General features: G+C 52.9%; 43 protein-coding genes (2 of these 43 cut by a window edge). 19 read left to right on the top strand and 24 right to left on the bottom strand.

The genetic code is table 11. The features are described from left to right. On the bottom strand, positions 1–59 hold the start of the coding sequence (locus HFP08_RS17140) for a hypothetical protein (protein WP_168121826.1). It extends 283 nt beyond the left edge of the window; 59 of the gene's 342 nt are visible here — the first part of the coding sequence; the start codon lies at positions 57–59; its stop codon lies off the left edge, out of view. A 364-nt stretch (positions 60–423) separates the two neighbouring features. On the opposite strand from HFP08_RS17140, the gene HFP08_RS17135 reads away from it, so the two are divergent. The 4 genes from HFP08_RS17135 to HFP08_RS17120 are packed head-to-tail and all read left to right on the top strand — an operon-like array spanning position 424 to position 3633. After that, on the top strand, positions 424–825 hold the full coding sequence (locus HFP08_RS17135) for a GntR family transcriptional regulator (protein WP_168121825.1): 402 nt from the start codon (positions 424–426) through the stop codon (positions 823–825). After that, positions 818–1507 carry an ATP-binding cassette domain-containing protein gene (locus tag HFP08_RS17130; RefSeq protein WP_168121824.1) on the top strand — a complete coding sequence of 230 codons (690 nt, stop codon included), beginning with the start codon at positions 818–820 and terminating at the stop codon, positions 1505–1507. The genes HFP08_RS17135 and HFP08_RS17130 overlap by 8 nt, the downstream gene beginning before the upstream one ends. Beyond that, positions 1504–2349 (top strand): hypothetical protein, encoded by an 846-nt coding sequence (locus HFP08_RS17125; RefSeq protein ID WP_168121823.1) that lies wholly within the window; start codon positions 1504–1506, stop codon positions 2347–2349. The genes HFP08_RS17130 and HFP08_RS17125 overlap by 4 nt, the downstream gene beginning before the upstream one ends. A 24-nt stretch (positions 2350–2373) precedes the next feature. Then, positions 2374–3633, top strand: coding sequence for a hypothetical protein (locus tag HFP08_RS17120; RefSeq protein ID WP_168121822.1), 1260 nt, complete (start codon positions 2374–2376; stop codon positions 3631–3633). A 73-nt stretch (positions 3634–3706) separates the two neighbouring features. Here the strand turns inward: HFP08_RS17120 and HFP08_RS17115 are convergent, their stop codons facing one another. From HFP08_RS17115 to HFP08_RS17095, 5 genes are all read right to left on the bottom strand, one after another. Next, complete coding sequence (locus tag HFP08_RS17115; protein WP_168121821.1) at positions 3707–4687, bottom strand: FecCD family ABC transporter permease; 981 nt, start codon at positions 4685–4687, stop codon at positions 3707–3709. After that, positions 4684–5712 carry a FecCD family ABC transporter permease gene (locus HFP08_RS17110; protein ID WP_168121820.1) on the bottom strand — a complete coding sequence of 343 codons (1029 nt, stop codon included), beginning with the start codon at positions 5710–5712 and terminating at the stop codon, positions 4684–4686. The genes HFP08_RS17115 and HFP08_RS17110 overlap by 4 nt, the downstream gene beginning before the upstream one ends. Then, positions 5713–6681, bottom strand: a complete 969-nt coding sequence (locus tag HFP08_RS17105; protein WP_168121819.1) for an ABC transporter substrate-binding protein — start codon at positions 6679–6681, stop codon at positions 5713–5715. It lies immediately after the preceding gene. A gap of 107 nt (positions 6682–6788) precedes the next feature. Next, the gene (locus HFP08_RS17100) at positions 6789–7595 is read right to left on the bottom strand and encodes an AraC family transcriptional regulator (protein ID WP_168121818.1); all 807 of its coding nucleotides are present in this window, start codon (positions 7593–7595) and stop codon (positions 6789–6791) included. 121 nt (positions 7596–7716) lie between these two features. Next, entirely contained in the window at positions 7717–9231 is a 1515-nt protein-coding gene (locus tag HFP08_RS17095) for a DHA2 family efflux MFS transporter permease subunit (RefSeq protein WP_168121817.1), read from the bottom strand. 227 nt (positions 9232–9458) lie between these two features. Between HFP08_RS17095 and HFP08_RS17090 the strand changes: the two genes are divergently transcribed. Next, positions 9459–10022: a TetR-like C-terminal domain-containing protein gene (locus HFP08_RS17090; RefSeq protein ID WP_168121816.1), complete on the top strand. Its 564-nt coding sequence runs from the start codon at positions 9459–9461 to the stop codon at positions 10020–10022. 144 nt (positions 10023–10166) lie between these two features. Beyond that, entirely contained in the window at positions 10167–10853 is a 687-nt protein-coding gene (locus HFP08_RS17085; protein WP_168121815.1) for a Dph6-related ATP pyrophosphatase, read from the top strand. A 4-nt stretch (positions 10854–10857) separates the two neighbouring features. Here the strand turns inward: HFP08_RS17085 and HFP08_RS17080 are convergent, their stop codons facing one another. Then, complete coding sequence (locus HFP08_RS17080) at positions 10858–15378, bottom strand: AAA family ATPase (protein WP_168121814.1); 4521 nt, start codon at positions 15376–15378, stop codon at positions 10858–10860. A 194-nt stretch (positions 15379–15572) separates the two neighbouring features. On the opposite strand from HFP08_RS17080, the gene HFP08_RS17075 reads away from it, so the two are divergent. Together HFP08_RS17075 and HFP08_RS17070 are read left to right on the top strand one after the other, a co-directional pair. Then, the gene (locus HFP08_RS17075) at positions 15573–16298 is read left to right on the top strand and encodes a hypothetical protein (protein ID WP_168121813.1); all 726 of its coding nucleotides are present in this window, start codon (positions 15573–15575) and stop codon (positions 16296–16298) included. A 172-nt stretch (positions 16299–16470) separates the two neighbouring features. After that, on the top strand, positions 16471–16935 hold the full coding sequence (locus tag HFP08_RS17070) for a hypothetical protein (protein ID WP_481856580.1): 465 nt from the start codon (positions 16471–16473) through the stop codon (positions 16933–16935). Positions 16936–17430: 495 nt separating this feature from the next. Here the strand turns inward: HFP08_RS17070 and HFP08_RS17065 are convergent, their stop codons facing one another. The 7 genes from HFP08_RS17065 to HFP08_RS17035 form a co-directional block, all read right to left on the bottom strand. Then, positions 17431–17709 carry a hypothetical protein gene (locus tag HFP08_RS17065; protein WP_168121811.1) on the bottom strand — a complete coding sequence of 93 codons (279 nt, stop codon included), beginning with the start codon at positions 17707–17709 and terminating at the stop codon, positions 17431–17433. Between the two features lie 124 nt (positions 17710–17833). After that, entirely contained in the window at positions 17834–19114 is a 1281-nt protein-coding gene (locus HFP08_RS17060) for an ArsB/NhaD family transporter (protein ID WP_168121810.1), read from the bottom strand. 249 nt (positions 19115–19363) lie between these two features. Beyond that, the gene (locus HFP08_RS17055; protein ID WP_168121809.1) at positions 19364–20644 is read right to left on the bottom strand and encodes an ArsB/NhaD family transporter; all 1281 of its coding nucleotides are present in this window, start codon (positions 20642–20644) and stop codon (positions 19364–19366) included. 180 nt (positions 20645–20824) lie between these two features. Continuing rightward, positions 20825–21136, bottom strand: coding sequence for an MGMT family protein (locus HFP08_RS17050; protein WP_168121870.1), 312 nt, complete (start codon positions 21134–21136; stop codon positions 20825–20827). A gap of 101 nt (positions 21137–21237) precedes the next feature. Then, positions 21238–22089: an SDR family oxidoreductase gene (locus tag HFP08_RS17045; protein ID WP_168121808.1), complete on the bottom strand. Its 852-nt coding sequence runs from the start codon at positions 22087–22089 to the stop codon at positions 21238–21240. 86 nt (positions 22090–22175) lie between these two features. Continuing rightward, positions 22176–22592: an Rrf2 family transcriptional regulator gene (locus tag HFP08_RS17040; protein WP_168121869.1), complete on the bottom strand. Its 417-nt coding sequence runs from the start codon at positions 22590–22592 to the stop codon at positions 22176–22178. Positions 22593–22711: 119 nt separating this feature from the next. Further along, positions 22712–23308, bottom strand: a complete 597-nt coding sequence (locus tag HFP08_RS17035; protein WP_168121807.1) for a TetR/AcrR family transcriptional regulator — start codon at positions 23306–23308, stop codon at positions 22712–22714. Positions 23309–23614: 306 nt separating this feature from the next. Between HFP08_RS17035 and HFP08_RS17030 the strand changes: the two genes are divergently transcribed. Next, the gene (locus HFP08_RS17030; RefSeq protein WP_168121806.1) at positions 23615–24379 is read left to right on the top strand and encodes an SDR family oxidoreductase; all 765 of its coding nucleotides are present in this window, start codon (positions 23615–23617) and stop codon (positions 24377–24379) included. A gap of 198 nt (positions 24380–24577) precedes the next feature. Here HFP08_RS17030 and helD read toward each other — a convergent pair whose 3' ends face one another. The 6 genes from helD to HFP08_RS17000 all read right to left on the bottom strand — a co-directional run bounded on the left by helD (position 24578) and on the right by HFP08_RS17000 (position 38138). Then, complete coding sequence (gene helD, locus HFP08_RS17025) at positions 24578–27025, bottom strand: RNA polymerase recycling motor HelD (protein ID WP_168121805.1); 2448 nt, start codon at positions 27023–27025, stop codon at positions 24578–24580. Between the two features lie 1055 nt (positions 27026–28080). Continuing rightward, a complete protein-coding gene (locus HFP08_RS17020; RefSeq protein ID WP_168121804.1) occupies positions 28081–29367 on the bottom strand; it encodes an IS110 family RNA-guided transposase in 1287 nt (428 codons plus the stop codon). A 261-nt stretch (positions 29368–29628) separates the two neighbouring features. Next, positions 29629–31053, bottom strand: a complete 1425-nt coding sequence (locus tag HFP08_RS17015) for a LamG-like jellyroll fold domain-containing protein (RefSeq protein ID WP_168121803.1) — start codon at positions 31051–31053, stop codon at positions 29629–29631. A gap of 102 nt (positions 31054–31155) precedes the next feature. Then, positions 31156–34032, bottom strand: coding sequence for a fibronectin type III domain-containing protein (locus HFP08_RS17010; protein WP_168121802.1), 2877 nt, complete (start codon positions 34030–34032; stop codon positions 31156–31158). Between the two features lie 25 nt (positions 34033–34057). Then, entirely contained in the window at positions 34058–35635 is a 1578-nt protein-coding gene (locus tag HFP08_RS17005) for an extracellular solute-binding protein (protein ID WP_168121801.1), read from the bottom strand. A 274-nt stretch (positions 35636–35909) separates the two neighbouring features. Further along, positions 35910–38138: a hypothetical protein gene (locus tag HFP08_RS17000; protein ID WP_168121800.1), complete on the bottom strand. Its 2229-nt coding sequence runs from the start codon at positions 38136–38138 to the stop codon at positions 35910–35912. A 344-nt stretch (positions 38139–38482) separates the two neighbouring features. Here HFP08_RS17000 and HFP08_RS16995 point away from each other — a divergent pair, with 344 nt between their 5' ends. The 3 genes from HFP08_RS16995 to HFP08_RS16985 are packed head-to-tail and all read left to right on the top strand — an operon-like array spanning position 38483 to position 39905. Further along, complete coding sequence (locus tag HFP08_RS16995) at positions 38483–38752, top strand: hypothetical protein (RefSeq protein WP_168121799.1); 270 nt, start codon at positions 38483–38485, stop codon at positions 38750–38752. Between the two features lie 19 nt (positions 38753–38771). Then, the gene (locus tag HFP08_RS16990) at positions 38772–39401 is read left to right on the top strand and encodes a hypothetical protein (RefSeq protein WP_168121798.1); all 630 of its coding nucleotides are present in this window, start codon (positions 38772–38774) and stop codon (positions 39399–39401) included. A 15-nt stretch (positions 39402–39416) separates the two neighbouring features. Further along, positions 39417–39905: a TolB family protein gene (locus HFP08_RS16985; protein ID WP_168121797.1), complete on the top strand. Its 489-nt coding sequence runs from the start codon at positions 39417–39419 to the stop codon at positions 39903–39905. A 194-nt stretch (positions 39906–40099) separates the two neighbouring features. Here HFP08_RS16985 and gap read toward each other — a convergent pair whose 3' ends face one another. After that, a complete protein-coding gene (gap, locus tag HFP08_RS16980) occupies positions 40100–41101 on the bottom strand; it encodes a type I glyceraldehyde-3-phosphate dehydrogenase (protein ID WP_168121796.1) in 1002 nt (333 codons plus the stop codon). A gap of 107 nt (positions 41102–41208) precedes the next feature. Between gap and HFP08_RS16975 the strand changes: the two genes are divergently transcribed. Then, positions 41209–42063: an AraC family transcriptional regulator gene (locus tag HFP08_RS16975; protein WP_168121795.1), complete on the top strand. Its 855-nt coding sequence runs from the start codon at positions 41209–41211 to the stop codon at positions 42061–42063. Between the two features lie 139 nt (positions 42064–42202). Then, positions 42203–42649 (top strand): double zinc ribbon domain-containing protein, encoded by a 447-nt coding sequence (locus HFP08_RS29610; protein WP_168121794.1) that lies wholly within the window; start codon positions 42203–42205, stop codon positions 42647–42649. Between the two features lie 535 nt (positions 42650–43184). Here the strand turns inward: HFP08_RS29610 and HFP08_RS16965 are convergent. Both HFP08_RS16965 and HFP08_RS16960 read right to left on the bottom strand, forming a co-directional pair. Further along, positions 43185–43814: a MerR family transcriptional regulator gene (locus HFP08_RS16965; protein ID WP_168121793.1), complete on the bottom strand. Its 630-nt coding sequence runs from the start codon at positions 43812–43814 to the stop codon at positions 43185–43187. 425 nt (positions 43815–44239) lie between these two features. Continuing rightward, positions 44240–46510, bottom strand: a complete 2271-nt coding sequence (locus HFP08_RS16960; protein WP_168121792.1) for a helix-turn-helix domain-containing protein — start codon at positions 46508–46510, stop codon at positions 44240–44242. A gap of 443 nt (positions 46511–46953) precedes the next feature. On the opposite strand from HFP08_RS16960, the gene HFP08_RS16955 reads away from it, so the two are divergent. From HFP08_RS16955 to HFP08_RS16935, 5 genes are all read left to right on the top strand, one after another. Beyond that, positions 46954–47841 carry an ABC transporter permease gene (locus HFP08_RS16955; protein ID WP_240941528.1) on the top strand — a complete coding sequence of 296 codons (888 nt, stop codon included), beginning with the start codon at positions 46954–46956 and terminating at the stop codon, positions 47839–47841. Positions 47842–47858: 17 nt separating this feature from the next. Then, a complete protein-coding gene (locus HFP08_RS16950; protein ID WP_168121790.1) occupies positions 47859–48728 on the top strand; it encodes a carbohydrate ABC transporter permease in 870 nt (289 codons plus the stop codon). Between the two features lie 64 nt (positions 48729–48792). Then, on the top strand, positions 48793–50358 hold the full coding sequence (locus HFP08_RS16945; protein WP_240941519.1) for an extracellular solute-binding protein: 1566 nt from the start codon (positions 48793–48795) through the stop codon (positions 50356–50358). A 129-nt stretch (positions 50359–50487) separates the two neighbouring features. Then, positions 50488–53541, top strand: a complete 3054-nt coding sequence (locus HFP08_RS16940; RefSeq protein WP_168121789.1) for a CBM96 family carbohydrate-binding protein — start codon at positions 50488–50490, stop codon at positions 53539–53541. 574 nt (positions 53542–54115) lie between these two features. Then, on the top strand, positions 54116–55924 hold the full coding sequence (locus HFP08_RS16935) for a glycoside hydrolase family 20 zincin-like fold domain-containing protein (protein ID WP_168121788.1): 1809 nt from the start codon (positions 54116–54118) through the stop codon (positions 55922–55924). 270 nt (positions 55925–56194) lie between these two features. On the opposite strand, the gene HFP08_RS16930 is transcribed toward HFP08_RS16935, so the two are convergent. Further along, positions 56195–57671: the 3' portion of an alpha-L-arabinofuranosidase C-terminal domain-containing protein gene (locus tag HFP08_RS16930; protein WP_240941515.1), read on the bottom strand. 563 nt of this gene lie beyond the right edge of the window; only the last 1477 of its 2040 coding nucleotides appear in the window; its start codon lies off the right edge, out of view — the gene reads right to left on this strand; the stop codon is at positions 56195–56197.

Genomic DNA, 57671 nt, shown 5'->3' with positions numbered 1-57671 from the left:
GAACTGGCTGAGGTGTTCCATAAGCAGGTGATCCACAGGTAATCGACAGCCTCACTCACAGCGTTAAACACCTCCTGTCGCCCATTTGCGTAATTCTAACGAAGAATCATCACGCTATTGCGGCGAAGAAAGCTTCCTTTCGCTCATGAAACGGCAAATAAGCATATAGATCTTCGTTCGTTTTGCTAATCATGCTGAATCATGGGCAATAGCGATATAACAATTCGTTAGCCTTCCAAATTCTTCATTTGCCTCCTCTAATGGAATAACTTGACAACCAACTGTATCGCCTGCATAATACAGAAGTGTATTAACCAGACAGTACAGTGCGGAGGAGATAGAGACAGAGGACAATTCCGCATTGTGCTCACCCAAGCCTATCGTCACATGCACGAGAGACGAGCACGAATGAGAGGTCATGCTATGAGCGCGAATGAAGAATGGGCCGTGATTTCATTCAATAATCGGGATCCCGTCTACTTGCAGGTGGTGCGCCACTTCAAAGAGCGGATCGCGACAGGCCTGCTGCTGCCGAATCAGACGATTCCATCGAGACGGGAGCTCGGAGCCTTATTGAAGATCAACCCGAATACGGTGCAGAAGGCGTACAAGGAAATGGAGGAGCAGCAATTGATTGTAACGGAACCTAATTCGCATAGCCGAATTACGAGCGATGCGGAGCTGTTAAGCCGAATCAGAATGGAGCTTGCGAGCGAAGCCGTGCAAGTCTTCGTGACAGCCGTCCGCAAAATCAATATCGGCGTCGATGAGCTTGTGGAGCTGGTGCGGAGAGAATATGCGGAAGGAGGCGAGCGCCATGATTGATGTTCTTCATATTCGCAAGCGATACCGGCTGCGCCATGTGCTAAGAGATGTCTCCTTTCAAGCCGAAAAGGGTCAAATCACCTGCTTGATCGGAGTGAACGGCGCAGGGAAATCGACCATTCTGAAGGCCATTATGGGACTGACGCCGCTGTCTGGGGGCCATATCACCATTGACGGTCAGAAATTGACGCCTTCCATATATGAGAAAATTGCCTTCGTGCCCGATCATCTCACCATGCCGCTTGGCATGCGAATTGGAGAGGCGCTGCAGTTCATGGACGACTTCTACGACAGCTGGAATCCAGCTCGCGCCGAAGAATTGCTTCGCTTCTTCAAGCTGGACGAGCGGGCGCGCATCGGAAGCTTGTCCAAAGGCATGGCCGCGAAGCTCAATCTACTGCTCGGCCTTGGTCAAAATGCCGATTACATCCTGATGGACGAGCCGTTCTCGGGTATCGACCTGTTCACAAGAGAGGTCATCGCAGAGGCATTCACCAGCGATCTGATCGACGGGCGCGGCGTCATTATGACGACGCATGAAATCAACGAGATCGAGCATCTCATGGACCGAGCGGTGCTGCTGCAGGACGGCGAGGTTCGCATGGCGTTCGATTGCGAGGAAATGCGAAGCGAGCAAGGCAAATCCGTGGTCGATGTGATGAGGGAGGTGTATTTGGCATGAAGAGCTATTTGAAGCTTGTACAAATGGAGCTGCATCGTTTTCGATGGATTCTGCTTGCGCTTATGGGCTTGACGGCTGCTGTCCAGATCATTGCAGTGATTTGGAAGACGAAGCAAGGATTGGCGGTTCAGCTTGACGCAATGAACCGAATCAAGGACACAGTCAATTCCTCTACTAAAATCGATGTTGATAAGCTAACCTTCGATTGGGTTATCTTCAGCACACCAAAGCCGTTCATTCTTGTCATTCTGGTCAGCATAGCCGCCCTGTCCTTCTATGTCTTCTTCATCTGGTATCGGGACTGGCTCGGCCGCTCGACCTTCATCTACCGCTTGCTGATGCTGCCTGCGGCAAGAATGAATCTATACTGGGCCAAGCTCACCTCGCTCCTCCTTCTCGTCTTCAGCATGCTGTCGTTTCAGCTTGTCTTGCTGCCGATCGAAGGCTGGGTGTTCAAGCTGCTTGTTCCATCCGTTCAGCGTGCGGATTCGCATATTGTAGACGTGATCAGCCGCAATCAGCTTTTGCCGATGCTTTTTCCAAGAAGCTTTGAACAATTCATCTATTTCTACGGCATGGGAATGACAGCCGTCATTGCGGTTTTCACGGCGATTCTGCTGGAGCGGAGCTATCGCAGGATCGGCATATTGTATGGAGTGACGTATCTGATTGTGTGCTTGGGTCTCATCTTGTTTCCCGTGTCCTTGCTGGAAACCATGTTCGGAACAGGCTATTTCTTCGGCACCGAAATTTTCATGATGGAGCTGTTCATGTTCCTGCTCGTCCTTGGGCTGTCGCTCTGGCTCGGGAACCGGCTGCTGTCGAAGAAGGTTACCGTATGAGCTGTATGAGAAGGAGGTTTAAGCATGCTGCGATATAGAAGCGTGAAGCGCTATGGGTTAATCCTGCTGCTGTTCGTGCTGGCAGTAAGCGGTATAGGATACTATTATGCGATTGGTAGAACGGACTATATGCCTGAATACAAGCTGGAGCTTGTGCAAGGCAGCACCTCGGAAGGTGAAGCTATTATAATACCCGGAGATTATTACTTATCCGGGCATTCTGAGCATTTAACCATAACAGAAGAGGGAACAGAATTCTCAGCACTAACTCGAAATCAGCGCACATCCATTACAAATCGAGAGGAATTTATGTATTCCTATCTGGGGATGGAGGATCTTCTCGAGAAGCATCGCTCGTTCTTGCGCGGCAAGAAAAGAGGTATAGGGGGATTTTATCGAGATGAGAAGCAGACCGTATATAGCGAAGTTCAAGTAAAAGGTTCCGAATCCTCCGCTCCCAAAGCGAAGTTCGCAACCAGTATTTTGGATGAGGAGACAGGTAAGTCAAGAGAGCTGCATACTAGCTTGGATGTGCCGAAAGGAACCGTGGAGATGAATGTCTACGATGTCCAGTTGCTCGAATCCAAGATCTTTATCCTTGTGTACGTACGCAACAAACCATCTCAAGAATACAGTTATCATGTATATGCCTTCGACGAGAAGAACGGCGATTTCGTGGAAGATACGAAGCTCAACTTATGGGAGAATCGACATCGCGACGATACCCTTCCAAGACAGCTCTCCACCGATATCATCACCATGCCCAGCGAGCGTATCTATTTCCAGGTTAGCGGCAGATCAGTAGGAAGAAAGGAGGAAGAATATGTTTACTATTCCTACTCCTATCTCACAGGAGAATTGAAGGAATTGCAGAATGAGACTTGGCAGGAAGCCTATGTGAATCCGAATGACAGCATAAGTAGATTCGACTTTCGATTCGTGAACAATCTTCAGACCGACTACTTGTATCATGCGAAGCAGACCTCGACCCAGTTACAGGTTTCACGCATGGATTTGGCAACTAACGATGTTGACGATGACTACCTGTCCATATCGGCGAAGAAGCTAGGCTCGGATGAAATTAATGATGTAAAAATTTCTGGCGAACGTATTTATTTGCTGACGCATACCGATGGTATCCCTGGCGCATTTGTTCTTGATTTGATGAACGGTAATATCCTGTATCAAGGTAAGGTTGTGAAAACGGGAGGCAGCCGGCAATCTAACGAAGAAGCGTCCGAGCAACTTCATGTCATAGATCTTTCGCTCTATTCCACCTTCTGAGAACTGCAACAAACAGAGCAAGAGCTCGGCCTATCGGGACCGAGCTCTTGCTCTAAATCAATGCGTCACTTCTTCAGCCCGACTTCCTCTGCTTCCGAAGCAGATAGATAAAATAAGGCGCGCCAATGACAGCCGTCATAATACCGACCGGCACCTCTCGCGGAGCAATTACCAAGCGGCCGACCAGATCGCCGAGAAGCATCAGATTCGCGCCGAGAAGCGCGGACATGGGAATGAGCCACTCATGGCGGCCTCCAATGATGCGCCGGGCCAGATGCGGAGCGATTAATCCGATGAAGCCGATGGCCCCGACCGCCGAGACGGAGATGCCCGCCATGGCTACGGCAAGCAGCATGAGCCAGAAGCGCTGCTTCGAGACGGCAAGACCTAACGACGCTCCGGTCTCATCTCCGAGCAGGAATAGATTTAGTCTCGAATAGCGGCTCCATGCAAAAGGAAGCAGCAGCGCCATCCAGGGCAGAAGCGTCCGCACCTGCGTCCAGTCTCTGCCCCACAGGCTGCCTGACATCCAGAGCAAGGCCAGATTCACATTTGTCGGATGCGTCACGATCAGATATTGCGTGGCCGCTTGGAATACCGCGCCGATTGCAACGCCGACAAGAGCCAGCGCCGCAGGAGATAACGTCAGTCTGCGGCTTAGCGTCATCAGCAGGAAGAACGCGAGCACAGCGCCGCAGAACGCCGCAACGGACACCATGCCGCTTGGCGCTCTCGGGAAGAGGAAGAGCACCATCGCCGCAGCGAAGCCAGCTCCCTTCGTAATGCCGATGACATCCGGACTCGCGAGCGGATTGCGCACCAGACTTTGCAGGATCACACCGCCGGTCGCAAGGCCAATGCCGGCAAGAACAGCCGTAAGCGCTCTGGGCAAGCGAACCTCATGCACGATGAAATAGGCCGAGCTCCCCTTCTCCGCAAGTCCTGGCCAGAGGTCTGCAAACGGGATCGACACCGCTCCCCAGCTTAGCGAGAAAGCGAAGAGAAGGAGCAACACGGCAAGGGCCGAAGCAAGCGCCAAAACCTTCTTCTTCATGCTGCCGCTCCTCCTTTGCGCCGAGCCAGATAGATGAAGAACGGCGCGCCGAGCGCGGCCGTCACGATCCCGACCGGCGACTCGAAAGGAAAGGCGATGGCTCTGCTGAGCAAATCCGCGAATACCAGCAGCGTCGCTCCGAGCAAAGCAGTCAGCGGAACCAGCACCCTCAGCTCATGACCGGCCAGCCCCCGCGCAATATGAGGAACAATGAGACAGACAAAGCCAATCGGTCCGCATAACGCCACGGCCGAGCCCGCCAGCAGAACGACCAGAAGCATACAGAGCGCTTTGACCAGAATCAGGCGTTGCCCGAGCCCCGCCGCCACCTCGTCCTGCAGCAGCAACAGCCGGAAGGCGGGCAGCAGCAAAGCGGTCAATAAGAGCCCGCCGGCAAAGAAAGGCAATAGCAGCCGCGCTTCCAGCCATCCTGCCTGATTCACTGAACCGACCAGCCAGAACATCATGCTGTCCGTGGAATATTGATTAAGAATAATGGCTCCTTCTGTCAGAGAGGCCAACAAGAAATGCACGGTAATACCGGCCAAAGCAAATCGAATGACCCCGCCTCCTTGCGCGCCGCCCGCCAACGCCCAGACAAGCAGCGCTCCGCAGGCAGCGCCGGCGAAAGCGATGAACACCGACCCGATGGCACTGAGTCTGTCGAAAAGAAGCAGACTGAAGACAACGGCGAGAGCCGCGCCGGCATTAATGCCGAATACATGAGGGGAGGCCAGCGGATTGCGCGTCGCAAGCTGCGTAAGCAGGCCGGCGAGAGAGAGCTGAGCTCCTACCATGCAGGCCGTCAACGTTCTGGGCAGTCTTAACGTCTGAATGTAGAGATGCTCCTTCTCATGTCCTTGATACGTCAGCGCATCTATCAATATGCGCCAGGAAATATTCGCTTGCCCGTACTTCAAGCTCAGCAGCATGCCGAGCAGCAGCAAAGCGCCTGAAACGGCAAAAAGGAGGAGCAGAAACCGCGAACGGCGCTGCTTCCCCAAAGCTGGAATGGACGACCTCATCTATTTGGCTCCCAGCTCGTTCACGATATCCTCCGCGATCTTCTCGGAGCCGAGCATTCCTCGGGATAAAGACCAGTTGCGTCTCTCCACCGTATAGACCTTGCCCTGCTTCACGGCATCAAGCTCCTGCCACAATGGATTCTTCTCCCATTCATTCACGATCGTCACTTCCTCCGTCGGCATCAGGAACAACGCCTGCGGATTCGCCTCCACCAATTGCTCCAGCGTTAATTGCGGATAAGCCGCTTCATCGCTAATCGGATCCGTGAAGCCAAGCAACTTCACCATCGATCCGCTGTAGGAATGATTGGAATGCGCATAGAAGCCTTTGGGATTCACGACCGCCGGCAATACCGTAAGCTTCGCCCCTTGCAGCTTCTCCTTGGCATCGCCAATCAACGCTTCATGCTGCTCCAGACGCTTCCGTCCCTCTTCTTCCTTGCCCAGCGCTTTGGCTACAAGCATGAAGTTAACCAGCATCTGGTCATAGTCCGCCGTATAGTCGTCCAGCACAAGCACGGGAGCAATCGCCTTCAACTGATCAAGCGCATTCTTATGCTTGTTCACATCCGCAATAATCAAATCCGGCTTCAGCGTGCTAATCAGCTCGATATTCGGTTCATACCGCGAGCCCACCGACGTATAGTCGCCCAGAGCGCTCTTCACCGAATCCATGAAGAGACCCGCATCTCCGTCATCGGCGATGCCGACAGGCTGAACGCCTAGCGTCGCAACCATATCCGTAAAGCTGAAATCCATCGTTACGATTTTCTCCGGCGTCTGCGGCAGCGTTACCGTGCCGAGCGCATCTTCAACGGTAATCATGCCGTCCGACGTTTGCGGCGTCGCCGAGATCCCTCCATTATTGTTGTCATTTGCATCGTTCGAAGCTTGTCCACAGGCTGCAAGGCTTAAGACAATAAGCAATAGAATACCAAGTCGTGCTGAGCGGAACATCCATGAAGTCATTTTCGTTTCTTCCCCCTGATAATAATAATTATTCTCACTACAATGTATTTTAGCGACTTCTTCCCGCTCATTCCATATCATATCTTCAGATTGAACATGTTATATTATTAGATTTTCACCTGTTTTTCTTGAAACGATGTTGGCGAGCAGCCTTCTTCTTGCTTGAATACGCGGCTGAAATGAAAATAATCGGAATAGCCTACTCGCTGTGCGATTTCCTTGGCGCTGAGAGAGGTCTGAAGGAAAAGCTCCTTCGCCTTCTCTACCCGAAGCCTTCTCAAATATTGCGTCATGGTCAGCCCGGTGCGCGACTTGAATCGCACCGTATAATGACCTTCGCTCATGCCTGCCCTGCCCGCCAGAAGAGGCAGTGTCAGCTTCAGCATATAATGCTCCTTCATATAGGCAAGAGATTCGTCGATACCGTCCAACCTTGAAGCTTCCTGCTCCCGCAAGTCGGTTTCGTAGAGATAAATGAACAGTATTCGCTCGAGCATCAGCCTCATGCGGAAGCGCTGCGCGGGCTCCTCTCTCTCTGCAAAGCTGTAGTTCCCCTCCGCCATCCGCAGAAGCTCGTCCAGCATATATTTGATCTTCACCTCGCTCAGCGTGTATAACGGGCCCTGCAGCGACCAGCCTGCGCCCGCCGGAAGCAGCCGGTAGAAGATAACGAAATACTCCGCCTCCTTCGTTCGCGGCACTTGAAGCGAATACGGTCCCTCGCCCGGATGGCAAGCATAGCCTTGAGAGACCACGACAGCCTCCTCTCCGCCGCCCTTCCCTATAGTAAGTAAGCCGCTGCGCATCACAACCAGAGCATGCTGCTCCTCCTCCAATTGAAGGAGCTGTGTTTGATGAAAGATCTGAATGCGCTGAAAAACCGGAATAATCGACGCAAGCTGCTCGAAAAACATAGAATCCAACCTCCACCGAAATCGAAATGCCTCTTATTCCTCCATTATACCCTATTCCAAACCAAACAAGAGCGCTGCCCGCAGGGGGCAACGCTCTCCATTCTGCTATTCCTTGCGCCTATTATGAGCTCAGCGCGCCTTCCGTCTTCTTCGCGCCCGCCTTCGCGTCGCTTACGACGGGTACATCCTCTTCCTTGGCATGGGCTCTCTTGATGAAAAAAGAAAGCAAAAGTCCAACCATGCCGATGCCGATAATAACCATATAGGCATCATTAATGCCGCCGATTGTCGCATGTTGAAGCATCGCGTTCTGATCCATGCCGGACCCGGAGGTCGCCAGGTCCGTCATATGAGACTTCGTTCTGGTCGTCATGACCGTTACGAGCAGCGAAGTACCGATAGCGCCTGCCACCTGCTTGATCGTATTGGAGACCGCCGTGCCATGCGCGTTCAGCCTTGATGGAAGCTGGTTAAGACCCGCCGTCGTAATTGGCATGAGGAACATCGCCATACCGAAGCGTCTGCCGGTAGACATGAGCACCAGATACGCATAGCTCGTTGAATCGGTCAGATTGACGAAGCCGATCGTGGTCACGATCGTAATCGCCATGCCGATGATGGACAGCCATTTCGCGCCGAAGCGGTCGAATAATCTGCCGGTTACCGGCATCATGAAGCCCATTAGCAAGGCGCCCGGCAGCATGAGCAAGCCGGATTCGAGCGGCGTATAGCCGCGCGCGTTCTGCAGATAGAGTGGCAGCAGCATCATATCGGCGTACATAACCATCGTAACCGCGATATTGATGATCGTCGTCAGAGAGAACATATTGTAGCGGAACACGCCCATGTCGAGCAGCGGCTCCTTGCTTCTGATCTGTCTGATCGTGAACAACGCGAGCGCAAGCACGCCAACGATAAGCGATATAATGACTTCGGCGCTGGACCAGCCCTTCGTGCCTGCAATGCTGAAGCCGTAGAGCAGCATGCCGAAGCCGATAGTGGAAATAATAACACCTGCAACGTCAAGCTTGGGAAAGGTGCGTTCGGTTACATTTTTCAGATAGAAGAAAGCAATGATGGGAACGAGAACCGCCAGCGGCAGCATGCCGTAGAACATGACGCGCCAGGAGTAATGATCGAGCACATAGCCCGCCAAAGTAGGGCCGATCGCCGGAGCGAAGATGATCGCGAAGCCGACAAGCCCCATCGCTCCTCCGCGCTTGTCAGGAGGAAATACCGACAAGATCACGTTCATGAGCAGCGGCATAATGATGCCGGCGCCGGCGGCTTGGATCAAGCGCCCGACTAATAGAACCTCGAATCCCGGAGCAATGGCGCTAACAATTGTACCTGCCAGGAACAGCAGCATGGATGCGCCGAACAGCTCGCGTGTCGTGAATCGTTGCATGAAATAAGCTGTGATCGGAATCAAAACGCCGTTGACCAGCATATAGCCCGTTGTCAGCCATTGGGCGGTCGATGCGGCGATATCGAATTCGCGCATGAGCTCCGGAGTCGCCACGCTCATGATCGTCTGATTCAGCACCGCGATGAACGCGCCCAGAATCATGACGAAGAGCAGCGGTCCTCTCTTCACTGAAGCAGATGCTCCAGCAGATGATGATGTTGCTTGCATAACAGTCAGATCCTTTCTCAAAATAAATGGAGTTAATATACAATGTGTTGTATACTTTACTTATAGTCGCATTATACGCCTGTGACCCGCAGAGCAGCAAGCTACAGATGAGAAGAATCTGTCAGTTACTAGACAAATATGTTGAAATTGTCGTTCAAGTTATGTTTACTAGACAGTCTAGCCGAAAATGTAAACCTGCCCTTTCATTGGGCAAGACAGGAGGAGCCATGACGAATCGCGACCAATCGAATCAGTCAGATCCGCGTGTGCTGAGGACTCGGCAGCTTATACGCGATGCATTCATTGACTTGCTGGAGGAGACCGAACTGGAGAAGTTAACCGTCAATCGCATTGCCGAAAGAGCTACCATTAACCGGGTCACCTTCTACCTGCATTACAAGGATATCCCCGACATGCTGGACCGCATCGCCGATGATATTATCAATCAAATGTATGACGCGCTGCGCTCGGCGCCCAAAGAGCCTACAGCCGTGCTGGTGCGTCTGCTGGAGCATGTGCAGGAGAACACCAAGCTGTTCAAGCTGCTGCTGGTCACGAAGCGCGTGCCCGTTTTCACGGAACGGTTCATGTCCGTAACAGGCGGCCTGATCGCCGGCAAGATCGAGAATTACTTCAAGCGCACCGACAATCACGACATTCAAGCGGAAATCGGCTCTTGGTACCTAAGCTCGGCGATCATCGGCACGATTATTACCTGGCTGCGCCACGACACCCCCTACAGCCCGGAATATCTGGCCAAACAAATCCGCCTGTTGTCTCCGCAGTTGTAAGGAGTCGGCACTCGGCATCGCAGGCATCGCATTCCCTGCTGGCAGCTGCTGGAGCTGACATTTTGACATTTGATACGTCCATCAGATCGTCCTTGATTCTCAGGAGGAAACGGCAAAACAAACGGTATGAGAGGAGATTCTACTATGACAGTAACGAAGAATTGGAGGGAGCATGCCTGCGGCTTGCCATTCATCGCTTCCTACAGCGGAGGCAAGGACAGCACGCTTGCTCTCCATCTTGCGATGGAGGCCGGAGAGGCTACGGGACTCATCGTAATGCTTGAAGAGGAAGGAAAGCGTTCCCGCTCGCATGGCATGCCGCCCGAGCTTATTCGGGCGCAGGCTGAAGCTATCGGCCTGCCCGTGTATACCGCGGCTGCGAGCTGGGAAGATTATGAGCGAGAGTTCGCCAAGCTGCTTGAGAAGGCAAGGTCACTTGGCGCAGAAGCGCTGATTACCGGCGATATCGATATGCCCGAGGAGGGCTGTTGGCATGATCGCATGACCCAGGCTGCCGGACTGGAGCTTGGCATGCCACTATGGCGCGCCGATCACCTGGAGATCGTGAACACTTTCATCGACCTTGGCTATGTCGCGATTGTAGTGACGGTCAATCTGTCGCTCGGCATGACGGAGCAGGATCTCGGTCGCTCTTTGAACCGCGAATTCGTAGATGAGTTAATAGCACGAGACATCGACCCTTGCGGCGAGGGCGGGGAATTTCATACGACCGTCATCGACGGCCCGCTCTTCAAGCAGCCTATTCCCATTCGCAGACGCGACATCGTCAGGAATGGCGAATACGCCTTCCTTCCGCTTGAGCTGGAATGACCGTTCACTCAAGCAGCCCCAGCTCTCTTGCCCTGGCGACAGCCTGCGCTCTTCGTTTCGCTTGAAGCTTGCCGTAGATATTGACGCCATGGCTCTTGACCGTCCCTTCCTTGATATCCAGTCGAAGGGCAATCTCCTTATTGGACAGCCCGTCCGCCATGAGACGAAGAATGTCCAGCTCGCGAGCAGAGAGCGGCTCGATCAGCGGCTGCTGCATCGTCCACCCGGAATCGGAACTGGAGCTGTCTTCGAGCAGCGAGCCAGTCTCGACAGGCTCATCCCGCTTCCGCAGCAGCTTGAGATGGACCATACGCGAGAGAACGAGCTCCAGCACCTCTATCCGCTCCGCCGTAAAGGCTCCTGCGAGCAGATTATTTTCCAAATACAGCACGCCAATGCGATGATCGGTGTACACAATCGGGAGACATAGAATCGACTTCGGTCTCACAGCTTGAATGTATGCGCCCCAGGCAAAGGGGCTTTGAACGGCATTCGACAGCACTACCGCTTCTCGCGTTCGCAGCGCAAAGCGCACAACGGCGCCCGAGTACGGCATCGAGGAGAAAGCGGCGACCATTTCCGATTGCATCTCCACCGCTTCAACTCTCAGAGGGTTCATATTCTTCTCAGCTTCTATGCGCAACCCGTCTTCTCCTTGAATCAACATAACCGCTCGCTCCGCGCCGGCATTGCGAATAGCAAGATCGATGAAGCTATTGAGCAGATCAATCTCCTCGCTGGTCGTGATATCAATCTTTGAAACCTGACGAATCGTGCTCATATCCATTTCTTTTGCCAGAGATGGATCCGGATTCATGCCGGAAGGAAGAATAGGCTGCGGTTCCGACTCAAATCCAGGAGAACGAGGAGATCCCGCCGCCAGCCGCTTAGTCGCAGAATTCTCGTTCTCCCGCTTCAACACGAGCGCATCAAGAAACGGAAAGTCTTCCTTCAGACTCTGAACCTTGCCTGCCGCTCCCCAACGATAATAGGCGCGACAGGCATCGAACAGATAATCCTTCGCCTCCTTTACCCGCCTCATCTCCATGAAGCAGCGGCCCGCTCTCTCGCAAGCAATCGCCTCGTCCCGGCTGTTGTCTATCTGCCGCGCATAGGAGACTGCCGCGTCATAGTCCTTAACCGCCTTGGCATGATTGCCGTTCAATCTTGTAATCTCCGCTAGCATCAATCTATATTTCGCTTCCGTGCTTTCCGACATTACCCTCGACCAGCGCTTCATCCGACTGAACAGTTTCTTCCACAAGCTTCTATACCGAGCTCTCAAGGCTGTCGAAGCAGTCTCATAATCAGCCAGGGTTGAAAGTGCGTAATAGAAGTGTAAGCGTTGGTTGAATGACAGCATCGTTCCCTTCTCGTAATTCATGGCTTGCGCGGCAAGCTCGGCAGCTCGGGAATAATAGCCGAACAGGTAATAGACCTCCACTCTGCAGGTATAGTAATAAAGGATATTATGCTTCTGAGTATTGTCCGCCTTCAAGCCTTGCGCCAGCATATCCGCATCGAAATACTCGCTGTCGAAGACGAGCTCGGGTGCAGGCTTGTGTTGCAAGAGACGCACATACTCCTCGGTTAGATGAAGGACGCGCAACGTCATTTCGTCCAGGCCTCGACCTGCGTAATCCAAATTGCTTCGGCAAATTTCGCGTAGAGCCCTGAGATCATCGCTGGCTGTTATCACATGCGACGAAATCGAATAACAAGCGTAGACCATATCCCCGCCTTCCATGCTAAGCTTACTCGCCAGCAGAAAGTAGCGTTCCGAATCCTGTGGTCGGTTCAACTGCAAGATAAAGCCCTTCATGAACTGCATCTTTCCCTTCAGCAGTACACTATGAGACCGCTCCGCATAGTGAAGCGCGATATCAACCAAACGGAGAGCGAGCTTGTTGCTCTTCAGCATGGCGCATAACGCAATAGCATAAGAGCCGAGTGCAATGCAGAATGCGTCAGAGTGGCCCTGATTAAGCGACATTCTGACATACTTGGCGAACAGGATGACCGACAGCTCCTCATCTATAATAAATATAATTGAGGAAGATGCCATAACAATATCCGCGAGCGCTTTATGCATGGGATCATGATTAAGCGACATGCCCTGCAACGCGCGTTGATGTCTGGCAAGCGTCAATTGCGTCAAGCTGATCTCTGTCATGATGGACATGGTGGAGGATTTATCCGATATCCTCAGTCCGAATTCGGCCATCGCTTCAATCGCGATATGGAACGCTCTCCATTCCTGCTTCAAGTAAGCATACATCGTAATCTGAATAATGAAGATTCTTGCCCGTTCTGCCGGGGCCGTCGCCTGCAGCAGCATCTGCTCCAGAATCGATTCGGCCATATCCGCATTGCCGCAGAAATATTCGCATTCTGACCGTTCAAGCATCAGCTCGGCAGACAGAGTCTCATGAACGGAGGCGCTCCACTCTTCGAGCAGCTTGACTCCTGTCTTAAGAAGCGTCAAGGCGAGCGCGTAATCGGCAGATGTTTTCGCCTTCCTGCCCGCCTTTAGATTCAATGCTGCAAGTTGCTCGATTTCGTCCAGATCCGTTATTGCCGAACGCCCTAGATTCAGATGATGCACCGTCTCGAAGAGCCGATCATCCGTTTGTCCGTCCGTGGACCGGGAATCCTGAAGCAGAATCCGTCCGATCCTTAAATGGATCTGTATACGCTCTGCATCGGTAAGCAAATGATGCGCTGCCCTCTGAACCTGATCATGCAAGAAGATGAATCGATTCTTCTCGGTGGCGAGCAAGCCTTCATTCAACGCGGGCTGCAATTGCCGCTCCGTCACCTCGTCTTCCTGGGCGGCTATTATCGACAGCATGCGCAGATCAAAGGATAATCCGATGCAGCTTGCCATGCGCAAGACCTCGGCGGTGCCCGCAGGAAGCGCGCTCATCCGCCGCACAATAAGATCAGTCACATTCTCGAAGGCCTTCCGTTTATTGATCGCCTCCATATCCCACGCCCAGCGCCTCTCCTGCTTGCAGAAGTAGAGCAGACGCTCCTCATAGAGCAATTGCAGCATTTGCTTCAAGTAAAGAGGATTCCCGCCGGTCTTGCGATACATCGCTTCCGCCAAAGGCTTGACGCTGATCGGATCAGCATGCAGCAAATCCGCGATAAAAGCCCTTACATTCCTATAGTCGAGTCCATCGAGAGCGAGACGATGGACAACAACGACTTCCTCGGGAATTGCCTCCTCGAGCAGCTTCGGGAAATCTTCCCCTTCTTCACGATTACGGTAGGTTCCGAGCATAAGCAGATGCAGATGGCCAGCATCCTTGACGAAGGCCCTTAGCAGCCCAAGCGATGCCTCATCCGCCCAATGCAGATCATCGAACCACACCGTCAACGGATGCTGGGCACAGGCGAAAACTTTCATAAAGCTTCCGAAGAGCAGCTGAAACCGCTTGGTCGCCTCGGCGGGAGGCAATTCCGGCAGAGCCGGCTGCGGACCGATAATGAGCGAAAGCTCAGGGATCACTTCCGTCAGCAGGCTCCCGCTCTGACCCAGTGCACCCTGAAGCTTGTCTCTCCACTGACAAAGCGCGCTCTCTTCCTCGGTCAGCAGCCTGCGAGTAAGCTGGCGCATGACAGCATGAATCGCGGCATAGGGCGTTGATTGCTTCAATTGCTCGAACTTAGCCGCAGCAAAATAACCTCTATGCGGCGCAATGCTAGCCTGCAGCGCACGAATCAATGCGGTCTTCCCGCTGCCCGCATAACCGCTTAGCATGACCAGAGAGCTCTCGCCACTGCAAGCGCATTCATACGCGACGGTCAGCTTTTCAACTTCTCTCTCTCGGCCATACAGCTTCTCCGGCAGACGAAAGCCGCTTACCGCATCCGTCTCTCCGAGCTCGAAGCTGGACACATAACCAAACTGCTCCCATTCATCTCGGCAGCGTGTCATATCATCTATCAAGCCTTCTGCGCTTTGGTAACGCTCCTCCGGCGCTTTGGCGAGCAGCTTCATAATGATATCGCTTATTGCCGATGGCGTTCCGGGACTGAGCTTCTCCGGAGGAGTCGGCAGCAGCGCCATATGGGCGTAGATCCAGTCCTCTGCCGTACTCGCTGGAAAGGGAAGCTTGCCGGTCAACAGCTCGTACAGCAGAACCCCAGCCCCGTACAAGTCGCTCCGCTCGTCAGTCTTCCTTTTCATGCGGCCCGTCTGCTCCGGCGAAAGATACGCAAGTCTGTCGCGAAGCTCCTCTTGGGGCGAAGCGTCCAGGCTCCCGGAGTCCTGTCCAATCGGATGATCGATTGGCAGCAGAGCTATTTTGCCGGAGTCGACCACTACCTTCATATAGCGTGGGCTTACATTCATTCGAAGTAATCCGCGTTCATGCAATCGACCAATCTCTTCAATGAATGGCAATACAATAGAGAAGAAAGTGTGAAGAGATAGGGGGGACGTGCTCATTATCGTCTTTAACGGCGTCTCGTTGATCGTATCCAAATCCATTTGGCCTCCATCCGACGTCCATGTCATAGAAGCAGGGCTCCTTAGACCGCCCTGCTGTTATTTACTCATTATATATGAAGTTGCAGAGAGTCGTAATGGGACTTCTCCTAAAAACTGTACAATTTCTGAACATTCATTCTTTCTTTCTGCGATTGCAGCCTTTCGTTCTCGATGAATAGCTTCAAGCATGGAAGCCAATAATGGGGAATATCTCTGCCTGAATGAAAGGGGTGATCGCTATAAAAGCATCTATCTACATCATGCTGTGCCTGACCGGATTGCTGGTCTTCACGCACAGCGCATCCGCTGTTGATTTGGCATCCAAATCCGACAGCTCCATCCGTCAATTCGAGAAGCTGAGCGGGGGAGAGTTGGAGCTTGTCTATCATCCAGAGACGGGAACGCCTTCCCTGATCAGCGGCATACTGTCCTATCCGTCGCGGCATTCTCCCGAATGGATTGCCTACGAGTTTTTGAACAAGCATAAAGCCGTATTCGGTCTGCGCAAGCCAAGACATGACCTCAAGGTGACAAGCGTGGAAGAGACAGATGGAGGAACTCATGTCCACTTCCAGCATATGCTGTTCCGGAAGCCGGTGTGGGAGGACGGGCTGACCATCAGCATAAACGGGAATGGACAGATCGAGAAGGTCGAAGGAACCATTCATCCCCATCTGGAAACAAAGATGAACAAACGAGCCATGTACCCGGCAAAAACAGAGAATCAAGCCATTCGCAAAGCTTTGAGCGCCGAGTCAGAAACCTCCACCATGCTCAGAGAAGAGCCTTCGGCAGGTGCCTACTACCTGGCCTCGCGTCCCGGCACGCCTCTGGTATACGTTGTTAAGCTGAAGTATCGCGATTCAGCCGCCGACAAGAACGTCATCGTCCACTCGGTAACCGGCAAAATCATCGAACAACAAACAAAGCAGCCCCCGGCTTCTTAAGCGGCGGTTGCTTTGTTTGTTGTGCTGGACAGTGTCCGCAGCAGCAAACCTCATGCCGAGTATCGCACCAGGCTGCCGTGGAGAACCTCATGCCAATCTGCTATGGCAATCCTATTCTGCCAATCTGTTGCAGACTGCCATCATTCCTGTGCGCATTTAATACCGCGGTCCCATCCCGCTGCATGAGCGGCTTTCCACGCCAAGACATTACGCCCTGCAACTGAATCATAAGCATCTTCCGGAGATGAAGCGCTATTCAGGATTAGAATTGCCGCCGCTCTTCACTCCAATCGTGGGGAATTATTTTCAAAGCGACGCCGTATCCATCCCTCTGCTGCCAAGATTATTCGTGAAGAAGAGGGCTGCGAGAGATATTCAACAGCTATTGGCGGAGTATTATAAGGACGAGCGCTTTGTTCGCATTATGCCCTACGATTCCGAGGCTCATCTCGAGGATGGTTTTTTTAATCTCACGGCGTGCAATCAAACGAATCGGGTGGATATATTTGTATTTGGCCACCAGGATCAGGTGCTGCTCATCTCCAGATTCGATAATTTGGGGAAAGGCGCTTCCGGGGCTGCCATTCAGAATATGAATTTGATGCTTGGATTGGATGAAAGCTCAGGACTCGTCTAAACGATTCTTGTTACTAATCGAGCTCTTTGTGCGCAAACCTATCCTTCTTGGTCTTTAAAAACACACATCGCCCATTGCCTCCGCCGTCCACCTGGAAGCCAAATGAATATACTGGATTTTCTCCAGCATATGATCTCGAATCATCGTCCTCGCTTTAATAAACAGGAATAGCTCCCGTATATTATGTGCAATTCAGCAGTTGCAGCCTCAAAAGCCGAATTATACTGGAGGAAATCCAGCTTATCCTCGATTCTCGCACTTTTCGGTGAGATGTACGGGAGAAATTCCAGCTTATTCTTCACTCCGCCTTCACTCCGCCTCTCCCCACCCTCTCCCAACCACCTGCCTACCCACAAGTTGAACAAGCAGATTACCTTGGATTCAAAAAGACAGCCGACTCATAGGATGAGTCGGCTGCCGCTGTTTTGCATCGGGGCTTGCGAAGCAGCCCCTGTCGGTTAATCGGATAAATCCGTATAGCTCGCAGCCGATAAGTCAAACCCACTCGACCTTCGTCAATAAGCCGTGCTTCATCAGCGCGAGAATGAAATCCTCGTAATAATCCTGCCTAACAATGATGCGTGCCTTATGATTCTCATAGGCGTAGAACAAGACGTCGGTATAGACATCGTCATCCTCGAATCTGTCACGAATGAGCTTCAATTTGTCCCAAGCCTCCTGCTCGGGAACGCGTATGTCGAATTCCACGTCCGGATCGTTCGCGGATTCACCGATTTCGATGACGCTGTGATCATAGCTGTACATTAGCTTCATCTCTTCATCCCCCTTCCGCATTCTCTCACCATTTATATTTCCTGCTCTCATTCGCACTTTCCAATTCCTTTATCCCTAACCTGACTACTTTCGAAAGCAAAATCGAATCCGTCCATCTCAAGCGTTACATCAAGTATCTTACATAGATATACCCCGTTGACAGAACAATAGACAGGAGCATCAGCGGAAATCCGAATTTGATATAGGACATGAATTTGATCGAATGCCCTTCCTTGCCGGCGAGTCCCGCCACAATCAGGTTAGCGCTCGCACCGATCAACGATCCGTTGCCGCCAAGGCAAGCGCCTAGTGCAAGAGCCCACCACAGCGGCTCCAGATCGCTGACGCCCATGTTGCCCATCTCTTGAATCATCGGAATCATGGTAGCGACGAACGGAATATTGTCAAGAAAAGCCGACGCGATAGCGCTAAGCCACAGAATGAGCAGCGAGGTCGCAACGACATCGCCGTCCGTCAATTCAATGGCGTCGGCAGCCAGCTTCGCGATGACTCCGGTCTCCACGAGGCCCGACACCAGCACGAACAACCCGACGAAGAAGAAGATCGTAATCCACTCCACCTTCGTGAACGCTTCTTCCATCATATGCTCGCCGGTCAGCAAAAGCAGCACGAATGCGCCGGCCAGCGCGACCGTGGCCGATTCCAGATGCAGCGATTGATGCAGAAAGAACCCGATGATTGTGAGTCCCAGCACCGCAAGGCTCTTGCGAAGCATGCGATGATCCGTAATCAACTCGCTCTCATCCATCTCCATAATGCTCTGCGTCAGCTCAGGCGTCGTCTGAATCTTCTTCCGGAACATCAGCACGAAGATCGGAATGTACGCAAGCATAATAATGACCGCGATCGGGGTCAGATTATTAATGAAAGCCATGAAGGTCAACTCTTTCACAGCGCTGCCAATCATAATATTCGGCGGATCGCCGATGAGCGTCGCCGTTCCGCCGACATTCGACGCGATAATCTGCGTCAACAAGAATGGAATCGGCGGCACTCGAAGCTGTCTGGTAATGCTGAAGGTGACCGGAACCATAAGGAGCACCGTCGTAACATTGTCCAGGAATGCCGAGCCAATCGCCGTTATGAGCGATAACGCAATCAGGATGCGCACCGGCTTGCCCTTCGATTTCTTGGCGGCCCATACCGCGATATACTTGAATAAACCCGTGTCAGCCGTAATGCTGACAATAATCATCATGCCGATTAACAAACCCAAGGTGTTGAAATCGATATGATGGAGCGCCGTTTCTTGATCTACGATGCCCGTCACAACCATCAGAAGCGCACCGATCATCGCCAGAATGGTTCGATGGATTTTTTCCGAGATGATGAGCGCGTAGATAACAAGAAAGATGCCGATTGCCCAGTATGCCTGTTCCTCCACTTCTTAACCCTCCATTTTGTCCAATAACATCACATGTCTTTTCTTTGAATAATTGTAGCGTAAATTTCCCCATATTCAAAATAAATCATGCGAATTTTCCCGAAAATGAAGAGATATGCAAAATGGAGCTCGGGTATGCAAGAACATGTCGAACCGATTCACTCCTCTTGAGTGGGAAGCCAACCCTCTGAATGGGACGAGGTTGATTCGTCAATCTAGTTGGACCGCGTTAACCTCGCTTGACTTGCCCTACGCCAAATACCGCAAATACACGTAACCGGTAGCCATCACGATGGATAGAATCATGAGCGGGAAGCCGTATTTCAGAAATTGCATGAACTTGATCGGATGCCCTTCCTTGCCAGACATGCCCGCAACAATCAAGTTGGCGCTGGCACCGATCAGCGAGCCGTTGCCTCCCAGACATGCGCCAAGCGCAAGACTCCACCACAGGGGCTCGAGATTGCTCACGCCCATGTTGCCCATTTCCTTAATCATCGGAATCATCGTCGCGACGAACGGAATATTGTCGAGGAACGCGGACGCGATAGCGCTTAGCCACAAAATAAGCAGCGAGGTCGCCACAACGTCGCCATCCGTCAATTCAATCGCCTTGGCCGCAAGCTCCGCAATGACTCCCGTCTCAATCAAGCCGGACACGAGAACGAACAGACCGACGAAGAAGAAGATGGTGATCCATTCTACGCGGCTCAGCGCTTCTTCCATCATATGCTCGCCCGTGAGCAAGAGCAGCAGGAACGCGCCCGCAAGCGCTACTGTGGCCGATTCCAGATGCAGAGCCTGGTGAAGGAAGAAGCCTACGATCGTAAGACCAAGCACGGCAAGGCTCTTGCGAAGCAAGCCATGATCCGAGATCAATTCCTTCTCATCCATCTCCATAATGCTCTGCGTCAATTCCGGCGTGGTCTGTATCTGCTTGCGGAAGAGCAGCATGAAGATAGGAATATATACAATCATCACAATGATTGCAATCGGAGCCAGATTATTGATGAAAGCCATGAACGTAAGCTCTTCAACCGCGCTGCCGATCATAATGTTCGGCGGATCGCCGATCAACGTCGCCGTCCCTCCTACATTCGAAGAGATGATAAGCGTCAGCAGGAACGGAATCGGCGGCACCCTTAGCTGACGCGTAATGCTGAACGTTACCGGAACCATGAGCAGTACCGTCGTGACATTGTCCAGGAACGCCGATCCCACCGCCGTTATAAGCGCCAGCGAGATGAGAATGCGCACCGGCTTGCCCTTCGATTTCTTGGCAGCCCATACAGCGATATACTTGAACAAACCCGTATCCGCCGTAATACTGACGATAATCATCATGCCAATCAGCAATCCGAGCGTATTAAAGTCAATATGGTGGAGCGCTTCCTCTTGATCAACAATCCCGAACACAACCATCAACAGTCCGCCGATCATCGCGAGAATCGTTCGATGAATCTTCTCCGAGATAATCAATGCGTAAATAACCAGAAAAATACCAATTGCCCAATAAGCTTGCTGTTCCACGACATCCCCCCCATTTTTCGCGAAACGCCGCTTTGTTCCAGCCAGATGCTTTCGAAATAAATGCCACTTAACTGGAGTGTCGACGCCTCGTTTTCTACTTCCGTATTCATACGTAAATACTGGGTTAAGGTTCCCGAAAAATATGGGATTCAGTATGCGTGAAAGCTTGCGAAATTATTCCTACCTATTAGAATAATAGCGGTAGCGCTCCAGATTAATTCGCCCCTTCGCGTCAACCTCCACCCCCTCCGCTTCAAGCGAGTACTGCTGATTGAGGCGCGCCTCAACATCCGGTAGCGCGATCTCGCCCTTCGCATTAACGACCCGATGCCATGGCAGATGATGCGCGGCGCTCATCGCATGCAGAATTCGAACCACTTGTCTGGCTCCTCTCGGACTTCCCGCTTCCGCTGCAATCTGGCCGTAGGTCATGACATACCCCGCCGGTATCCCCCTCATGATCTCGATAACACTACGTGTAAAGGGCTGCAATGGAATGACCACCTCCTTTCGACTCCGTGTCTTATAAACGTTTTGATTGCCTCTATTTAGACATATTAATGGAATAGGTTAAAATTCTTCAAGATGTATCGTTAAATGATCGATTTCAAACCTTCGCTAATCGGGGTTGCGGGACGGCCCAGCAGCTTCTCCAAATCCTTGCTTTCGATCTCCAATGCGCCGTCTCTGATGCCTTGCTGGATTCCTTCAAGGATAGGAATAACGAAATCAGGAACGTCAGCACTTTTCATGATTTCACCATATTTGGCATCATCGACCTGAAGCACAGGCACTTCTATACCTAGAACAGATCCAACGACAGAGGCGAGCTCTTCTTGTGTAAGCAGGCTGCCTCCAAGCTCATAGATGGTATTCTCATGCCCACTGCCGGACAATACAGCTGCGGCCGCATCCGCATAATCTTGTTGCAAGGCCCAACCTACTTTGCCTGAACCGGCAGATGTTACCCATGGATGCCCAGCCTTGGCGCCTTGAATATTGCTAATTTCATTCTCCAAGTACCAATTATTGCGAAGAAAAGAATACGGGATGCCCGTTTTAATAATGGCTTCTTCGGTAGCGCGATGTACAACGGCAAGAAATAACGAGCTCTCTTGCGCATTTGTCGCACTCGTATAAGCAATGAATTCGACCTTTGCCCTTTGAGCCGCTTCTACCGCATTCGTATGCTGACGAACTCTTGTTTCGTTGTCCCCGTCGGTCGATATGATCAGCAATCGGTTAATGCCCGCAAAGGCCGAATCCAATGTTTCAGGCCGATCGAAATCTCCGAGCCGAATTTCAACGCCCCTAGCCTTCAGTCCTTTCGCTTTTTCCGGATTGCGAACACTGACTGCCAGTTGACTCGCCGGCACTGTTTTCAATAATGTCTCAACCACTTTTGCTCCTAATTTCCCTGTCGCGCCTGTTACTAACATTTTCATTTTTCCTTACCTCCATAATTTAAATTTTGATATAACCACTTTGGTTACAACGTGATGAAAAATAAAAGCTCTTCATGAGCTCCTATTTACTCAAATCTTGCAGCAAGCTGGCTTATCGTCGTCTGTCCCAATCTTTGCTCCATAGCAGCCTGAGCTTCGTTCAATTCGGATTGAAGAACCTTCTCGATGCTCCGTCCGACCAAGCAGAGTACATTCGATTCCTCATGCATGCCGAATAATCGGTTATCTTCGATCAAGTTGACCGCGCGATAAATATCAAGCAGCGTAATATCCTCGGGCGATCTGAGCAAGAAAGCTCCGCCTACTCCAGGGCGCACATCCACCAACCCTGCTTTCTTGAGCATTCCGATAAGCCGGCGGATGACTACCGGGTTTGTATTCACGCTGCCTGCAATATAATCGCTGGTAACTTCGTTCGAACTAACAGCTATAATAGATAGGATATGGACAGCCATTGTAAAGCGCGTGCTTATTTGCTTCAAAATGATCACCACCGTTGTAACCAGTATAGTTACTTCTGATTCAAATGTCAATACACAGCTTCCCAACCCCTCTGCCCATAGGTACCGCCAACCATTCCTTCTGCATCATTGCTCAATCCTCATTTCTTTACATGCGTCTTCGCCGTTTTCGGCCGCCAGTGGAGGATTGCAATCAACTGCTTCTGCATATAAGGCGGCTCATACTTGAAGCCGCCTTCAATCCAGTGAAAAACCAGCCCCATCAGCGCATGTGTCGAATATGCCTGCAGCAGCTCGGGATTGATCTCGCCGTATGCGTACTCCAGATCCTCGTTCAAGATGCGCTTTACGGAATTGAACATTTGATCCTTCACCATCGGGAGCGCGTCGCTGCGGAACAATACCGTGTATTCTTCCTTCCGGCTGTAGATATGCTCGAACAAGGTGACTGAATTAGCCGTCAATTCGTTCACATGAAACAGCTCCACGTGATCATAAGGCTCGCGAAACGCCGCGATCAGCTCTTCAATCAACTCGTTAATCACTTCCTCCAGCAGCGCTTCCTTCTGCTCGTAATGCGTATAGAAGGTGCCGCGATTGTAATTTGCAAGCTCCACAATCTCCGTAATCGAGATGGAGGAGAAGCTCTTCTCCGACATCAGCTTCAACAGCGCCTGCTTCAACGCCAGCTTGCTTCGCAGCACGCGCCGATCCGTCCTCGTATTCGCCAATTCCATCTCCTCCTGATGCTCCCTCGGTGCTGCGAGAGACAGACTAAACTCCCGAACATCGTCGCTTCTTCATTGAGCTCTACTCTCCTCTTGGCAGTCACACGTCCTCCGATCCACTCTCCTCTATCGTTCTTCTACGCTACATTATCTGCCTATCTGTCAATTATTCAACAAATGAAGCCATATTATATATGGTATCTCCTGTCCCCATTATAGTATAGTCGAACTAACAAATGTACGATATTGTACAGATGTTGAAAATTTTCATTAAAATCCGCCTCATCATCCTTACCATCACAAGGAGGAATACAAATGAAATTACAAGACAAAGTCGCCATCGTTACCGGCGCGGCATCCGGCATGGGCAGAGCCATCGCGCAATTATTCGCGGCCGAGGGCGCCAAAGTGATTGTCTCCGACCTGAACGTAGAAGGCGCTGAAACAGTCGTGGAAGAAATTACAGCGAAGTGCGGCACCGCCGTCGCCGTCGCCGTCGCCTCCAATGTAGCCAAGGAAGAGGATGTTCAGAAGCTCGTCGATGCTGCAGTAAACGAGTTCGGCACACTGGATATTCTCGTTAATAATGCCGGAATCATGGACAACTTTGTACCTGCGGGCGATCTGACGGACGAGCTGTGGGAGCGCGTCTTCGCCGTGAATACGACCGGTCCGATGCGGACCATTCGCAAGTCGCTTCCGATCTTTCTGGAGAAAGGCGCGGGGGTTATCGTCAATATCGCTTCCGCAGGCGGGCTTAACGGCTCGCGCGCAGGCGCGGCGTATACCGCCTCGAAGCATGCCGTAGTCGGGCTTACGAAGAATGTAGGCTACCAATATGCGCTGAAGGGCATTCGCTGCAACGCTATCGCACCGGGCGGCGTAGAGACCAATATCGGCTCGACGCTTACAGCGCCTAATTCATTCGGCATGGAGCGAGCCATGTCCGGCATTGGTATCAACCCGCGCAACGGCAAGCCGGAGGAGGTTGCAAAGGTTGCTCTCTTCCTCGCCTCCGACGATTCCAGCTTCGTGAACGGCGTTGTCGTTGAAGCGGATGCAGGCTGGACGGCATATTAAAGTAAAGTCTGCAGCGAGTCTTAACGGCAGCGCTCAATCCGCCAGATTCATTGCTTTTCATGCGATTCACAAGCTTGAATCGCGCTCTCGCAATACAAAGCCCCCCAACGTCTTCACAGAGCTGGGGGGCCTCGTCTTGCGGGAGATTACGATTATTACGACTCTCAGAGCACGGCGAGAGTTACCTTGCACGATTTTCTATGAATGCCCGCGCACCTCTGCATGCTCCCCCATCTCGTACAAAGACGCGTCGAGCTCCTGAATGAACGACGTCCATTCCCCGACCGCATAAAGATGAAGCCGGTGCATCGCGCGCGTGCACGCGGTGTAGAAGAGCTTTCGCTCGCTTTCCCTGTTGTAGGCGCGGGAAGAAGCATCATAGACGAGCACCGCGTCGAATTCAACGCCTTTGGCGAGATAGGCGGGCAACACCATGATTCCCTTCTCGAAATCGGGCGTCTTCTTCGTGATCAGCCGCAGCGTGTCGCGGCATCTTTCCTGAGCCCTCAAGCTCTCGTAAGCTTCGAGGCTCCCCCCGGCCGTCTTCGTTATGACAGCAATGGAGCTGAAGCCCTCCGCCTGAAGAGCCGCGAGATCCTCCGCCATTCGCTCCGCCAACCCTTCGCCGTTCTCCATTTGGCAGAGCCTTGGCCTCTCGCCGCTTCTCTCGAACGGAACAATTTCTTCACCGCCCGGCAGCATCGCTCGCGTGAACGCCACAATCTCGCGCGTCGACCGATAGCTTCGGAGAAGGCGGCTCACGCTCGTTTCCGAAGCGCCATAGAGCTGAAGAATCGGCGAACTCGAGCCAGATAATTCCGTTGCCTGGGTGAAGATTGCCTGCCCGAAATCGCCGAGCACCGTCATGCGCGCCCTCGGGAACATTTTGCACAGAAATTCATATTGAAACATCGAATAATCCTGTCCCTCATCGACGAACACATGCCGGACCTCTGTATTCACGCGAAGTCCCTCTACGAGCTCCTTCATATACAGATACGGCGTAGCATCCTCGTAGAACAGCTCACCCCGCTTCAGCTTCTCCCTCGTCTGCTCACAGATTTCGGGCCAAAACGCCGGAAGCCCCTCCTCCTTCGTCATCTCCCTATAAGCATGCTCCTCGCCGAACAATTGCGCGTACAGCCCAACCATATCGATGAACTTCATCCCCTTGACGCTTCTTCTGAGCGGTTTGAAGCTCTCCTTCACCACCATCCGTCGCAGGATCTCTTCCTCCTGCTCCACATAATCGAAGTCCGCCTCATCCCGCCTGCTCTTGTTCTGCAGCTTCTCTTGAATCGCCTCATATTGCTCGGCAAAGTCGAAGACGCCGCGCTCCCGGTGAAGCTTATTATGCGCGACGGCATATTGCTCCTTGTCGAGATAATTCAGCTCCTCCTGCACCCAAGAGGCGTTCACTTCCTTGCGCGCAAGCCGGGCCAGCTCCTTCAGCAGCCACTCTTGCAGCTTTTCAACGCGATTAGCCAGGGAAACGGAAGAGTCATAGCTGTAGAACTGCGTTTCCATCTGCTTTGCCGTAACCAACTCCCGTTGCCGGAAGAAGATCGGGCTGAATCGCATGCCCTCCCGCTCCAGCCAGTTCGCATAATTTCGAAGCGCCTCCAGGAACGCTCCTGACGCCTTGTAGGCGATTCCCCGTAAGCGCGCTTTATACTCGTTTGACTCCTGCTCGTTCAGCACGAATTCAATCTGATCGAAGGGATCTTCTAACCCGAATTCCTCGCCAAGCTCATAATCAAGATACTCCTGGAAGGTTGCCTGCTGCATATTCTCCTCGCCCAGCTCGGGCAGCACGGTAGAGACATAGCTATTGAACATCGCATTCGGCGAAAATAACACAATCTGATCGGCCTTTAGGCGATCTCGGTGTTTGTACAGCAAGTACGCCACTCTCTGCAGCGCGGCGGAGGTTTTTCCGCTGCCGGCCGCTCCCTGCACGATGAGCATGCGGCTCTTGTCGTCGCGAATGATGGCGTTCTGCTCCCGCTGGATGGTCGCCACAATGCTCTTCATCTGGGAGTTCGCACCCTTGCCCAGAACCTGCTGCAGCAGCTCGTCGCCGATCGTCACACTGGTGTCGAACACATTCCGAAGCTGTCCGCCCTGAATTTGATATTGCCGCTTCAGCTCCATCTCCCCGCTCACTTGCCCGCCCGGCGTGTCATAGGATGCCTCTCCCGGAGAATAATCGTAGTACATGCTCGCGACAGGCGTTCGCCAGTCATACACCAGGAAGCTGAGGCCATCCGATTCCACGAAGGATGACACCCCGATATACACTTGCTCGCTGAAGCCCAGCCCTTCCTCCCGAAAGTCGATCCTTCCAAAATAAGGAGACTTCAACAGTCTGTTCACGCTATCCCATTCCCTCAGGCGCAGCCGATAGCTGCGCTCGCGCTCCGACAACAGCGCCTCTTGCTGCCTAATGCTATAGAAGGTCTCCTCGAAATCCTCGTCGGTGCTCGTATTGACCGTGACTTCCTCCCAGAAGCTCTTGCGGAAATCGACCGTCTGATCCCGAAGTCCCGACACCTCCGGCTCCAACTGGCCCGCTCTCTCCCGCAGCTTCTCCATCACCAAGTCAAGTCGTTCCTGTTCCCGCTCCATGTCCTTTTCGTTTAACATTCTTGAACTCACATCCCTTTCCGTCGTAATTTCAAGAAAAGATTTGACAATCCGCAAAGTCTCGTGATAATATTGAATTATAGATAAGATGCATTACTTGCGGCTATTAATAAAAATAATCATAAATCGTTTTCCCATCATACCACAGCGCTTCTTTGCGTGCAATAGAAATTAGAATTGAACCGGCGTATCCGCCGGTTTTTTACGTTCGGATAGACTCGTCGCGTTTGCGCGAAAGCATGTGATCGAGTGTAGACTTTTCTGAACATGGAGACCTTGGATATCGTGCCCGTATGACGGCTTTTGCGAGTCTGGCTCCTTGACAATCGCCTCTTCTTGGACGAAGGTTTCAAGCTTTGAAGCCTTGGCGTTTGCACCGAATGATGTCGCTCCACGTGGAAAGCAGCGCTTCCGTGCTGGCCCAAACTCCCCGCCCCCTGACCACTGAAAGTACCTTCCCTCCCGCTCTTCCATTCTTCCACTCGGTGCCGCCGCGATCTGCTCTTACGGACATTTTCGACCCTTAGACCTCGATTTCAGCACTTTCAATTTTCTTACGGACATTTCGGACCCTTAGCGCACAATTTCAGCATAGAAATCCCATTTCTACAGCGCTAAGAGGCGAAAATGTCCGTCCCTCTGGTATTAAGGTGTTTTCTTCCGATATCTTGTTCATACGCAGTATTTCATTCATTCTTGCGAAAACGAATTAGGCTGAAGGCAGACGCTGAGCGGGTGGGGGCTCTCCCCTACAGGCAGTTGGACATACGGGAACAGAAGAGTAAGTGAAATACCCTCTTATTTCCATATATAATGTACACGCCTGCTCCACCAATTGCTTGGAGGTTCACCATCCCATGGCTCAACGGGTCTGTGCCCTTACCTTCCTTCGTTACACCTGTCCAAGTTGTGGAGTCCGATCGGTTTTAGGTAACGGGTCTGTGCCCTTGCGACATTTTCTATCGATCCTCTCGCGACGTGTGGATTGAAATAAACATACTTACGACAATACGTTCGGTTTGACTTTTAGTGCTGATACGACAAATGAGTTGTGATCATGCTGCTGTTTGTAAGGTATTGGCTAGCTTGGGGCTAAACGTATCGCCGCTATGCGCCAAGGCTACCAGTATGCGCAAGAGTTTGCCAATGAGTTTGAAAATCGACGTTTGTTTCTTGAGATGACACGTCTGGACGTAATGGGCATGCCACTCCCGGAATGCGGGGTGATTTTTCACCAGGCCGAGCATCGCCAGATACAGATATTTGCGCAACTGCCTTCGCCCGCGCTTGCTTATGGTGACTTGGCCTCGTCGTTTGCCCGATTGATTTTCGCAAAGACTGAGTCCTGCGAGAGCCAGTACCTGTTGACCGTGCGCGTACTGCTGCAGCGGACCGGTGTTGGCAAGAACGGTTGCGCTCAGCCACGGACTGAGTCCGATTTCGGCTAAGGGAGCACGTTCGGCCTCTGGCAGCTGTTGAAGCAGGTCGTGAACCTCTTCCATGACCTGTATCTGATCGGCCAACAGTTGGGCTCGTACCTTCAGTTGACGTTGGATCTGCCGCCGTAGTTCGGTAGCGGTGGCAGTGATTCCGATGGAAGAATGAGCAGCGGCAAGCAGACGAGCCGCGCTTTCCCGCCCTCTTGCGCCGCCGGAACGAGTCATGCCAGCATCATGCCAGCCCTGCATCACCTCATCCACACTGAGGCCTTGTAAGTCCTCAGGCAGCGGGAATTTCTGCAAGGTTGCGATGGCACGTGGGCAATCCCACCGTTTAAACACTTGCGTGAACTCTGGAAACCCTTCATCCAGCAACCGCTGCAGTCGGTTGCCGATGGCGGTCAAATCGATAGACAGAGCTTCATACTCGTTCACGATACAGCGCAACCTACGGTAATTTTCCTCATGCCAGACCCACTCGTGATAATAGCCGCGAGAGAGGGTGTCTGCAATGACCACCGCGTCCTTAGCGTCGTTTTTGGAGGGACGGTTATCCCGATTCTCTTTGTTACGCTTGACGACTACGGGGTTGACCTGCACGACCTCCTGCCCCTGGTCCAGGAGCCACTGCGCTAATGCACTGCCATAGTGCCCCGTCGATTCCATACCAAAGAGGGATTGCGTCAGGCCAAACCGCCGATACTGCTGCTTGACCCAGCGCATCAGTTTTTCGAAGCCTGCTTGGTCATTGGTAAAGGAACAGGTGCTTCCGACTTCTTGGCCTCTGTAGTTGACGGCGCTCGCCACGTGAATTTCCTTAGCGATGTCGATGCCTACCACCAAGTGGTTTGGAGTGATGCGTGCGATACGTTGATTAATTTGATGTTTTCTTTTAAACTTCATAGTAGAGCGACCTCCTAGGATGATTGTGTTTGGGTAACCCAATCCTACCAGAGGCGCTCGTTTTGTTGCAAAGACCATTTCTTAGCTACAACAGGAATTTTAGGTTTCCGATTCAAATAAAATACACCTCTAACGGTCGAAAATGTCCGTCACAGGTGCTTGGCTGCTTGAATACGCAGCAAAAGACAGGCCGGGCGAACATTCAGCAGGCCTGTCTTCACGTTGATTAGCTCATTCCTTTAAGAAAAAAATGCGCAGCCGCTACCCCGGCAAAACGACGTCCTCCCGCCGCAGCGCCACCGCATAGACGCAAACATGGCGCATCGCGCCGTCGAATGCAGCGCGGCCATCCGAGTCGCCGAACGCGTCGACTCCGAAGCGTCCGCCATAGCCGCCGGTACTGTCATGGCTCCGCACAAGCGAGAACGATGCGAACCCTTCTGCAGTCGCAGCTCCGTCCACGAACAGGGTCAGCCCTCCTTCTTCATAGACGACTGCGATATCCTGCCAGCCGCCGCGCTCAAGCAAACCCGCCGCGCTCACCACTGTTAACAAGCTTCCCTTCGCGCGCACCGCGGCCTCCAGACGCCCGTCGCAAATCCGCAAGGCAAGGCCGTTTTCATCATCGCCCTCGTCATAGAGCAGCTGCGTCCCGGACAGCGAATTCGGCTGGATTTGCATCGTTACCGATCGCATTCCGAACGCGTCGTGAAAGAATCCGTCCTCCTCGCATGCCGCTACCCGCACCGGGGAATAGGTCGTTGTCCGGTAATGCGCCAGCAGAGCGTACCGCTCCAGCAAACTGCGCAGCTCGTTCTCGGCGATCGGGAACACCGTCGCATGGCGAGCCCGATAAGGGAATCGGATGAGGCTCTCGTCCAACTCCTCCGACCAGTTCAGCATATCCCGCGACTCTATAATGCCGAACTTGCCATACGCCCAGTAATCATAGAGAAGCAGCCACTTCTTCTCGGCTACAATCCAGAGGAATTCGGGCCCTTCGGTATAATCCGGAGTTTGAAAGCCGGGAACGCGCGCATACGGACCTTCCATTTGATCAGAAACAGCAAGGAAATTCATTGGAGGCCGAGGACGCGTATCGGGATTGTACACATGGCTCTCATCCTTGACCGCCATGTAATAACGCCCTTCATGCTCTGCAAGACTGGCATCGATCGTCTGAAAGCCCGGGTCGAAGAACAATTGCGTATCCGAGAAGGTCATGAAATCCCGAGTGCGCGCAGCATAATGCTTGCTTTTGCTTAGATCAGCGCCGATGCTCGACGCCCAATAGACGAGGAATTCCCCCGACTCGGCATCATAGCTGAATTCCGGCGCCCAGCTATTCACCGTCTCCGGTATATCCTTCATGAGCGGCAGCGCCCGCTCCTCCCGCCAATGCACCAGATCGTCCGACACCGCATAGCCGATCGACGGCCCCATCGGACGGATGGTGTACACCAGATGCCAGCGACCGTCCGGACCTTGTCCAATGAAGGGATCTCGCAAGATCCCCTCTCCAAGTGTTGATGCCCATACGGGCTTGTTCTCATTAAGCTCGAACCAGCGTCTTCCGTCGCGGCTATAGGCATAATGCAGCTGCTCGACCTTGTGCGTCTGCCCCGGACCAGAGCGGAAATAGCCCATGAGATAGGCGTTATAATCAGAATTTTTCGATGATAGCATGAGTCGGTTTCCCCTTTCGCGAACCCTAGAATTTAGCATTGTTAAGCGTCAAAGAAAGCGAGACATCCCCTTAGGAGATGCCCCGCTTCGTCTAGGATAACATTAATTTTTTCGAAGCGTGTTGGAATGATGATAGCTCTCTCCGCTAGCGTTCTCCGCCGTGATCCAATAATAATACGTCGTGCCGGCTGCGGCGGTTGAATCCGTATACGAGGTTCCCGTAATGCCGCTTTGCAGCGCGACAAAATTCGTGTTAGGCTGCGTGCTCCGGTAAACCGTGTAGCTGTCCGCGTTATCCCGGTAGATGCGCGCCCAATTGAAATTTGCCTGCTCGTTCAAGGAATACAGCCCGAACTTGCCGCTTGGGTGGGATGAATCCGTCGCCGTAAGAATCGGCCCCAATTGATTGATCGACCCTTCGATCGTGCTGCCCTCCACGCGAATGGACATCAAGAGACTCGACAGGTCTAGCAAAGGAGCGTTCAGATCCGCCGTGCTCGTGCTGGCGAGAATGGTTTCCGTTCCGTTCACGACCTTCACGATTTTGAACCGATCCTCGTTGACATTGTAGATGAACCTGTAATAGTTGGCGCTGTCCACATAGCGGGCCACGACTCCGTAAGCGTACGCCGCTTTGCCGGACGGCGCGGCGACCTGCTCCACCATCGTTTCTCCCTCGTAGTTGCCGGTCGCGCTGTTGCTGAATATCGTAATTCCCGTGTTGTTCAGCGGCGATTGGTAGAAGCTCGCGCCGCGGCTGCTGTCGGTCACGACAGACCAAGAGCCCGTCTGCGCCGTCCAGTTGTCAGCCACTCCGTCCTCGAAGTATTCCCGGTACGTCTCCGTCCGCGTGGGGCTCCAGCTTAAGCTGATCGAGGTCGAAGCTTCATTCGTAATGACGGCGTGATGCGGGGCAAGCGGCAGCCAGCCGGCCGCAGCAGCCGACATCTCTGCGGAAGCGCCGCTCTCTCCCCTTCCGTTGTACGCCGTTACTGCGAAGTAGTAAGTCGTGCCAGGCGTCAGATTCGTGACCAGCTGTCCGAGATTATTGCCGACATCGATCGTACTCGTGTAGGTGCCGGAAGCTGTCCCGTACTTGAGGTTATACCCCGTCGCGCCAGGCACGCTCTGCCACTCGACCGCAATATTGCCGAACGTCTCCGCATACGCCCTTCTGGCCATCGGCGCCGAAGGAGGAGACAGCGTAGCAGAAGTCTCGCCCGAGAGCCCGCTCTCGCCTGTCGCATTGTAAGCCGTCACCGCAAAATAATACGTCCCGCCATTCACAAGACCGGTGAGTGTCCGGCTTAGCGTATTCCCCGCGTCAATGGTGGTCGAATAGCTGCCGGAGGATGTGCCGTATTTCACCTTGTACCCCGTCGCGTTCAGACTCGCTTGCCACTTCAAGGTCACCGACTGATTGCCTGCTTCCGTCTGCATCAGCACAGGCGCTCTCGGCGTCTCCGCACTGCCGCTGCGCGTCCATTCCACGCGCATAACGCTGTACGGCGGCACAAGCACGGGGTTGCCGGTGGAAGCCGATTGCACAGCCACGACCGCCGGGCTGCCCGAGCTGTTGGTCGCCAGCGGATCGCTTGAGGTCGTGTATGTCTTGGTCATGGAAGCCGTTACGCTGCTTCCGTTCAGCTTAATGTCGACTTCATGCTCGTTGCCGGATTTGTTCGTGATGACCACATAATTTTTGCCGTTGTCGCCTTTGAAGCCTTGAGCGAACAGGGCCGGCATCGTGCCGCCCGTCTTGCTCACCGTATCGCCGCCCGTTACAGCAGTGCCCCAAAGCGTCGTTCCCTGATTAACGGCTCCGTCGACAACCTGCAGCGATGCCGCGGGCGTACTGTAATACGGATCAAAGTCCAAGGCGCTCGTATCCACCACATTCCCGTCCTGATACGCATCCTCGAGCAAATCTCCATACCCCTCCCATGGCGTGAAGACGCCATTCGTGAAACGGTAGCCAGCCAGATGGGCAATATGCGGATTGTCGATGAGACGAAGAATCGACTCGCTGACATAGATGCCGCCGTATTGCGTATTGTCCAGCAATCCTCCGAGCTTGACGCCATGCTCGCCAATGAAGATTTCGGGATCGGTCAGATTAGCCGCATATTCATCATTGATCAAAGCATTCCAGCTGCTTAGATAACCGTTCGCATCGGTCATCGCCGCCGAGGCATTTGCTCCGTCGCCAACGAAGCGATGCGTCGTAATGGCATCCCAGTAAGGATTAGCATACGCGTACACATCCTCGTCGAAGCTTTGAACCTGCTTGTTGCTCATCGATATGACGGTTTTCGCGTCGGGATAAGCCGACTTGATCACGTCATTGAACACCTTCGCCCGATTCAGATAATCGGTGCCGGTCTTGAAGGCCGGCTGCTGATTGCCGCTTTCCTGCACATAGAACGAAATTTCGTTGCCCAGCTCGAAATACATGACGGGCACGTGATTATCATACAGGTATTTGGCCAAATCGCGTGCCTGCTCCGGGTTGTACTGCAGCACATTGACCATAATGACCGCTTTGGCTCCCGTCTGCTGCAGGAATTCCACGTAATCCGAGATTCGCTCGCCGCCCTTCGCAAGCTGATAACGCTTGGCATAGAGCTGATTGTAATAGCGGCGCGGCTCGCCCTGCGCCTGACCGGTGAACTCGGTATCCGTCAAGCCGAGCTTCCACGAGAAGCTGTTGGTCGGCGTGCCGCCCGGCCACCGGACGAAGCCGATGCGTCCATAGTCCAGCGCCGCGTCGATAAAATCCGGGTCGTTCATGACGATGGCCGTGCGCTCGGGTTCGTTGTTGAAGCCCCGAAAATCCGAATTATACGTCGTTTCATCGCTGGTATCGATACTGATAACCGCTGTTACGGGATCCGCGTAAGCTTTCTGAGATGTAGTTGCTGTCAACGAGAAGGCGGACACATAGACGAATAGAATGATCCATAAACCGGCTTTCCTCATCTTCGTTCTCCTCTCCTACTTCCCCTTATTGACGTTCGCTGTATATCTCGTTCACTTCCTGAGTCAGCTGCTCGCCGCCGCCCGCGAGCCAATCCTTCACGGCGCTGTCAATCTCTTCGAGGGGCGCCTGGCCTGTAATCACCTTCACCATGGAGGACATCCACTTTGAATTCAGCGTGGCGAAGTTGACCGTATTATAGACCTCCGTCTCGATCGCCAGCCCTTGGCCATAGTTCGGCCAGTCGTACTTGTCGTTGTTCGCGAGCCAGCCCTCCACGGCCTTGACGTAATCGGGATCGCTGTATTTATGAAGCTGAATGCCGGTGTCGGCGCGGCGAAAGAAGTTGATCGACAACAAATTGCCCGCGAATTTGGTATCCAGCTTCTCGAAGACGCCGTCGTCGTTCTTCTTGTAATCCACGCCTTCGACGCCTTCCTTAATCAGATCATAGCCTTCATCGGAGAGCATATAATCGAGCAGCTTCAGAATGCGCTGCTGCTTCTTCTCGTCGGTTTTGGCGTTAATGACAACCTTCAATTGCCCCATGCCGTCGGTTTGCAGAGCGCGAATGCCGGTTGGCCCTGCCGGTGGATCCATCTGAACCAGCTCCGCTTCCGGAGCATTCTTCTGAATGTTCGGCTCGTCCAGGCGCAGCACCTCATTCGCGTTCACGCGTTGAATACCGACTTGTCCGTTCCACAGCTTCTTCCTCGCATCGGCAGGCTTCATGACCAGGAAGTTCTTGTCCAGCACGCCTTCATCATATGCCTTGCGCAGAAACCCGATGAATGCCTTGAGCTCCTCGGTTTGAGCCTGCATTGCAATCAGCTTGCCGTCCTTCAGCGCCCACTCATTGCCGAGGCCGAAAGCACCTTGCAAATATTCCGCATTCTCGAACTTGCCGCTGTCGTTCACGATGATCGAGAAGCCTGTTGTGTCGTCCTTCTTGTTGCCGTCCGGATCCTCGGTCACGAACGCTTTCGCCACTTCATAGAACTCGTCGATCGTGGTCGGCATTTCCAGATTCAGCTTGTCGAGCCAATCCTGGCGAATCGAGATCGAGAAGAGATGCGGAATGCTGAAATAAGGCAGACCGTAATAATGCTCCTTGTCGTTCAGCTCCTGCCACGCCGACTCCGGCAATTGCTCCGTCAAATTCGGGTAAGAGGCCAGGAACGACTTCACGTCAAGGAAAACGCCTTTATCCCGCCATTGCATATAATCCTGCGTCGTCACCCTATACACATCCGGAAGGCTGTTCGAGGCGGCAAGCACGCTAATCTTGTCATTGTAGCTCGCGCCCGGAATCCATTGCAGATCCAGATTGATGTTCAGCGCCTCATTCAGCTTCTTCACGAGCTCGGAATCATTCGACGGACCGATCTCCGCGTATTGCGGAATCATCATCGAGATGTCCATCTTCTCCGTGCCGTCGTCGATAACGGCGTCAGCCGTGCTTGTCGGACTGGATTCGCCCCCTGCCGATTCCGTTGGCGCGGAGGTCGCGTTGTTAGCCCCTCCGTTCTCGTTGTTGTTCGACGAACAAGCGGACAGCGTGCTTGCCGTCACAACCGCGGTTAGCAGCAACAATAGTTTTTTCATCGTACAATCCCCTTTTTCTATCAAAATAAAACTGTTCCATCATTACGTGCGATGCGCTCCTCGGGCGATATCCCTTCTCTAACGCTGGTTTTCAGCGCTGCAGGGACGCCCCGGGCGGCATTTCCTCCTCCAACGCTGGTTTCCAGCGCTGCAGTAACGCCCCGGGCGGCATCCCCGCCTCCAACGCTGGTTTCCAGCGCTGCAGGGACGCCTCGGGCGGCATCCCCGCCTCCAACGCTGGTTTTCAGCATTGGAGCAATGACATTGGCAGCTTTTAAATGAAATCTCTAGCAAGCTTAACGCTAATCCGAGCCACCGAGCCCGCCGGCATCGAGAGCTCGACCTTGCCGTCCGGGCGCGCAGCCAGCTCGAGCTCGCTTACGCGATAGCCCGCCTTCTCGTACCAGTTCTCCTGACGGAGGAAAGGCGTATCGCCATGCTGCAGCATTGCCGTGATCCGCGCCTCTCCATCGGCCCAGTCTCCCTCAACAACGAGCATCCGCGCTTCCCGAAGATCGCGATTGGCGGCGAACAGCATCATCTCATCCCCATTGTCCGACAGAATGGCGGCGACGTCGATGTAAGGAATTCCCTTCATCGGCCGAATCCGCACCCAGGTCTGCGGCATATCGAAGGTATCGCCGTTCGACGCCACCTCCAAGCTTCTCCAGCCCGTATTCTCCCGCAGGAACGGCTCCGCATACATGCGCGAGGTGTCGTTGCCCGGATTGACCGGCCTCATATCGACCGGGTAAGCCCGATAATACAGCGTATTATCCCGCTGATAGGCGTACTTCACGGCATCGCCTTGCCGCAAGAACACATTGAGCATCGACGAAACATAGCTGGCATGCGCCATCGTCTCGTATTCCGCCTTCGGCCAATCCGCCTCCGTCTCCGGCTCCAGATTCCACTCGCCGATCTCAAGCTCAATCGGATCAAACCCGAACGCGCCACCCTGCTCCTTCAGCTCCCGAATCAAAGCCTCGTATTGGGTCGGATAAGCGACCAGCACCTGATTGTAGAACACGGGGTCGGCTCCATTATTCTCAAACCAAGCCTTGCGCAGGCCCGCGTCCCGAATGCCTCTCGTGTACTGGTGGATATCCAGTCCGTCCATATACGCCGGGCCCGCAAGCTCGAACAACCTCCGATTCCAGAGCGGCGGCTGCCCCGGCAGCTCCGAATAATCGACATACATCGGATCCTCTCCGGCCGCTACGATCGTCAGGGTCGGATCTTCTTGCTTCATCCGATCACAGTATTCTTTAAGGCGGTGCGAGAAATCGATCGAGTTCGTATAGCCGAACTGATAATCGCCGTAACTCTCGTTGCCCACCTGCCACAGCTTCACGCCCCACGGCTCCGGATACCCGTGCTCCGCCCGCAGCTTGCCCATCGGCGTGTCGACGCTGCCGTTCACATACTGCACCCACTCCGCCGCCAGCTCCGGAGGCAGATCGTAGCTAAACCCGACGTTCAGGAACGGCTCCGCTCCGATTAACTGGCAGAAGCGCAAGAACTCATTCGTCCCAAAATAATTCGGCTCCAAACCGCCCCAGTTCAGGTTATCCCGCACGGGGCGCTGCTCCCAGGGGCCGATGCCATCCTTCCAGTTGTATTCGTTCGCGTAATTGCCGCCCCAGCGAATCGACGTAACATGATACGCCTTGAGCAGCTCAATCGTCGTGGGATTGAACATCCCTTCTACCGCATCGCCCGACGCCAGCATTACCCAATCCAGATCAACCTCACAGGCCTCATCCGAATCGGCTGTCAGGCTAAGCCGATATTCGCCGAACGGCGAATCTGCATAGCGCTTCTCGCTGGCGCGGTCCAGTACAAGCTGGATGTCATAGCGCTTCCACTCTGCACTAAGCTCCTCAACGCTCTCGCATAAGCTCGCGCCCGCCTTGTCTTCGAGCGACGCGAACAGTCGTGTCCCGCTTCCGGACGACGCTCGCGCATACAGACGCAGCCGATATTCCTGTGTCCGCTCGTCGGCGAGCGTAATGCGCTGGCAGATGCCGCGCTTGTCGCCGCCGCCTTCCAAGCTGAATTGCTGGAATCGCTTCCATTCCTCCTTGCCGTGAACGCCTCCCTCCGGCTGCCGAAAGGAATCTTCGACGCCGTTAACCGGCTCCCATGGATACGCGAGGCCTGGTGTCACCGGCGTGTCCCTGTACATGATTTCCGTGCGCATCGTCCACGGCAGATTCGTGCCATCCTTCTTCCGCTTCGAATGCCACCGCTCGAACGAGCCGTTGGCGATGCAATCCTCCACGATGCCCGGATAGGTGTCTCTGCCGTTCATTTCAAAAAATTTGCCGAATATCCGCTTGTCGATCCGCCACTCGCTTGCCTTCCCGGAGGTTCGATCGATTCTCACATGATGCTCTAATGCCAAAGCCTTTCCTCCTCCTTGCAGATCGGCCTCCCGCATATTCGCGGCCCGCAGCTGCAGTCTGCCAGCCAAACGAATGAAGCGCGCAGGTAATGCCAATCCTCTTGCTGATTCAAGTATGCGCTTAGCGCGTGTGAATTTCGTTACACAGAAACTCGAAATATTATCTGATTCCATCAAGTTCGCAAATCATCGCCCGCCCCTGCAATAGAAGTAGAAAGACTAAATAACTCAATGTAAATAGCACTGCTTCATGGTATTCTTGGATAAAAGGAGTGAATAAAAATCAAATATAATAGGAGGGATATATGGAAACGAGATACTTGGCTGGCTGGGAAATTGATTGATTTCAATGATGAAGAAGAAGCAATACGATTTTTGAAGACGCAAGGCGTAAGTAAAAAAGGATTCGATTTTTTTGCAAAATTCAAGCAGGTTTAGAATTGAAGATGGATAAGGGCCATATAAAGATGCTTTATGAACACCGCGACAACGGAGATGGTATTGAAAAAACGCTTTTAGAAGAAAACATTCCTTTGCCACTATCTGATTGGAAGGACCATGACGTCTTTTCTCTGGAGAAAAGCGATGATGGCATCCATAATATCGGCGGAAGAAAGCCGCCCGAGCTAAAACTTCCCGTTAGCCCTATTACAATAAAACCCTTGCAATATGTAGGGACGATTGATTGCACAGATTCTGCCTTCTCTTGAACCAAAGCGAGAGAACTTCATGACATGCGCCAGAAACTCGGCGAAGATGAATGCCTGTCCTTCGGGGATTGGGGTCATCTTTTTGTTTTCTACCATCCGATTTCAAAAATTATGCACCTTAATACGCAGTGGTAAGCAATTAGCGAAAAGCGAACCTTTTGAGCCGCTTGAAACATATAAATTACCTGGCTGGCAAGGCGCCCTTGACGGGGATCGGCTGATTACCAGGAATGAGGGCGAATTAACGGTAACCGATCTAAACGCGAATAAACAACTGGCAGCCATCTCGGTTGAACAAGCTGTCGGCTTCGATATGTCGGGCAACATAGTTGTTTGGTCGGATCTACGCAACGAGAAAACGCCGATCGGCGAGCTTGGCAGCCTGGATGTCGCAAACGCCGATATCTTTCTCTATGATCTATCTACGGGCGAGGAGCGACAATTGACTCAAAATTCGTCAGCACAGATCAAACCTAAAATTTGGGATAACTATATCGTTTGGATGGACAATGCGAGTGATGCCATCAAAGAGTACCCTTCCCACTGGCAGATTATCCTTTATGATATCGAGACGGGAGAACAGAAAACCATTACGACAGGGAAAGGCGGTCATACAGATCCGGACATTGATGCTGGAAATGTCGTTTGAGAGGACGGACATCGCGTGACTAAGCGCGGACTGCGAGCGGGAGGGAATGTGCCGGAGAACAATACCGACATTTACATGTATCGCATTGAAAGCGGGGAGACGGTTCCAATCGCGACAGAAGACTACCGTGAAGGTCAGCCGCAAGTCTCAGGCAATCGCATAACCTGGGAGGTTTATAACCATTCCTATAAAGGCGATGTTTTCGTCTACAACGCGGATACGGAAGAAACGCTTCGAGTGACCGATATGGACGTGGATCAAAGAACTCCTGTCATCAGCGGTCATTTCGTCGCCTGGATGGACGAACGAAACGGCTCCTCCACGCATGATGTCGGACCGGGACCGCATAACTCGGACATTTACTTAACTGATTTGGAGAAGGGCACCGAAACTCTCATAACGGGAGAAGGGCCGCAGATTTCCCCTCTCATTTCTGATCATTGGATTGTGTACGACAAGTCATCCGATGTCGAAGCAGAGCTAACGGCAGTCCGTTATCGATGAGGACGACCCTTACATCCCGTCATTCCTTGATATCGCCGCGTAACGAACGCGAATGTCCTTTAAAACCAGTTCACCCTTATTCACAGTTAACGACAACCTCGAAAATATCATCACAGTCGCTTGCCAGCTTGAATGCGCAGCAAAGAGACAGGCCGGGCGAACATTCAGCAGGCCTGTCTTCACGTTATTCATGATTACAATATTGCGAGATATTTGGCAGTGCGAATCATTTGGCTGGTAAAAGAGTTTTCATTGTCATACCATGCCGCTATCTTCACCAGTGTATCTGTCCCGAGTTCCGTTACTTTTGTTTGCGTAGCGTCGAATAAGCTCCCGTAAGTCATACCGATAATATCGGACGAGACAAGCTCTTCCTCCGTATATCCGTATTGCTCCGACCGGGACTGCTCCATCTTCTCGTTAACCTGCTCCGCAGTTACGGAACCGCCCACGACTACCGTTAATTCCGTCAGGGAGCCGGCCATAACCGGCACTCTCTGGGATACACCATCCAATTTGCCATCCAAGGAAGGGATGACGAGACCTATTGCTTTTGCTGCCCCGGTTGACGTGGGGATGATGTTGCCGGCTGCAGAGCGTGCACGGCGCAAGTCGCCTTTGGCGTGAGGACCGTCAAGGGTATTCTGGTCGTTCGTATAAGCATGTATCGTCGTCATAAAACCTTTTTTGATAGGCGCAAGCTCGTTCAAGTAATAGACCATGGGAGCCAGGCAGTTCGTGGTGCAAGAAGCGGCCGAAACAATGGTATCTTCTTTAGTTAACGTGTGTTCATTAACACCGTGTACAATAGTAGGGATATCTTTCCCGGCAACGGTTGAGATGACTACCTTTTTTGCACCGGCCTCAATATGGGCTGCAGATGCTTCTTTTGAGGCAAAAAATCCTGTACATTCCAGGACTACATCAACTTGAAATTTTTTCCATGGGAGCTTGCCCGGCTCTCTTTCGGCATAAATCGGAATGTCCACGCCGTTTACGGTTAAGCTGTTATCACTGTATTCAACCTCTTCATCGTAACGTCGCTGCGTTGTATCGTGCTTTAGCAAATGCGCAAGCATCTTCGGACTTGTCAGGTCATTAATGGCGACAATCTGATAACCTTCCGCATCAAAAAGCTGCCGAAAGGCAAGCCTGCCAATTCTACCAAAACCATTGATTGCAATATTGATTGCCATAAGCATTACCACCTTTCTTTGTCTCAAGGAATAGTATAGTCCTTGAATCTTTATGGTACACTGTTATAAGTGAAGCAATTGACTATACTATTTGTCAGGAGAGGACTATGCCGCAAGTTGACCGCCACAAAGACAGAATGGTAGATATTGAATTTGTTGCCGCCGAAGATTTGAACTGTCTCCCCTATCCGAAGCGTTTTACTTTAATCTTGCTTACATCCGGCAGCATCATCGGGGTACTCAACGAACGACCGATAGCGATTTCAGCCCCCGGCGTTCTCTGTTTATCCGAAGACGATACGATACAAATACTTGAAAAACATAATGCCTCTGCGCAATCCTTCAGTTATCATCCCGATTTTCTGATTACCGTACCCAACTCTGAAACGAAAGACTACTTCCCCCAACTTCTAAAAATACAAACAGGGCTTTCGCTATTTCAGGGCAATCAAACATGCACCGGAGTACCTTTTGTAACCGAGAAAGCCTTTCCGCAATTATTTGAGTGGTTCTTTGTGCTGGGGACTGAAGTCTATGCGCAAAGCGACGCAAACTGGGCATGCAGAATCAAAAAATATCTCATCCAGATATTGGGCCTGCTTGAGGATTTGAACCGCCAAAGCGAACAGACTCCTGTTGATTTTGTGCTGGAGTATATACACACCAATTACGCCAATAAAATCACCTTGGAAGATTTAACGAAATGCGCACACTTGAACCGTGTGTCGCTCAATAAAATGTTTCAGGAAAGATGCGGGAGTACAGCAATGAGGTATTTGCTGTCGCACCGCTTGAAAGTTGCGGGAGATCTCCTCACCCATACAGGGATGAGCTTGAACGAAATTGCGCGTGCCACCGGGTTTGAGTACGACACTTACTTCATCAAACAATTTACGGCTAAGAGAGGGCTGTCTCCAACCGTATACCGGAATATCTCCCGCCAGTTCGCTACTGCTCAATAAGGCTACGCGAGTACGCCATTTTCTCTTTTGCAACCTCAGAGCATCCTCTATCGTCAAAAAAAGAAAACCAATGCTGGAAGTGGGCACTATTCATGCAGTCCGTTATTGATGAGGAGCAACTCGAAGGGAGGTTTGCTTAATGGCAGTGAAAATATGCGGCAACTGCGGCGAATCTAACGCCGAAGGCTCATTACTATGTGTTGTATGCGGCAGCTCGCTTAAAGACGTTCAGATGGAGGGCACTCCCAATGCCGATAAAGAATATTCGGCAAATGCTAAACCTGCAATATGCCAGCATTGTAATGAGCTTTTGGAGCAAGGATCATTAACCTGCAAATATTGCGGAACTGTTGTATCCAAGACAACCAACAGCTCTCGTTATTATAGTCATTCTACTTCCTCGGAGGAACACTCTGGTTCCTCGCCCATGGAGACATTCGGAAGAGGCTGCCTATGGCTCATTCTAGGCTCATTAGCATTGTTGTTGATTGCCTTTGTTACTCGGAGCTCGATTACGATTTCGTGGTCCCTATTTATCCCAATCGTAATTCTCGTTTTTTGGCTGGCATCAAAGAAAGGGAAGTAGGCTCACGAATGTGAGAAAATGAAACTGATTATACGATCTATTTTATGTATGATTAGTCAATTATCAGATTATAAAAAGCACCAGGCTTCAGTACCTCAATGTCTCCAATTTGTTGAGGAAAACGTTTTGCGTTACTGGTTATAATATATTTGCAGTTCTCGTTGATTGCTGTGACCCAAACATGAATATCCTGTTCGTCATAGTTACTCAAAGGTTTCTGTAGTCCATGATCTTGAGCAATAGCAACTGCCATTTCCGTCTCACAATCACTTATTTCAACCAGAGCTTGTCCGATGGGACTGGCTAATCGACTTACGATATCTAAAGCGTGCCTCCCAACTTGACTGTTTACAGCTGGCTGATTGTCCAAGATCGGATAAACAAAGAGATCCAAAAAAGATTCAACAAATTCCAGAGGATATGTTATATCTAATCAACCGTCTGCGCAGCAAGAGTTAATAACTGACGGTTGATTCCCGGACTACGGATCGCCCCACATAGCACCGTTGTATCAAAAAGAACGCGAGGGGAGGTATTACATCCACTCACTCTCGTCTACCTCCCCGTTCGACGCGTTAAAATCACTTAGTTTTTGCTCAAATATTTTTCGCTTTTGCGCTTCCTCTAGACTGATTTTAAAGTATTTTTTTGGAATTCTCCAATGACCGCCGTCTGTCCGATAGGCTTCCGGATATTTGCCTTTTTCACACCAACGTCTAATCGTCTGATCAGTTACACCTAATAACTCTGCAACTTCAGAAGACGTATATATTTCCATCTGTTCTTGCTCATACATGTTAGCAAATTGATCTGATTTAAACATGATATCTGCCCACATTAACTTTCGGATTTGCTCCGGGTTTCCTCCGGATACTAAACTAGGCAAAATATCAATGTAATCGACCAAGAGTTCATTCGCCTTTCGAATCTGCTTAGATTCAATGGATCTGCGAATTTCTTGGTCCAACTGGTGAAAGGTTTGAAAAAAGTCTGCCGAAGGAATACTAACGTTAATATCATCCAAAAAATCAGTAGATTTATGCAATAGCGCCAGGGTCCTCTCGACCATCATTTTCAAAACAACACTCAAGCTATCCAATTTTTGTTCATGTTCCAACAATGCGACTGTTTCCGATAGCACTTGTTCATCTCGTTCTTTAAACATACTGTCACCTCCTATATTTCTCATTATAATCCACCCAGTGTTGTTTATTCAATAAAAACCAACATTCCCAACAGGGACTATAGAGAAAGAAATATTAGTTGAATCCATACCTCAGAATCATCAGATTGACACCATTCAAGCAGTCTGACTAACGCTAACGGACCTGAAAGACCTTATTCGGCTAAAATACGGAAATTCTCCATTTTGGCGGACACGACAGACCTTATTTCGTGGAAAACAGTCTTTTTTTCCTCCATTTGTTACAAATAAGAGCGCTGGTGTCCGTCAAAATGACTACTGAGGATTTTTGATGCGTTTAAGGGCGCTGGTGTCCGTTTAGCATTTCAAACAGCGCTTTGTACAGCATTTCAAACGGCGCTTGGTATGGCGCTATCCACAATAAATTGACAGCCCCCCACCCTCCATCACATTGAACCCCCCGCGTTCCGCTTCCGATACTCGCCCGGCGTAATGCCGGAATAGCGCTTGAACATGCGAATGAACGAATTGACGTTGTGGTAGCCGACCTCGGAGGCCACATCCTGGATGCGAAGCTCCAGATTGGCAAGAAGCTCCTTGGCGCGCCCAATTCGAAGATCGTTCAGGTAATCGCTGAAATTCGTGCCGGTCTTTTCTTTAAAATAGCTCGAGAGGTAGCCCGGTGTAATATTGAGCTTATCCGCCACGAGATCCAGATTGATGTCTTCCTGTAGATGGTTGTTCAGATAATCGGTCACGAAAGCCGTAATCGGATCCTTCGCCTCCGTCCTCGCTCGGATCGCGGACAGCGCCGGGCGGATCAGCCTGCGGAACCAGCCTCGATACTGCTCCGCCGAGTAGAAGCGAACGAGCGCGGACGTGTCGACCGGCCGTCCGTCGCCATTACCGGACGCGTCCGGCACGTTCAGCTTCGCAAGCGCCTTCTCGACCTGCTCGGCGACGCCCCGCGCGTAGGCCCGGAAGTCGGCCGCCGGGGCGTCCTTCTTCGTCAGCTGCTCAAGATACCGGTCCACCCACTCGAAGACGGAGTCCTCGCTGCCGGACAGCAGCCGCGCCTGCAGCTCCTCGCGCTGCGTCATCTTCATGGGAAGCGCGCGCGTACCGGAGGAGCGCGGCTCCGCGATAATCTGCGTCTCGCCGCTCAGCCGCTTCTCTTTGAGCAGCTCCAGGAGCTGCTCGTAGGCGTGTTTGACCGGCGTGTCCTCCGGATAAACCGGGCTGACGGCAATCGTCAGACAGAGATAATCCTCGACTTGAAGCAGCTCCTTCAACGTTTGCAGCACGCGCAGCACCTCGCTCTGGGAGCCAGGCTGGAAGAGCAGCGACATGAGCTGATTATGCTCGATCTGAAGCGTGACAGGCTCTTCGCCGAGGCTGGAGAACAGGCCATGAACAAGCTTTCTCAGCAATTGAATTTCCTCTACATATTCCGAATCCGAGGTTTTGAACCCGATTTCGTACAGGACAGCTGCATAGGGCTCGTTCACCTGCACCGCGTCCTCGAGCTCGGACAAATTCAGATTCATTGGAATATTCTTCACCTTGTTGGTGTACGCATACTGGCGAACCAGCGAGTTTTTCTGGCTGAGATCCTTGCGAATCTGCTCGTTATCGTCCATGATGCTGCTCATGCGGTCGCCGATAATGGCGAACTCCTTGATGGAGCTCGTCGGCAGCGGTAAGGTCTGCTTGCGCTCCAGCATGGCGATAATGCGCCTTAGCGGATGGTTCAGCCTCAGGCTGAATAGAGCCGAGCCGGCGATGCTGACGAGCACTGCCGCGACAAGGAGCGTCACGAGCAGAATGTTCAGCTTCATCATTTCGGCGGTAATGCTCTTAGTCGGCGCGACGCGCACATAGGTGAAGCCGGTGTCCGCGCCCCGCGCGTAGAAATAATAGTTCCCGTCGTACTGCTCATGACCGATGCCGTTCACGAAGGAGACCGGCGTTCGAATCTCGGCAGCATCATGCGAAGTGTACAGCGTGCGGCCTTCCGCATCGAGAATATAGAACGGCTCGCCTGTATTGGCGTAAGCCCCATACAGCTCCTGAGGATTCATCATGACGATGCCGTACACATCCTCGTACGGAGCGGCCTTCATGACCAGCGGAAGCTGCAAGCCAAGCGAACGAACATTGTTCACAGACTGCTCGGTGAAGACGGCGGCAGGCAGAATTCGCATCACATAATTGTCGATCGACAAGTCTTCCCAATAGGAAAGCGAATAGGAATTGCTCGCATAATAGCGGGAAAACATATCTCCGGCGCTGCTGGTGCCTTCCTTCTCAAGCACATAACCGGATTGCTTGAAATAGAGAATGAAATTTTCAATATGAAGGAACGGATTTCTGTACAGCTCCGCCAGGTCGGTTTTGACCTCGTTTATTTTATCGTAACGGTGGTTGCTCTTGACGTTGCTTAAGATGCCGATGTTGGCAATCCAGCGGTCGGATTGGATGAGCGAGAGAATCATATTCTGAGTCAGGCGGAAGTGGTTCTCGTAGCTCTCCACCGTCTGCTTGATGCCGAGCTCGTTGTACCGGACAATTTCGTCGTACAGCTTATTGCGCAGATATAGATAAGAAAAGACGTTGAATGCGGCAAGCAGCAAAATAATGCTAAGGAAGCTGGCCATCAGCTTGACGAGCAGCGTGCCCGAAGCAAAACCCCTCTTGATCCTGGACAATCCTCTCATGGTTGACCCCCACCCCCGGATGACATCGGAGTATGCAGATTTACGGATTCATCCGCAGATCTGCATGCTCCGTTTCTCTCTTCGCGGCCCGCACGCGCTCCCGGAACCTCGCGCATCGCGGAAGGCTCCAGCCTTCCTGCTTCGGTACATCCTATCATACTAGCTGTGCGCTCTCTCGGACAATATGCACTTTTCATCATTTATACACATCTCTCACGATTTCCGATCATTTGACGATTTATAGCCATATGTGAGGATTTATTTCATGAATGAATGCGTTATATACTCCAATCACAAGGTTAACGCTAATCTCGTCAAGTTTCCTAACACAAACCAAACATCAAGGAGAAATGTGTATGTCTCAATCAAATGTGACGCCTGGCGTTGTCGGCGCGGAGAAGCCTCTTGCGCTCGAGCGACGCAGACCCGGCAAGTGGGGGCGAATGTGGCAGCAGAACAAATATTTGTGGCTTCTCTTCCTGCCCTGCCTGATCTATTATCTCGTCTTCCGATACGCGCCGATGTTCGGGCTCGTCATTACATTCAAGAAGTACAACCTGTTCACTGGCGTCTGGGCGAGCGAATGGGTCGGCTTCAAGTATTATCGGATGTTTCTGGAGAATCCGGACTTCCTGCTGCTCATGAAGAACACCTTCTTATTAGGAATCGTGAATCTGGCGTTCGGCTTTCCGGCTCCGATTATACTGGCGCTGCTCTTAAATGAAGTGCGGAAGGCGGCCTTCAAGCGGTTCGTGCAGACGGTCAGCTATTTGCCCCACTTCATCTCCAACGTCATTGTCGCGAGCATGGTCATCATGTTCCTGTCGCCGACGGGCGGATTTATTAACGAGATGATCTCCGCGCTCGGCTTCGAGCCGATCAACTTCATGAACGAGCCGGGACTCTTCCGGGGCATCTATGTTCTGTCGGAAATTTGGCAGCATATCGGCTGGGAAACGATTATTTATTTGGCGGCGCTCACCGCGGTCGATCCGCAGCTTTACGAAGCGGCCAGCATCGACGGAGCCAGTCGGATGCGCAAGCTGTGGCATGTAACGCTGCCAGGCATCTCGTTCGCGATCGTCATTACGCTTATTTTGAACATCGGCTCGATTCTGGAGATTGGCTTCGAGAAGGTGTTCCTGATGCAGAATCCGGCTATCTACGATACGGCCGATATTATCAGCACCTACGTGTACCGGGTCGGCATGGAGCAGGGCAACTTCAGCTACGGCGCCGCAATCGACCTGTTCATGGGCATCATCAGCCTGATCTTCATCTATTCCGCCAACACCATCAGCCGGCGCTTCAGCGAAACAAGTATATGGTAGCAAGGAGGATAAGCTAAATGTTGCAACGAAGAATACGTCTGTTCCCGGTCGCAAGCACGACCTTCCTGCTGCTCGTGGTCGTCGTGACGCTGTTTCCGTTCCTTCACATGCTCGCGGTTTCGCTCAGCGACGACGTGCATGTCATGAAGAACGAGGTGACGCTTTGGCCACAAGGCTTGAATTTCAACATGTATGAGATCGTGCTGGGCGACCCGAAAATGTGGAATGCCATCAAAAACACGATCATCTACACGGCAGTCGGCACCTCGATTGCCCTTATCGTCACCTCGATGGGCGCCTATGCGCTGTCCCGGACAAATATGGCCTTCCGCAAGAGTTTGATGATGATGATCGTCTTCACGATGTTCTTCGGCGGCGGCATGATTCCGACCTTCCTCGTCGTCCGCTCCCTCGGGTTTGTCGACACGATCTGGGGCATGGTCCTTCCGGGAGCGGTCAGCACCTGGAATCTGATCCTGATGCGAACCTTCTTCTCCGGCATCCCCAAGGAGCTGGAGGAATCCGGACGCATCGACGGCTTGAACGATATCGGCATCTTCCTGCGCATTATCGTGCCGCTGTCCAAAGCTTCCTTTGCTACAATCGCCCTCTTCTACGCAGTGGGCTTGTGGAATAATTTCATCTTCCCGCTCCTCTACCTGCGCACGCCGGACCTGTTCCCGCTTCAGGTGCTCTTGCGGAATCTGGTGCTAGCCGGCAGCGTCGCCTCGGGAGACGTCACTACAATAGGAGGTGATAATCAGATTGTCGAAGAATCTTTAAAGTACGCGACTATCATGGTCTCGTCGCTGCCGATTCTTATGGTGTACCCTTTCATTCAGAAGTATTTCGTCAAGGGGGCTATGATCGGAGCGGTCAAGGGCTGACGCCGATGCCGCTTCGGGAAGCAAGGCACAATCGCACTCACATCATTCTAAGGAGTTGGTTCATTTGAAAAAAGCTTTCGCTCTTCTTCTATCCGCGGTTATGGCAATCTCGCTGCTGGCGGCTTGTTCCAGCAACAATAACAATAACAATACAAATGGCAACGTCGGTACCGCGCCGACCTCTGACTCGAATAGCGGCCAAGGAGGCGCGCCGGAGAGCAAGACGTTCACCGCCTTGCTCGACAACAACCCAACGTTTCCTTATTCCGAGGACTGGCCGATCTGGACCTGGCTGAAGGAGAAAACCGGCGTAACACTCGACGTCCAGACGCCTTCCGGCAAGCTGGGCGAGTCGCTGAACCTCGTTGTGGCATCCAAAACGATGCCGGATCTGATGTACATGCCGAACCGCAATGAGTCGAACAAATTCGGCCAAGACGGCGCGCTCGTGGATATTAAGGAGTATGTCGACGACATGCCGAATCTGAAGAAGTGGATGGAGCAGTATCCGGAGGAAGCGAAGGCGGCCCTGTCCTCTGACGGGAAGATGTACATGTTCCCGAATCAGGGCTTCGGCGAGACGAATCGCATGATCTGGCTGTACCGCCAGGACGTGTTCGAGAAAGAAGGGCTGAAGGCGCCGCAAACGTACGACGAGCTGTACGAAGAGCTCAAGACGCTGAAGGCGAAATACCCGGACAGCTACCCGTTGTCGATTCGCTACGGCCAGATTCCGGACGAGATGAATACGAACATGACGGTCAATTTCGAGACGGGCGAGGGCGCCTACTACGATTTCGACGCGAAGGAATATCGGTACGGACCGATCGAGGACAACTACAAAGCGATGGTGTCGATGTGGAAGAAATTTTACGATGAGGGGCTGATCCCTCCAGACTTCCTCTCTCTGCAAACCAAGCAATGGCAGGATATGATGTCGAACGGTCAAGCCTTCGTGACGATCGACTATATCAGCCGAGTCGACTTCTTCAACAACGCTATGCAGAAGGAGAATCCCGACTATAACATGCAGTTCATGGCTCCTCCCGCGGGACTGCCCGGCGGCAAGCAGCAAAACCCGTACTTCCACTATATGGTAGGCGGATTGACGGTTGCATCTACCTCGAAGAACATCAAGGACATTATGCAATACATGGACTTTTTCTACTCCGAAGAAGGACGCACGCTTACGAGCTGGGGAGTCGAAGGCGAGACCTTCACCAAGGAAGGCGGCGCGAACAAGTTCTTGCCGCAATTCACGGACGTGACCGAAATGCGCAAGCAAACGGGCTTGCAGACCAGCGGCACGTATACATGGATCGATTACGACGCCCATCTGTCGTTGTTCTCCGAGGATCTGCAGAAGGCTTATACCGAAGCGGCCAAATACGATCCTCCGGCTATGCAGCCTCGCCCGGCGTTCACGGAAAGCGAAAATGAAGTCATCTCGCTGACGGGGCAGGCGATCAAGAAGCATCGCGACGAAAGCTTCGCGAAATTCATTACCGGCTCGAGAAGTCTGAATGAATGGGATCAGTATGTGGAAGAGATGAAAAACCTCGGCATCGACAAGCTGCTGGAAACGTACAAGACGGCTTACGATCGCATGCAGGGCGTTGAATTAAAGTAAATTTTGCATAGCAAATGCAAATGCGGATGCGCCCCCCTCTAGCCGGAAGGGGGTGCTCCTCTTATCGGGAGCTCCGCCGCATGACCGATTATCCATTTCATTTCATTTCAGTCGAAAGGGTGATTTCTCGTGAAAGCATGGATTTCAGCTCGTATTTCGCATATATGGCTGCTTCTCGTGTTGTCAATCGCGCTTGCTTTTACCGGTCCGTTCGCCGTCTCTTCTAGCGCTGAGGCTGCCGCTTCGTTCGTCTCTATACAAAGTCCGCAAAGCGGAGATGCTGTAGACGGAGGGAACGTTGTCGTGAGCGGCTCTTATTCCGGCGTATACGATGTAAGGCTGTATATCAACGGGCAAAGCCAGGCGGCCGTTTCTATGGAGGATCCGGACGGCGACGATGCAGGAGCTTGGTCGTATACGCTCGATGCCTCGCAGTACAACGGCGACATCGAGCTAACTGCCCGCGGACTCGACATCTCTACACGTTACGGCGTTTGGAGCGGCAAGGTATTGCTGCAGGTGAACAATGCAGGGGCAGCCGCCCCGGAGGTCGCTATCGTCAGCCCCCAGGAAGGTATTTCGCTCTCGGGCAAGGTTCGAGTGAAGGTACATGTATCGTCCGCCACACCTCTGTCCACTGTTCAAGTCCGGGTAAACCGCGGGCCGTGGATGGATGCGAAGCTCAAAGGCTCGGACTATGAATACAAGTGGAAGACGCAGGGGCTAGGCGACAAGACGTTCTCCCTGGAGGCGAGGGCGAGCAATGCTCCGGGTCGGTTCGGCTACAGCCCGACTGTCTATGCCCAGGTCGGCGCGGGTACGCATGAATCGTTCTCCATGCCGCATCAAGACCGGGCCATGTGGATTTGGGAGCCCGAAAGCTACAGACTCTTGCTGAATCCCGGCTCACGGGAGGTGCTTGAGGACTTCATCACGGACACCGAAACTTTCGATTCGGACGAGGTGACGACGTTGTACCTTGCCGTAGGCAGCTATGCGGGATATCGGGCGCTGGAGGAGCAGGAGGACGAACTGAAGTCGTTCATGCGATGGGCGCATGAACGCGGGCTGTACGTTCAAGCGTTGATCGCGGGCGGCACCTCCCCGGCCTACATGGGCGCCTATGAGCGCTATCATCCTCAAGCGGTGCGGGAGATGGAGCAGATCGTGAACTACAATCTGGCAGCGGAGCCGGATGAGAGATTCGACGGCGTCAACGTGGACATTGAGCCGTATATTTCGCCGGATTTCAAGGATCCGAGCAAGTTTCTTCAAGGCGAATATCTGGACGGTCTGGCGGAGATGATCGCAAGAAGAGACGCCGCGGGCATTAATCTGCCGTTCGGGCCGGCGGTTCCGAAGTGGTACGACTCCTCCGAGCAAGGCGCGGACATTGCATGGAACGGACAGACCAAATGGCTGTCCCAGCATGTTCAGGATATCTCGGACTATATCTCCATTATGGATTATCGCGATACAGCCGATGGATCGGCCGGCATAATCGCCGGCGCGGCGGGCGAAATCGCGTACGCGGACCAGATCGGCAAGCCGGACTCCGTCGTCATTGGCGTCGAGACGCTGGATATCGCAAACAGCGGCGATCCCGAGACGATCAGCTTCTGGGAGGAAGGCCGCGCGCATATGGAGACGGAGCTCGATAAGGTATATGCTGCATTCGCCGGCGAGGGCTCGTTCGGAGGCATTGCCGTCCACCATTACGACTCGTACCGGCTGCTGCCGTCCTACTGGGGCGAAGGCGGCGAGGCTTGGTCGCCTGAGGCGGACAGCGAAGCACCAACCGCCGTGTCGAGTGGACCGACGGCATCCGCCGCCGATTTTCAGACGGTGAACTTAAGCTACGGCATGGCATGGGACAACGCGGAGATCGATCGGTATATCATATATCGGAGCACGGAGCCCGGCTTCGCTCCGACCGCCGATACGATTGCCGGCCTTGCAAGGTCGCTGTCCTATCAGGACAAGGGACTGCTACCGGATACGACCTACTATTACAAGATTGCGGCGCGGGACCTCAGCGGCAATATCGGCCCCGTCTCCATGGAGGCTGCTGTTACAACCGAGCATACGGATCTGTTGCCGCTGATTGTGAAGGAGATGAATCTCTCGTATAACGGCAGCTCTGCCTCCGCCTCTATGACAGTCGCGGATTATGCGACGGGCGAGCCGCTGGCGGGAGCGACCGTGGAAGGCCGGTTCACGTATTCGGGCGGCCGCTACGTGAATGGCGCGACGGGCAGCGAGGGCTTGGTAGCCTTCAACTCCGAGTCCATCGCGTCCGGCAGACAGGCGGGCTTCGAGCCGCGGCGAATCTCGTTGCCCGGCTACTATTACGCGAGCGCGCATGACGAGCCTCATACGACGGCGCTTGTCCCCCGCACGGGGTTGAGCGGACTTGTTACGGATGCGGGGACGTGGAACGCGGTCTTCTCGCCGGAGCAAACTTCGTATACGGTGACAGTGCCTGCATCGGTCTACGAGCTGCGGCTGACGCCGACGGCCTCGGACATGTCCAGCGTCATCAAGGCGGGCGGCGCTGTTGTGCCTAGCGGCGCTGAGTCCGCTCCGATAGACATAGGCTCCGGCTCGTCGGTCGTATCCGTGCTCGTCTATAACGCGGATGGCACGACGGATGTCTATCTGCTGCGAATCGCGAGAAGCGGCGGGCAGCAGATAACGGTGCCGGTGACGAAGGACGCCTACGTCTACGAGCTTGATCCGTCGGGCAATTTCGGCGATGCTATGCTGCTCGAGGCAGCCGATATTCCGAACGCGTCCGGCGGCGGGGACCGAATCGCCTACATGGGAGTCGATTTGTCCGCGCTAAGTGATCCTGTTGTGACGGCGAAGCTGTATGTCTACGTGCCGGAGGCGCCGTCGAAGGCGGTCACGCTGTCGCTCAAAGGCTATGCCGGAGCGCAGTGGGACGAGAGCACGGTGAATTGGTCGAACCGGCCGGTCTCGGGTGGAACGGCGCTTGGAACGATTCGGGTGGAGGACGCAGGCTGGTATTCGATAGACGTGACGGCTTTCGTCTCGGGAATAGCCGCTTCCGGAGGGCAGCCGACATTCCAGTGGACGGAGCCGAACACGGCAGGCGTCGTCGTTCGGATGAGCAGCCGCGAGAGCGATACGGGACAGCCTTATCTTCAAGTGAACGAATAAATAAAATGCCTGACGGCGTCCTTGTCAAAGAACGGCAAGGTTTCTTGTAACAATCGGATAGCACAAGCCAAAAATATACCTTCGACTGCGTCGACTTACAAACAATCGGACACAGAAGACGCTATTTGTGAAAAAATACAGAGATTGTTCACTTTCGTGGACACAGGAGACGCTATTTCCTCAAAAAATCAAAAAAACTGCTGTTTTCTCGCAAATAAGTGCATCTCTGTCCGCGAAATCTTAAAAACAGCTCCATTTGCCGAAATAACGCATCTACGGTCCGCTACGATCGTGTGCAACCATAGACTTAATTCCTGACGGGCCCAGACCCGGCATCACAAACAAGAACGGGTCGGAAGACCACCCCATCCCGAAATTTTATAAATTCTATATCTATGAGAAAACCTCTACCTCGGCCTTTCGAAGATGAGCGACCTAAAGCTTTGCGGAGCAAAGCAGCTTCGTAAGCATGAGGAAGGTTTTATCGCCAAATGAATTTACAGTTTAAATGTCAAGAAACCTTATAAATTCAACGCTATCGTGGTAAAAAAAGATGGAATGGAGAGCGATGAGTATGGAATCAACAGCTTTACTGCCGCAACCGAAACAACGGAACATCTCCGAGGGAGCTGGCTTTACGCATGCCGGCCCCCTTGTCGCCCGGCTTCGCCTGGAGCAGGATGATCCGCGACTGGAGCGGCATTGCCGCCGCTTGTTCCCGGACGCCGATGTTCAGTCAGAGAAGGCAGCCACTGGTTATTCCGCCTGGATTGGCGGGACGGATCGGCAGGACGGCGACGAAGCCTCATTGGCGGCATCATCATCGATTCCTGTAGGGAACCCCGGAGGCTATATCCTGCGGGTTGACGAGAGCGGAGCGGCGATTTGGGCGCCCGACGCTGCGGGGTTATTTTACGGGATGGGAACGCTTCGTCAACTGATGGAGCAAAGCGACACGGTGCCCCCGGGAACGATTGCGGATTGGCCGGATACGGCTCTCCGCTGCATGAATTACGATCTGCGTCAGACCTATTCCAAGCCCGAGCGGCTCGGCTCGTATTTGGCCGATTTCGCTCGTTACAAGGTCAATGGTCTGCTGATTGAATACGAGGACAAGTTTCCTTTCGAGACGTATTCGGAGCTGGTGCACCCGAAGCATGCGCTGAGTTCGGAGCAATTCGAGGAGCTTAAGCGAACCGCGCATGAGCATTTCATCGAGATCATACCGCTGCAGCAGAGCTTCGGCCACCTCGAATATGTGCTTCGGCACGACCGCTATAAGCATCTGAGAGAGACGGAGAAGTCGACGGGCGAGCTGTGTCCGTCCCGCGAGGAAGCCTTCGAGCTCGTGACGGGACTGCTGGGCGAGATGATAGACCGCCATCCCCAGTCGCGTTATATCCATCTCGGCTGCGACGAGGTGTACAGCTTATGCGAATGCAAGACTTGCATCGAGCAATACGAGGGCATGCGCGAGCACGCGTTCATCGCATTCCTGAATCGGCTCATCGCCTTCACGTCGGATCGCGGCAAAACGCCGATCTTCTGGCATGACATGCTGGACAAATGCCCCGAGGAGGAATTGCGCCAGCTGGACAAACGCGGCGTCGCGATGATCTGGATCTACAACGGCCGCAACATCGATGCGGAGGTATCCGCGTTGACCGCGAAGTTTCGCAGACTTGGCATCGACGTGATGGGCGCTCCGGCTGTTCGCAGTTTCGACTGGGCGGAGCATCAGAACTATCCGGCAATCGCGAACCGAGTCGATAATCTGCTGCAGTGGACGGAAACGTCGGAGAAGCTCGGCATCGACTGCATGGTCGCCACCAACTGGACCGGACCGTTCAGCCTCGGCATGCCGTACGGCGTATTCGAGACGACCTGGTATCCCATGCTGCTGCATGCGGATCTGTGCTGGAACCGAAGCTCCGACTCCGGGACATTCATTGATCGTTTCCTGCTGCAGTTCCACGGCATCCAGCCGTCAGTTGGGCACGCGAAGCTCGGCAACTACCGTATCGAGGATTATTACGATATCATCTGGAAGCTGCTGGACGAGGTTCGGCTGAACCTGGATTACGCGGAGCTCATCGCCATTATGCATGATTACGAGAAGGCGACGGACCGTTCGCGCGCCATTCACAAATATGTGTACCGATGGGAGCTGTTCCCCGGCGATGCCGCCGAACGCCGCTCGCTGCTCAACAACTATCAGCGCAACCGCCGCGGCCGCGACAACGTTCGCCCCAGAATGCAAGCCGCGCTTGAGCGCTACCAGCCGGCAGACATGGCCGAGCATTTCGTCTTATCCCGGTTTTACCTGCATGACTATTTGGAGAAGACGATTTACCCCGAGATGGGGATGAATCTCGAGGAATAATGGAGCTCGAACGAGCAGACCGAAGACCGCCACCCAATAGAGGTGGCGGTCTTCTCCTTTCGGCAGCGCGGTACAGGGCCGGTTTTGATACTGCAACACAGGCTATCAGCGCTACAGCGCGATCCGGTCCGGAGCTTAGGATAAGTTAGCCTTTCAAAGTTAAATGATAACCTCTCAAGATTCGCTCGAAGTAGTTCTTCGTAAACTCTTGCCTATTCCATCATATCTTGTTAATGGAATAGCTATGTGAGCAGATTTATCGAGCCAAGTCTACATCGAAATTCGCACCTCCAGCACGCACACCGAATGCGGCTTTAGCTCCGCGACCCAGCTTGTTCCTTGCAATTGCAAAGATCGGATCTCTTCCCGAATAGCTTCCGGCTCCCATACCGTGTTGTACGTTTCATAGTGGGCCCCTGCCAGTTCTCGAAGAATCGCCTCTCCCGCAGGCCGCCATTCCGACAGATCGCAATTGAGAGAAACAGGCTCCAAGGAACGGTTCACGACGAACAAAGTAAGCCAATCCTTGCTTTCAGATAGGGCGGCGACGACATCCAGCTTCGGGAGCTTATCCAGTTGCAGCGGGAGGGAGTTCGATTTTGCGGCGAGCGTGGATGCTCCCGCATCGAACGTCTCGCAAGCGACCTCAACCTCGACGAGACGATGCGCCTTGCGATTCGCATACATCCTCAGCATGTGATAAGTCGCCGTGCCAAAGACAATCTCCTCTTGCCCGCTCCAGCCCGGTTGCTTCATCCGCTCGTAGCCGTCACCTACCCGAATGCAGCCGCCGACCCAGCCGTTGACCAAATCGGAGAAGTTGGCGATTCGCACCAAATGGCTCTGCCGCAGCATCTCGTTCAGCATGCAGGCGTTAGCGACGGCGGCTTCCAACGTATGCGCGTTCGGAAGATCCGGATTCGGGAAGAACATCGTATTCCACTCCGTCACCGCTAACTTCACATGCTGCAATTCTTCCCTGCCGCGGATGAGCTCTTCGATATCCTCGAAGATGGATCGCGCAATCTCGGAAAACGCCGTCATCGCCTTGAAGCGCTCGGGGCCGGGTGTCTGCGCGTCAATCGGAAAGAAGTTCCGGCCTTGATACATATGAAGCGTGAGAAAATCCATCTTCGTTCCCGCAAGCTCCAGCACTTTGCGATTCCAGCCTGGAGCAAGCGACTCCCTGGCTGTACCACAGCCTAGCAGCATAATGGAAGCATCCACCGCCTTCATCGCATCCGCGAACTTCAGATACATCTCCGCATATTGCTCCGGCGTGCATACGCCCGCCTGCCAAGGGCCGTACATTTCGTTGCCGACTTCCCAGTATCGCACCTCATACGGCTCCGGATGTCCATGCGACACCCGCAGCCTTCCCATCTCCGAATCGGCTAATCCGTTGCAATATTCGACCCATCTCGCCGCTTCCTCCGCCGTGCCCGTTCCCATGTTGACGCAAATCTGCGGCTCCGTGCCAAGCTGACGGCATAAGGAGATGAATTCGTCGGTGCCAAAATACTTATGAACCTGGCCCGCCTCCTCCCACGCCTCGTTCACGTAGTTCGGCCGAAGCTCCGTCGGTCCGACGAAATCCTCCCAATGGTACAGGGAGATGTAGTTGCCGCCGAGCCGCATGATGCCGCTGTTCAGCTCCTTCGCCATCTCGAATACTTCTCGCTTGAGAAGACCCGTCTCCTGGTCGGGGAGCAAAGAGATATGGTCGAACCAGACATAGCCCGTCGAC

Origin of the sequence: Paenibacillus sp. HB172176 (assembly GCF_011947265.1) — a bacterium.
Lineage (GTDB): Bacteria > Bacillota > Bacilli > Paenibacillales > Paenibacillaceae > Pristimantibacillus.
The sequence above is the reverse complement of the archived record's forward strand: the minus strand, read 5'-3'. Positions and strand labels throughout refer to the sequence as shown.

What these genes read in the sequence shown, in the direction of transcription:
- HFP08_RS17030 (WP_168121806.1), top strand. Translation starts at nt 23,615, where the DNA reads ATGAAATTACAAGACAAAGTCGCCATCGTTACCGGCGCGGCATCCGGC.
- HFP08_RS17015 (WP_168121803.1), bottom strand. Translation starts at nt 31,053, where the DNA reads ATGCTATCATCGAAAAATTCTGATTATAACGCCTATCTCATGGGCTAT.
- HFP08_RS17090 (WP_168121816.1), top strand. Translation starts at nt 9,459, where the DNA reads ATGACGAATCGCGACCAATCGAATCAGTCAGATCCGCGTGTGCTGAGG.
- HFP08_RS16960 (WP_168121792.1), bottom strand. Translation starts at nt 46,510, where the DNA reads ATGAGAGGATTGTCCAGGATCAAGAGGGGTTTTGCTTCGGGCACGCTG.
- HFP08_RS17010 (WP_168121802.1), bottom strand. Translation starts at nt 34,032, where the DNA reads ATGAGGAAAGCCGGTTTATGGATCATTCTATTCGTCTATGTGTCCGCC.
- HFP08_RS16965 (WP_168121793.1), bottom strand. Translation starts at nt 43,814, where the DNA reads ATGTTTAAAGAACGAGATGAACAAGTGCTATCGGAAACAGTCGCATTG.
- HFP08_RS16950 (WP_168121790.1), top strand. Translation starts at nt 47,859, where the DNA reads ATGTTGCAACGAAGAATACGTCTGTTCCCGGTCGCAAGCACGACCTTC.
- HFP08_RS17100 (WP_168121818.1), bottom strand. Translation starts at nt 7,595, where the DNA reads ATGTTTTTCGAGCAGCTTGCGTCGATTATTCCGGTTTTTCAGCGCATT.
- HFP08_RS17110 (WP_168121820.1), bottom strand. Translation starts at nt 5,712, where the DNA reads ATGAGGTCGTCCATTCCAGCTTTGGGGAAGCAGCGCCGTTCGCGGTTT.
- HFP08_RS17125 (WP_168121823.1), top strand. Translation starts at nt 1,504, where the DNA reads ATGAAGAGCTATTTGAAGCTTGTACAAATGGAGCTGCATCGTTTTCGA.
- HFP08_RS17020 (WP_168121804.1), bottom strand. Translation starts at nt 29,367, where the DNA reads ATGAAGTTTAAAAGAAAACATCAAATTAATCAACGTATCGCACGCATC.
- HFP08_RS16975 (WP_168121795.1), top strand. Translation starts at nt 41,209, where the DNA reads ATGCCGCAAGTTGACCGCCACAAAGACAGAATGGTAGATATTGAATTT.
- HFP08_RS17035 (WP_168121807.1), bottom strand. Translation starts at nt 23,308, where the DNA reads ATGGAATTGGCGAATACGAGGACGGATCGGCGCGTGCTGCGAAGCAAG.
- HFP08_RS17045 (WP_168121808.1), bottom strand. Translation starts at nt 22,089, where the DNA reads ATGAAAATGTTAGTAACAGGCGCGACAGGGAAATTAGGAGCAAAAGTG.
- HFP08_RS17135 (WP_168121825.1), top strand. Translation starts at nt 424, where the DNA reads ATGAGCGCGAATGAAGAATGGGCCGTGATTTCATTCAATAATCGGGAT.
- HFP08_RS16935 (WP_168121788.1), top strand. Translation starts at nt 54,116, where the DNA reads ATGGAATCAACAGCTTTACTGCCGCAACCGAAACAACGGAACATCTCC.
- HFP08_RS17065 (WP_168121811.1), bottom strand. Translation starts at nt 17,709, where the DNA reads ATGAAGCTAATGTACAGCTATGATCACAGCGTCATCGAAATCGGTGAA.
- HFP08_RS17105 (WP_168121819.1), bottom strand. Translation starts at nt 6,681, where the DNA reads ATGACTTCATGGATGTTCCGCTCAGCACGACTTGGTATTCTATTGCTT.
- HFP08_RS16990 (WP_168121798.1), top strand. Translation starts at nt 38,772, where the DNA reads ATGACATGCGCCAGAAACTCGGCGAAGATGAATGCCTGTCCTTCGGGG.
- HFP08_RS17085 (WP_168121815.1), top strand. Translation starts at nt 10,167, where the DNA reads ATGACAGTAACGAAGAATTGGAGGGAGCATGCCTGCGGCTTGCCATTC.
- gap (WP_168121796.1), bottom strand. Translation starts at nt 41,101, where the DNA reads ATGGCAATCAATATTGCAATCAATGGTTTTGGTAGAATTGGCAGGCTT.
- HFP08_RS17115 (WP_168121821.1), bottom strand. Translation starts at nt 4,687, where the DNA reads ATGAAGAAGAAGGTTTTGGCGCTTGCTTCGGCCCTTGCCGTGTTGCTC.
- HFP08_RS17095 (WP_168121817.1), bottom strand. Translation starts at nt 9,231, where the DNA reads ATGCAAGCAACATCATCATCTGCTGGAGCATCTGCTTCAGTGAAGAGA.
- helD (WP_168121805.1), bottom strand. Translation starts at nt 27,025, where the DNA reads ATGTTAAACGAAAAGGACATGGAGCGGGAACAGGAACGACTTGACTTG.
- HFP08_RS17075 (WP_168121813.1), top strand. Translation starts at nt 15,573, where the DNA reads ATGAAAGGGGTGATCGCTATAAAAGCATCTATCTACATCATGCTGTGC.
- HFP08_RS16955 (WP_240941528.1), top strand. Translation starts at nt 46,954, where the DNA reads ATGTGGCAGCAGAACAAATATTTGTGGCTTCTCTTCCTGCCCTGCCTG.
- HFP08_RS17120 (WP_168121822.1), top strand. Translation starts at nt 2,374, where the DNA reads ATGCTGCGATATAGAAGCGTGAAGCGCTATGGGTTAATCCTGCTGCTG.
- HFP08_RS17080 (WP_168121814.1), bottom strand. Translation starts at nt 15,378, where the DNA reads ATGACATGGACGTCGGATGGAGGCCAAATGGATTTGGATACGATCAAC.
- HFP08_RS17130 (WP_168121824.1), top strand. Translation starts at nt 818, where the DNA reads ATGATTGATGTTCTTCATATTCGCAAGCGATACCGGCTGCGCCATGTG.
- HFP08_RS17005 (WP_168121801.1), bottom strand. Translation starts at nt 35,635, where the DNA reads ATGAAAAAACTATTGTTGCTGCTAACCGCGGTTGTGACGGCAAGCACG.
- HFP08_RS29610 (WP_168121794.1), top strand. Translation starts at nt 42,203, where the DNA reads ATGGCAGTGAAAATATGCGGCAACTGCGGCGAATCTAACGCCGAAGGC.